General features: G+C 42.2%; 52 protein-coding genes and 3 pseudogenes. 23 read left to right on the forward strand and 32 right to left on the reverse strand.

Annotated elements, in window-relative coordinates:
• Window positions 1-450 precede the first annotated feature (450 nt).
• Both L4D09_RS21685 and L4D09_RS21690 read right to left on the reverse strand, forming a co-directional pair.
• A complete protein-coding gene (locus L4D09_RS21685) occupies window positions 451-963 on the reverse strand; it encodes a hypothetical protein (RefSeq protein ID WP_428459616.1) in 513 nt (170 codons plus the stop codon).
• Between the two features lie 103 nt (window positions 964-1,066).
• On the reverse strand, window positions 1,067-2,044 hold the full coding sequence (locus tag L4D09_RS21690; RefSeq protein ID WP_428459617.1) for a GlxA family transcriptional regulator: 978 nt from the start codon (window positions 2,042-2,044) through the stop codon (window positions 1,067-1,069).
• A 146-nt stretch (window positions 2,045-2,190) separates the two neighbouring features.
• Here L4D09_RS21690 and L4D09_RS21695 point away from each other — a divergent pair, with 146 nt between their 5' ends.
• On the forward strand, window positions 2,191-4,041 hold the full coding sequence (locus L4D09_RS21695) for a beta-ketoacyl synthase (RefSeq protein ID WP_428459618.1): 1,851 nt from the start codon (window positions 2,191-2,193) through the stop codon (window positions 4,039-4,041).
• A 131-nt stretch (window positions 4,042-4,172) separates the two neighbouring features.
• Window positions 4,173-5,027, forward strand: coding sequence for a PfkB family carbohydrate kinase (locus L4D09_RS21700; protein WP_428459619.1), 855 nt, complete (start codon window positions 4,173-4,175; stop codon window positions 5,025-5,027).
• A 62-nt stretch (window positions 5,028-5,089) separates the two neighbouring features.
• Here L4D09_RS21700 and L4D09_RS21705 read toward each other — a convergent pair whose 3' ends face one another.
• From L4D09_RS21705 to L4D09_RS21715, 3 genes are all read right to left on the reverse strand, one after another.
• Window positions 5,090-6,385: a DEAD/DEAH box helicase gene (locus L4D09_RS21705; protein ID WP_428459620.1), complete on the reverse strand. Its 1,296-nt coding sequence runs from the start codon at window positions 6,383-6,385 to the stop codon at window positions 5,090-5,092.
• A 128-nt stretch (window positions 6,386-6,513) separates the two neighbouring features.
• Window positions 6,514-7,257, reverse strand: coding sequence for a DeoR/GlpR family DNA-binding transcription regulator (locus L4D09_RS21710; RefSeq protein WP_428459621.1), 744 nt, complete (start codon window positions 7,255-7,257; stop codon window positions 6,514-6,516).
• 8 nt (window positions 7,258-7,265) lie between these two features.
• Complete coding sequence (locus L4D09_RS21715; protein WP_428459622.1) at window positions 7,266-7,985, reverse strand: glycerophosphodiester phosphodiesterase family protein; 720 nt, start codon at window positions 7,983-7,985, stop codon at window positions 7,266-7,268.
• 265 nt (window positions 7,986-8,250) lie between these two features.
• Between L4D09_RS21715 and L4D09_RS21720 the strand changes: the two genes are divergently transcribed.
• The 8 genes from L4D09_RS21720 (at window position 8,251) to L4D09_RS21755 (ending at window position 16,081) form a co-directional block, all read left to right on the forward strand.
• Window positions 8,251-9,267, forward strand: coding sequence for a C4-dicarboxylate TRAP transporter substrate-binding protein (locus tag L4D09_RS21720; protein ID WP_428459623.1), 1,017 nt, complete (start codon window positions 8,251-8,253; stop codon window positions 9,265-9,267).
• Window positions 9,268-9,362: 95 nt separating this feature from the next.
• A complete protein-coding gene (locus tag L4D09_RS21725; protein WP_428459624.1) occupies window positions 9,363-9,824 on the forward strand; it encodes a TRAP transporter small permease in 462 nt (153 codons plus the stop codon).
• 12 nt (window positions 9,825-9,836) lie between these two features.
• Window positions 9,837-11,120, forward strand: coding sequence for a TRAP transporter large permease (locus L4D09_RS21730; protein ID WP_428459625.1), 1,284 nt, complete (start codon window positions 9,837-9,839; stop codon window positions 11,118-11,120).
• 38 nt (window positions 11,121-11,158) lie between these two features.
• Entirely contained in the window at window positions 11,159-11,944 is a 786-nt protein-coding gene (locus L4D09_RS21735) for an HAD-IIB family hydrolase (RefSeq protein ID WP_428459626.1), read from the forward strand.
• A gap of 601 nt (window positions 11,945-12,545) precedes the next feature.
• Complete coding sequence (locus tag L4D09_RS21740; RefSeq protein WP_428459627.1) at window positions 12,546-12,902, forward strand: YibL family ribosome-associated protein; 357 nt, start codon at window positions 12,546-12,548, stop codon at window positions 12,900-12,902.
• A 136-nt stretch (window positions 12,903-13,038) separates the two neighbouring features.
• A complete protein-coding gene (locus L4D09_RS21745; RefSeq protein WP_428459628.1) occupies window positions 13,039-13,617 on the forward strand; it encodes a nucleoside triphosphate pyrophosphohydrolase family protein in 579 nt (192 codons plus the stop codon).
• A gap of 200 nt (window positions 13,618-13,817) precedes the next feature.
• Window positions 13,818-15,182, forward strand: coding sequence for an MATE family efflux transporter (locus L4D09_RS21750; RefSeq protein WP_428459629.1), 1,365 nt, complete (start codon window positions 13,818-13,820; stop codon window positions 15,180-15,182).
• A 65-nt stretch (window positions 15,183-15,247) separates the two neighbouring features.
• Window positions 15,248-16,081, forward strand: coding sequence for an alpha/beta fold hydrolase (locus L4D09_RS21755; protein ID WP_428459630.1), 834 nt, complete (start codon window positions 15,248-15,250; stop codon window positions 16,079-16,081).
• An 86-nt stretch (window positions 16,082-16,167) separates the two neighbouring features.
• Here L4D09_RS21755 and L4D09_RS21760 read toward each other — a convergent pair whose 3' ends face one another.
• The 3 genes from L4D09_RS21760 to L4D09_RS21770 all read right to left on the reverse strand — a co-directional run bounded on the left by L4D09_RS21760 (window position 16,168) and on the right by L4D09_RS21770 (window position 18,443).
• Window positions 16,168-16,974: an alpha/beta fold hydrolase gene (locus L4D09_RS21760; RefSeq protein WP_428459631.1), complete on the reverse strand. Its 807-nt coding sequence runs from the start codon at window positions 16,972-16,974 to the stop codon at window positions 16,168-16,170.
• Window positions 16,975-17,239: 265 nt separating this feature from the next.
• The gene (locus L4D09_RS21765) at window positions 17,240-17,608 is read right to left on the reverse strand and encodes a YgiW/YdeI family stress tolerance OB fold protein (RefSeq protein WP_428459662.1); all 369 of its coding nucleotides are present in this window, start codon (window positions 17,606-17,608) and stop codon (window positions 17,240-17,242) included.
• A gap of 115 nt (window positions 17,609-17,723) precedes the next feature.
• Window positions 17,724-18,443: a CPBP family intramembrane glutamic endopeptidase gene (locus L4D09_RS21770; RefSeq protein WP_428459632.1), complete on the reverse strand. Its 720-nt coding sequence runs from the start codon at window positions 18,441-18,443 to the stop codon at window positions 17,724-17,726.
• A gap of 311 nt (window positions 18,444-18,754) precedes the next feature.
• Between L4D09_RS21770 and cobU the strand changes: the two genes are divergently transcribed.
• The 5 genes and pseudogenes from cobU to L4D09_RS21795 all read left to right on the forward strand — a co-directional run bounded on the left by cobU (window position 18,755) and on the right by L4D09_RS21795 (window position 20,691).
• Window positions 18,755-19,300, forward strand: coding sequence for a bifunctional adenosylcobinamide kinase/adenosylcobinamide-phosphate guanylyltransferase (gene cobU / locus L4D09_RS21775; RefSeq protein WP_428459633.1), 546 nt, complete (start codon window positions 18,755-18,757; stop codon window positions 19,298-19,300).
• Between the two features lie 11 nt (window positions 19,301-19,311).
• Entirely contained in the window at window positions 19,312-19,938 is a 627-nt protein-coding gene (locus L4D09_RS21780; protein ID WP_428459634.1) for a histidine phosphatase family protein, read from the forward strand.
• A gap of 46 nt (window positions 19,939-19,984) precedes the next feature.
• Window positions 19,985-20,107: pseudogene (locus tag L4D09_RS21785) on the forward strand (nucleotide-binding protein); the annotation flags it as partial.
• Between the two features lie 35 nt (window positions 20,108-20,142).
• Window positions 20,143-20,286 carry a hypothetical protein gene (locus L4D09_RS21790; protein WP_428459635.1) on the forward strand — a complete coding sequence of 48 codons (144 nt, stop codon included), beginning with the start codon at window positions 20,143-20,145 and terminating at the stop codon, window positions 20,284-20,286.
• 33 nt (window positions 20,287-20,319) lie between these two features.
• The gene (locus tag L4D09_RS21795) at window positions 20,320-20,691 is read left to right on the forward strand and encodes a radical SAM protein (protein ID WP_428459636.1); all 372 of its coding nucleotides are present in this window, start codon (window positions 20,320-20,322) and stop codon (window positions 20,689-20,691) included.
• A gap of 76 nt (window positions 20,692-20,767) precedes the next feature.
• Here L4D09_RS21795 and mnhG read toward each other — a convergent pair whose 3' ends face one another.
• Genes mnhG through mbhE form a run of 6 tightly spaced genes read right to left on the reverse strand, consistent with a single transcriptional unit; the run spans window position 20,768 to window position 26,286 of the window.
• The gene (gene mnhG, locus L4D09_RS21800; RefSeq protein WP_428459637.1) at window positions 20,768-21,064 is read right to left on the reverse strand and encodes a monovalent cation/H(+) antiporter subunit G; all 297 of its coding nucleotides are present in this window, start codon (window positions 21,062-21,064) and stop codon (window positions 20,768-20,770) included.
• Window positions 21,065-21,066: 2 nt separating this feature from the next.
• Window positions 21,067-21,348 (reverse strand): cation:proton antiporter, encoded by a 282-nt coding sequence (locus tag L4D09_RS21805; protein WP_428459638.1) that lies wholly within the window; start codon window positions 21,346-21,348, stop codon window positions 21,067-21,069.
• Complete coding sequence (locus L4D09_RS21810; RefSeq protein WP_428459639.1) at window positions 21,341-21,817, reverse strand: Na+/H+ antiporter subunit E; 477 nt, start codon at window positions 21,815-21,817, stop codon at window positions 21,341-21,343. The genes L4D09_RS21805 and L4D09_RS21810 overlap by 8 nt, the downstream gene beginning before the upstream one ends.
• 13 nt (window positions 21,818-21,830) lie before the next feature.
• Entirely contained in the window at window positions 21,831-23,324 is a 1,494-nt protein-coding gene (locus L4D09_RS21815) for a proton-conducting transporter transmembrane domain-containing protein (RefSeq protein ID WP_428459640.1), read from the reverse strand.
• Window positions 23,321-23,674, reverse strand: coding sequence for a Na+/H+ antiporter subunit C (locus L4D09_RS21820; RefSeq protein WP_428459641.1), 354 nt, complete (start codon window positions 23,672-23,674; stop codon window positions 23,321-23,323). The genes L4D09_RS21815 and L4D09_RS21820 overlap by 4 nt, the downstream gene beginning before the upstream one ends.
• Window positions 23,674-26,286: a hydrogen gas-evolving membrane-bound hydrogenase subunit E gene (mbhE, locus tag L4D09_RS21825; RefSeq protein WP_428459663.1), complete on the reverse strand. Its 2,613-nt coding sequence runs from the start codon at window positions 26,284-26,286 to the stop codon at window positions 23,674-23,676. The genes L4D09_RS21820 and mbhE overlap by 1 nt, the downstream gene beginning before the upstream one ends.
• Between mbhE and L4D09_RS21830 the strand changes: the two genes are divergently transcribed.
• The 5 genes and pseudogenes from L4D09_RS21830 (at window position 26,211) to L4D09_RS21850 (ending at window position 28,999) form a co-directional block, all read left to right on the forward strand.
• Window positions 26,211-26,402 (forward strand): hypothetical protein, encoded by a 192-nt coding sequence (locus tag L4D09_RS21830; protein ID WP_428459667.1) that lies wholly within the window; start codon window positions 26,211-26,213, stop codon window positions 26,400-26,402. The genes mbhE and L4D09_RS21830 overlap by 76 nt on opposite strands.
• A 236-nt stretch (window positions 26,403-26,638) precedes the next feature.
• Window positions 26,639-26,903 (forward strand): annotated as a pseudogene (locus L4D09_RS21835) (transposase); the annotation flags it as partial.
• Between the two features lie 282 nt (window positions 26,904-27,185).
• Entirely contained in the window at window positions 27,186-27,818 is a 633-nt protein-coding gene (locus L4D09_RS21840) for a M23 family metallopeptidase (protein ID WP_428459642.1), read from the forward strand.
• 338 nt (window positions 27,819-28,156) lie between these two features.
• Window positions 28,157-28,564, forward strand: a complete 408-nt coding sequence (locus L4D09_RS21845; protein ID WP_428459643.1) for a DUF1330 domain-containing protein — start codon at window positions 28,157-28,159, stop codon at window positions 28,562-28,564.
• A gap of 117 nt (window positions 28,565-28,681) precedes the next feature.
• Window positions 28,682-28,999: a DUF4144 family protein gene (locus L4D09_RS21850; protein WP_428459644.1), complete on the forward strand. Its 318-nt coding sequence runs from the start codon at window positions 28,682-28,684 to the stop codon at window positions 28,997-28,999.
• Window positions 29,000-29,840: 841 nt separating this feature from the next.
• Here L4D09_RS21850 and L4D09_RS21855 read toward each other — a convergent pair.
• Window positions 29,841-29,990, reverse strand: coding sequence for a helix-turn-helix domain-containing protein (locus tag L4D09_RS21855; protein ID WP_428459645.1), 150 nt, complete (start codon window positions 29,988-29,990; stop codon window positions 29,841-29,843).
• Window positions 29,991-30,392: 402 nt separating this feature from the next.
• On the opposite strand from L4D09_RS21855, the gene L4D09_RS21860 reads away from it, so the two are divergent.
• Both L4D09_RS21860 and L4D09_RS21865 read left to right on the forward strand, forming a co-directional pair.
• Window positions 30,393-31,874: a cobyric acid synthase gene (locus L4D09_RS21860; protein WP_428459664.1), complete on the forward strand. Its 1,482-nt coding sequence runs from the start codon at window positions 30,393-30,395 to the stop codon at window positions 31,872-31,874.
• A 147-nt stretch (window positions 31,875-32,021) separates the two neighbouring features.
• Window positions 32,022-32,555, forward strand: coding sequence for a GNAT family N-acetyltransferase (locus L4D09_RS21865; RefSeq protein WP_428459646.1), 534 nt, complete (start codon window positions 32,022-32,024; stop codon window positions 32,553-32,555).
• 51 nt (window positions 32,556-32,606) lie between these two features.
• Here L4D09_RS21865 and L4D09_RS21870 read toward each other — a convergent pair whose 3' ends face one another.
• The 4 genes from L4D09_RS21870 to L4D09_RS21885 all read right to left on the reverse strand — a co-directional run bounded on the left by L4D09_RS21870 (window position 32,607) and on the right by L4D09_RS21885 (window position 35,990).
• Window positions 32,607-33,446, reverse strand: coding sequence for an amino acid ABC transporter permease (locus L4D09_RS21870; RefSeq protein WP_428459665.1), 840 nt, complete (start codon window positions 33,444-33,446; stop codon window positions 32,607-32,609).
• A gap of 78 nt (window positions 33,447-33,524) precedes the next feature.
• Window positions 33,525-34,289: a transporter substrate-binding domain-containing protein gene (locus L4D09_RS21875; RefSeq protein ID WP_428459666.1), complete on the reverse strand. Its 765-nt coding sequence runs from the start codon at window positions 34,287-34,289 to the stop codon at window positions 33,525-33,527.
• Window positions 34,290-34,412: 123 nt separating this feature from the next.
• Window positions 34,413-35,246: an amino acid ABC transporter permease gene (locus tag L4D09_RS21880; protein WP_428459647.1), complete on the reverse strand. Its 834-nt coding sequence runs from the start codon at window positions 35,244-35,246 to the stop codon at window positions 34,413-34,415.
• A gap of 6 nt (window positions 35,247-35,252) precedes the next feature.
• Window positions 35,253-35,990, reverse strand: coding sequence for an amino acid ABC transporter ATP-binding protein (locus L4D09_RS21885; RefSeq protein ID WP_428459648.1), 738 nt, complete (start codon window positions 35,988-35,990; stop codon window positions 35,253-35,255).
• Window positions 35,991-36,286: 296 nt separating this feature from the next.
• Between L4D09_RS21885 and aroG the strand changes: the two genes are divergently transcribed.
• Window positions 36,287-37,336: a 3-deoxy-7-phosphoheptulonate synthase AroG gene (gene aroG, locus L4D09_RS21890; RefSeq protein WP_428459649.1), complete on the forward strand. Its 1,050-nt coding sequence runs from the start codon at window positions 36,287-36,289 to the stop codon at window positions 37,334-37,336.
• 62 nt (window positions 37,337-37,398) lie between these two features.
• Here aroG and L4D09_RS21895 read toward each other — a convergent pair whose 3' ends face one another.
• The 13 genes and pseudogenes from L4D09_RS21895 to L4D09_RS21955 all read right to left on the reverse strand — a co-directional run.
• Window positions 37,399-37,839: a TadE/TadG family type IV pilus assembly protein gene (locus L4D09_RS21895; RefSeq protein WP_428459650.1), complete on the reverse strand. Its 441-nt coding sequence runs from the start codon at window positions 37,837-37,839 to the stop codon at window positions 37,399-37,401.
• A gap of 1 nt (window position 37,840) precedes the next feature.
• A complete protein-coding gene (locus tag L4D09_RS21900) occupies window positions 37,841-38,305 on the reverse strand; it encodes a TadE/TadG family type IV pilus assembly protein (RefSeq protein WP_428459651.1) in 465 nt (154 codons plus the stop codon).
• A gap of 9 nt (window positions 38,306-38,314) precedes the next feature.
• Entirely contained in the window at window positions 38,315-39,781 is a 1,467-nt protein-coding gene (locus tag L4D09_RS21905; RefSeq protein WP_428459652.1) for a pilus assembly protein TadG-related protein, read from the reverse strand.
• Between the two features lie 60 nt (window positions 39,782-39,841).
• Window positions 39,842-40,936 carry a tetratricopeptide repeat protein gene (locus tag L4D09_RS21910; protein ID WP_428459653.1) on the reverse strand — a complete coding sequence of 365 codons (1,095 nt, stop codon included), beginning with the start codon at window positions 40,934-40,936 and terminating at the stop codon, window positions 39,842-39,844.
• Window positions 40,937-40,963: 27 nt separating this feature from the next.
• Window positions 40,964-41,929 carry a type II secretion system F family protein gene (locus tag L4D09_RS21915; protein ID WP_428459654.1) on the reverse strand — a complete coding sequence of 322 codons (966 nt, stop codon included), beginning with the start codon at window positions 41,927-41,929 and terminating at the stop codon, window positions 40,964-40,966.
• Window position 41,930: 1 nt separating this feature from the next.
• On the reverse strand, window positions 41,931-42,902 hold the full coding sequence (locus L4D09_RS21920) for a type II secretion system F family protein (RefSeq protein ID WP_428459655.1): 972 nt from the start codon (window positions 42,900-42,902) through the stop codon (window positions 41,931-41,933).
• The gene (locus tag L4D09_RS21925) at window positions 42,902-44,281 is read right to left on the reverse strand and encodes a TadA family conjugal transfer-associated ATPase (protein WP_428459656.1); all 1,380 of its coding nucleotides are present in this window, start codon (window positions 44,279-44,281) and stop codon (window positions 42,902-42,904) included. The genes L4D09_RS21920 and L4D09_RS21925 overlap by 1 nt, the downstream gene beginning before the upstream one ends.
• A 5-nt stretch (window positions 44,282-44,286) precedes the next feature.
• Window positions 44,287-45,519: a CpaE/TadZ family protein gene (locus L4D09_RS21930; RefSeq protein ID WP_428459657.1), complete on the reverse strand. Its 1,233-nt coding sequence runs from the start codon at window positions 45,517-45,519 to the stop codon at window positions 44,287-44,289.
• An 8-nt stretch (window positions 45,520-45,527) separates the two neighbouring features.
• The gene (locus L4D09_RS21935; RefSeq protein ID WP_428459658.1) at window positions 45,528-46,019 is read right to left on the reverse strand and encodes a TadE/TadG family type IV pilus assembly protein; all 492 of its coding nucleotides are present in this window, start codon (window positions 46,017-46,019) and stop codon (window positions 45,528-45,530) included.
• Window positions 46,020-46,466 carry a TadE/TadG family type IV pilus assembly protein gene (locus tag L4D09_RS21940; protein ID WP_428459659.1) on the reverse strand — a complete coding sequence of 149 codons (447 nt, stop codon included), beginning with the start codon at window positions 46,464-46,466 and terminating at the stop codon, window positions 46,020-46,022.
• Window positions 46,466-47,782 (reverse strand): pilus assembly protein TadG-related protein, encoded by a 1,317-nt coding sequence (locus L4D09_RS21945; RefSeq protein ID WP_428459660.1) that lies wholly within the window; start codon window positions 47,780-47,782, stop codon window positions 46,466-46,468. The genes L4D09_RS21940 and L4D09_RS21945 overlap by 1 nt, the downstream gene beginning before the upstream one ends.
• Before the next feature lie 29 nt (window positions 47,783-47,811).
• The gene (locus L4D09_RS21950; RefSeq protein ID WP_428459661.1) at window positions 47,812-48,093 is read right to left on the reverse strand and encodes a hypothetical protein; all 282 of its coding nucleotides are present in this window, start codon (window positions 48,091-48,093) and stop codon (window positions 47,812-47,814) included.
• A gap of 10 nt (window positions 48,094-48,103) precedes the next feature.
• Window positions 48,104-48,464, reverse strand: a pseudogene (locus L4D09_RS21955) (type II and III secretion system protein family protein); the annotation flags it as partial.

Consider the following 48,464-nt stretch of genomic DNA (forward strand, 5'->3'; position numbering starts at 1 on the left):
ATGTATATTTGTTCGCAGAATAATTAAATAGTTGAAAGGGATATCAATTTTTATAATCTAAAAGTGTTTGGTTGTTCAGTGAGCATTAAGGTTGCATATTGAGAATCTGTCTATCGTCTCTAGGTATGCAAAACTGACCAATCTTATGATTTGTGCCAAAACAGTTAGTGAAATTAAAGGTGTTCTAATCCACCTGTTAGATGCCCAAAAGGTACATCATGGAACAGTTAAAAAATATGATGTTGATGAGGTTGTTGAAAGGATCGTTGACTTAAGTCGACACGGTACTTCTTCTCCAGATTTTGAGCGGTCTGTTTTCGGTTTATTACAGCTACATTTTTTAGAACTGCCCCCATCTTCAATTCTGTTTAAAGCTTCAGTCAATATTATTGCAGATAAGATTCGATGTGATAAGTATATACACCGGAATTACAGCATTGATTTTGCAAGTTAATTGTAATGAGTATTTATACAATCAACGAACTTGATAATGTCACTGTTATCCGCATTGAAGCGATATGTTTTATCATGATTTCTTAACTCGAAATGACCTTTATCTTGGTTTATTAATGATAAAAACACATCAAAGGCTTGTTTATCACTTGTTCCCCCAAGCATAACAAGCCTTGTTACCGTGTGCTTTGTACCATTATTGCGCCAATTGGCTGTAAATATTTCTACTGGGCTACCTGAGCGGTAATATCCAATATTTTCAAATCCGATTGGATGTTTGATATCGGCTTTCATTGCGACGTAACGGTGATGAAGGTTATTCTCGGTTATCAGTGCTAACTGCAAGTTAGGTGTAAATAAATAGTTATCGTCTTTGACTAGATGGTAGATATCAAGGCGACATTTATTGGGTTCGAGTGATGTATGGCTCGTAGGAAGAACTTCGGCATGAATCAGGTTTGAATTAAGCCCCATAAGAAGACTACAGAACATAAAGATTAGACGACACATACTACTAGCCCTAAAAATCACTTAAAGCAAGCATAGTGATAGAAGCTAGCAAATATGTGTCTTAATACAGAAACAAAACAACAATAAAATCTGTTATCACGTCCTAGGGGTTATAAATTTTCGTTTTCACCATTCGTCGGTACTCGCTTGGAGTCAGACTAAACTGTTGTTGAAAGCGAGTCGCAAAGTGATAAGCGTCTTTATAGCCGACTTGCTCTGCAACCTCTTGCACTGACATTCCAAAATCCCTTAGTAATTGTTGTGAAGCGTCCATTCTTAAGCGCTGTAAAAATTGGTGGGGTGTTTCACCTACTTGGTCTTTAAATTTACGATTAAAGCTACGAAGTGGAAGCTGGCAATGTTCAGCGACAGCTTGAGCTGTAATAGGGTGTGATAGGTTTCGCTTCATCCAATCTTGAGCAAGTGCGATAGACTCATCGAACTGAAGTTGGCCGCCTATTTGGTAGAATGGTTGCTGCGTTGATTTTGAAATTTCATGACCAAAGTGTGTCTCTATTGTATTGGCTATTTTTTGTCCGAAAGATTCAGCGATTAGATATAAAATCATTTCAGACTGAGAGTTAATACTGGTGGTGCAGTAAATCCCATTAGCAGCAGTGATTGAGGCCTGTCGATTAAGGCGTACTTGAGGGTAGCGGGCACTGAAATTGTCGAAGTAATACCAGTGTGTTGTTGCAACTTGATGGTCAAGTAAACCTGTTTCGGCAAGCCAAATTACTCCAGTGCCTGTTGCGACCAGTTTCGCACCTTTCTGATACTGTGCTTGAAGCCAATTAACAATATTCGGGTTGCGCCGCATTGACTGTTGTGGGTTTCCCCACATTGGCGGCAAGATTAAAATATCAAAAGGCTGATCATCATCATAAGTAATATCAGGCTGAATTTTCAGCCCAGCTGTTACCTTGGTTGGTTCTAATGTTGGTGCAATGAGTTTAATTTCAAATGGTGACAGACGCTGATTTTGACGGCTACGTAAGCTCGCGGCACTATTCAACATTTCTGCTGCTAGCGAAATACCTGTGATGAGCGCACGCTCATAGAGTAGAAATCCGACTTTCATAAAATGCCTAACTGCTTCAATAATGACCAAATGAGAATGGTTATGACAAAATGGCCTGTATGGCAGTGATAATGGCATAAATGCGGGGTGATTGAACAGCGTAAATTGATAATCTAACAGCCTAAAAGTATTGATGTAGGTTTAGGATGACAAAGTTACCTTTGATTGTCGGTTTTGGCGGCATGAATGCTGCTGGACGTAGTTCTGGCTTCCATAGCTATAAGCGTATGGTGGCAGATGTATTGTCTGATGCAGATATGCAATCGACATGGAAAGATCTTGCTCAGCGTATGGGGTTTGGTGAAGGTGTGGAAATTAATGATGAAATCATTAATGCCATTAAAGCAGGCACGTTAGTTCGCCGTATTGAGTCGTTTGATCCAGACCAACTGCTTTATCAATACAAAGCAGCATTGAATAGTGACAGCGAACAAATCTCGTTCACTCTGCGTAAATCTAAGCTGCCGACAAAAATTCCTGACAACTGGTTCGTTGAAGAGCAAGGTAATAAAGTCAAAATCACTGTTACAGGTGAATTAAATGCACTGCTAGAAGACCGTGTTTCCTTTCCAGTAAGTAGTGGCGGTAATATTCCTACAGGGTTTGACCCTGGTAAATTATATAATTCCCGTTTCCACCCTCGCGGCTTAAAACTGACGGTATATGGTGCATCAGATGCATTGAATTCGCTAGGACTTAACTGGGATGAAGTACTAACGCATATCGACCCTGATCAAGTCTCTGTATACGCAGGCAGCGCACTAGCACAAGTGGATGACCAATCACTCGCTGGCATGCTAGCCGCACCGTTAACAGGAGGGCGCGTAAGCTCAAAGATGATGGCATTATCGTTAGCTGAAATGCCGGCTGACTTTATAAATGGTTATGTCATCAACAGTGTTGGTACCACAGGTACAAACATGGGTGCGTGCGCAACTTTCTTGTACAACTTACGCCAAGGTATGAATGATATTCAGCAAGGCCACGCTAAAGTTGCCATTGTTGGTAATGCAGAAGCACCTGTTGTATCTGAGATTATGGAAGGTTTTCGGGTGATGGGCGCACTTGCTGAAGACGAGCAGTTAAAAGCGCTTGATGACAGTGACATTGTTGACAACCGACGTGCTTGCCGCCCATTTTCATCAAATGCTGGCTTTACAATGGCGGAGTCTGCACAGTTTGTTGTTTTGATGGATGACGAGCTTGCCCTTGAGCTTGGGGCGAGTGTGCATGGTTCGGTTGCGGATATCTTCATTAATGCCGATGCTAATAAGAAATCTATCTCAGCGCCAGGCGTGGGTAACTATGTAACAGTGGCTAAGGCTGCGGCATTGGCAAAAGCGATTTTGGGCAAAGAAGGTGTTAAGCAAACATATGTTCAGGCACATGGTACAGGCACCCCACAAAATCGCGTGACAGAAAGTCATATTTTAAATGAAGTAGCAAAGACATTTGAAATCGATAATTGGCCAGTAACCGCCGTAAAATCATATCTTGGACACTCGATGAGTACCGCTCCCGGTGACCAGCTCATTGCCTCATTAGGTGTATGGCAGTACGGTTGGATTCCAGGTATTAAAACCATTGATCACATTGCGGAAGATGTACATCAGTCTCACCTTAATATTTTAACTGACCATGCATTTGCTGGAGATAAGGGCGAAAACTATAAAGCCGTTATTCTTAACGCAAAAGGGTTTGGTGGTAACAATGCATCTGGTCTTGTGCTGTCTCCTCAACAAACAATGAAAATGCTAACAAATAAGTACGGTGAAGAGGCTATTGCCGCTTACCACTTGCGTAATGCACAAGTACAGCAAATCGCTAGCTCAAATGATCAAGCTGCATGTCGAGGCGAAGAAACGATTCGTTATCACTTTGGTGAGAATGTGATGGATGAAACTTCAGTGTCTTTGTCGCAAGAGGCAGTCACATTGTCTGAGTTTGCAAAGCAAATTCCATTAGCTCAAGAAAACCCTTTTAAAGATTACGAATAAAATAGACTGAACACCAGAGCCAAATAAAGGCCATAACTTGAGAAGGTTGTGGCTTTTTTGATCATAGAAACTTGCACTGTTTACTGTATTTTTTTAGCGTAATTGAAGCTAGGTATAAAGGAGAAAGTCTTGTGGCAAATATTATGCTGATTGCAAATCTGAACTGTGACCGAGTATTGCAACTTGAAGAGCCACTTGAGGCAGGAGGCCGCCATCATTATCAAGATAAAGGTCGACGTCTTGGAGGCGGGGGAGCAAATACTGGCCTTGGACTTGTTTGGGCTGGTCATAATGTTGCCTTAGTAAGCCAAATAGGGCGTGATGAGACAGCGGATTGGTTATTGGCTGAAGCTAGTTTGCAAGGTTTGAATTGCAGTCTGTTACAGCGTAATGATATTGTTACCCCAGAATTAATGCTACTTATGACACCTGATGGTGAACGTACCATTATTCGGCCTGCAAGGCCCGATTTTGTGTTGTCAGCTCCCCCCAATTTTTCAAATTGGGATGCTCTTTATATAAACTCTTCAGCTGAAGGGGTGGCAAAGTGGGCAGAAGCGGCTTTGAACCATGCAATAGTCGTCGCGCAACTACCAAAGAATGAGAGTAAGCGACCATGTCATGTGTTGATTACATCGACATCAGATTTTTCCGGAAGAACTACGTTAACCCCTTGGCAGTATGCCCTTATATTAGCTGGCGAGCAGTTGGAGTTTTTCATCGTTACCGATGGGGAGCATGGTGCGACTGTTTACTTTGAGGGGGGAGAACGCTTTGTACCTGCGTGCGCTGCCAAAGTTATTGATACTACAGGCGCGGGTGATGCGTTTGCATCGGGTGTTATTAATGGATTACTTCAGCAGGTGTCAATTGAAGAGGCGATGGCACAAGGGGCTAAATGGGCGTCATTTGCGGTGCAAATAGAAAGCTCTATACCGGGAGACGCATTACGTCAGCACCTTTTAGACAATCGTCTTCAAGCGTGATAGAGAAAAGAAAAAGGGAAGCAATTAGCTTCCCTTTCGTGATTATACTGAAAAATTAATGCTTATTTTTTCAGCTTAGTGATCTTTGATTTATTTAATACTGCGCGGCGTAGGCGGGCACGACGCTCTGCATCTGATTGATCGTTAGTTGGGTTATTGGTACGGCCACGGCGATCTTTAAATGCTGGCTTAGAATGCATTTTTTCAAGTAACGCATCGCGGCTTTTTGGTTCATAACCTGCAAGCTGAACACGACGAATTCGTTGTTTAATCAACTTTTCAACTTGTACCAGTGTTAGCTCTTCTTCGCGGCTAACAAAAGAAACAGCATGACCTTGCTGACCGGCACGACCTGTACGGCCAATACGGTGAACGTAATCTTCAGCGAGGAAAGGCATGTCGTAGTTCACTACATGCGGCAGACCCTGAATGTCGAGACCACGTGCTGCGACTTCAGTCGCAACCATCACGCGTGCTTTGCCTTCTTTAAATTCATCAAGCGCACGGCGGCGAGCACTTTGTGCTTTATCACCGTGACATAGTACCGCTTTGATACCATCCAGTTTTAATTCTTTAACCAGCTCGTTGGCTTTTTCTTTGTAGTTAACAAAGACCAACACCTGCTGCCAGTTTTTCTTACCAATTAGCTCTGACAGTAGCTCGCGCTTGCGATCTTCATCGACAGGGTACACAACATGAGCAACGGTTTCGGCTGTTGTGTTTTCAGCACTTACTGCAATGCGTTTTGGCTTACGTAATATTTCGCCAGCCAAGGTGTTCATTTGGCTCGAGGACGTTGCCGAGAACATCATGGTTTGTGGTTGAGAGCGAATGTCGGCCATGATACGGCGGATATCAGTAATAAAGCCCATATCGAGCATACGGTCAGCTTCATCAAACACTAAGAACTCAAGGTTTGCTAGTGATACGTTGCCAAGCTCCATATGTTCGAGTAAACGACCTGGCGTMGCGACTAGAATATCAAGGCCTTTCTCAAGCATTCTCTCTTGAGATGACATTTTTGTACCGCCGTAAATAGCAGCAGTTTTGACGTCAGTGTACTTAGTATATTCTTCAATGTTTTTTGCAATCTGAGCTGCAAGCTCACGGGTTGGCGCTAAAATAAGCGCGCGGACATTGAATCGGCCTGACGATTTTGGTTTATCAACAATCTGTTGAATGATCGGCAAAGAGAAAGCCGCTGTTTTACCAGTGCCGGTTTGGGCATTGGCCAGAATATCGTTTCCGCGGCGAGCGTGTGGTATCGCTTGCTGCTGAATGGGAGTTAATTTCTCGTAGCCACACTCATCGAGTGCGCGCACAATTTCTTGAGAAAAGTTTTGTGATGCAAATGACATTCTTTATTCCTAAAGCAGACGGCTGTGCCTGACCAAAATTACGGTGGATGATTATAGTGTAATAATAAAGAGATGTGGGGACTTATTTACGGTAATTGTAGAAAAAACGCCCGATTTAGCACGATAAGTTATTCATCTTTCAATAAATTGATGTTCAAATCGTGCGGAAGGCTACATTTATTTGTATAAATTCGGTCAAAACGTGAAAGGGGCGCAACCTTTACAGCAGCAAATCGGCTCCATTTACTTGAGTCGGCAACTAACCAACATTGCTGTGAGTTAGCAATTATCGCTTGAGATAAGTCCGCTTCAAGTGATTCATGCTCCATCGCGAAATGGCTTTCAGTCACGGAAGCGCAGCCGCAGATACCTATATCTGCTTCAAAACCCGCAAGGTATTGATTAGCGCTACTACCCATGATGTCTTGGTGTTCACGTCGCATTAGACCGCCAGCGAGATAGACTTCAATATGCTTGTTGGCTTCTAAAATTTTAGCAACTTGTAAGTTATTAGTGATTACTCGAAGTGATTTTTTACCTAAAAGGTGCTGAGCGATTTTGGTTACCGTTGTCCCAATTCCGATCATGACGGTTGCACCATCGGGTATCTGTTGCGCGACAGTACGTGCAATGGCATTTTTAGCGGAAGACTCAACCTCAGAACGAAATAAATAGCTGGTGTTAGTCAGTGTCGCGGGTAGGCTAACACCGCCATGTACTCGACGAGCTAATCCTTGTTCGCAGAGCTGATTCACATCACGACGAATTGTTTGCGTTGTTACCGAATATAGCTCAGCTAGATGGTCAATCTGCACAGCTTCATGGGCTTTTAATGTCGCTAGAATCTGCTTTTGGCGGTGATTCAGTTCCATGCCTTACCTTATATAGAAAGTGGTTTAAATAAGTTAGGTTTATCTGTGATGACGTTATCTACACTCATATCAATAAAGATGCTAGCTTTTTCTGGCTGGTTAAGAGTCCAAATCATTAGGATTAAATCTTCATTTTTAATGCTTTGAGCAATTGCAGGTGTCAGAATGTTGTGATCAATGTGGATGCTGTAAAGATCTAACGGCAATACGGATTCAAGGCTAAAGTCGTTCCACACTTCACAAATAAAACCACGTCTTACTTCTGGCATTAATGTTTGACAATGAAGTAGTGCATTGCGATTGAAGCTTGAAAAAAGCAGCTTATTAATAGGGAAGCGGCTCTCTTTAATCAGCGCGACAACCTGCTCGACCAAAGGAATAGCTTCAATATTGTCGTGAATTTTTAACTCAAGGTTTAGTGTTAAGTTTAAACGTAGGCAAGTATCAAGTGCCTCTGCCAGTGTTGGAATAGTCTCGCCTTTAAATTGGTCACTAAACCAGGAGCCTGCATCCAGTTGTTTTAATTCATGTAGCGTAAGATTTCCCACTTTGCCTTTGCCATTCGTGCAACGGTTGACAGTCTTGTCGTGGATGACAACAGGAACATTGTCAGAGCAAAGCTGTGTATCAATTTCAACCCAATCAATGCCAACTTTCGCAGCACACTCAATGCCTGCTAGGGTGTTTTCAGGAGCAAGTGCTGCTGCACCACGGTGACCTGTAATCATAACTGTCTCTTTTATGTTCATTTGAAAGTGGCCCTAACGTTAATATTGATATGTTACATCTCTATTACAGCATCGATATATTGATATTGTATAAACAAATTAACCATTATGAGGCGAATGTAAGGTGGATTGTCACAAAAATGATAATGCTATGGAGGTGTTTTCACTTTTATGGGTGTAATGTTCATATGAGTGTCATAATTGAGCGACATACTCTTGCCATCTTGATACCGCCATGATGAAAACAAATTTAAGGTGATGTGATATGAAAAAGCTATTAGGTACGGTACTTACTGCAACAGCGCTACTTGTCGGCTGTGGTGAAGCAGATAAGGCCCCGTCTGGGGATGCAGGCGTTGAACCGATCGATATTAATATGAGTTTGGTTTTCACTCAGAATGAGTTACTAACTCAAGAATTAATTAAGGTAACCGATTCGATTCGTGAACGTACCGATGGTGGTGTAAACATTAAAGTTTTCCCTGGTGGTCAGCTTCCTGTTTATAAAGATAACCTAGAGCAAGTTGTAAATGGTGCAAATTGGATTGCCGTTGAAGACTTAACTTATCTTGGTGATTATGTTCCGGATTTCGCAGCACTTGCAGGGCCGATGCTTTATAACACGTATGATGAATACCTTGCGATGATGGATACTGATTTCGTTGCTGGCCTAAAAGATAAGGCGGAAGAAAAAGGCATCAAAGTATTGAATGCCGATTACATGTTCGGTTTCCGTCATATGATCACAAATAAAGAAATTGTTAACTCTGAAGATATGAAGGGTATGCGTATTCGTGTTCCTCAGAGCCAATTGTTTATCAGTACATTATCATCAATGGGCGCTGCGCCAGCATCGCTACCATTCCCTGAAACTTATGCCGGTGTGCAGCAAGGTGTTGTTGATGGCCTTGAAGGTTCAATTCTAACCATGTACTCAACAAAAATTTACGAAGTCGCTAAAAATATGTCGATGACTAAGCACTTCCTAGGTTCTGTTGGTATTTATATCTCACCAACTGTGTGGGATAAGTTCACGCCAGAGCAACAACAAATCATCAATGAAGAGATTGAAGCAGGCGTAAAATCAAATACTTCAGAACTTGTTAAGCTTGATGCCGAATATACTCAAAAACTAGAAGAGTTAGGCGTTACATTTAATGAAGTGAACTCAGAAGAGTTCAACAAGCTAACAGCTGATGTGTATAACCAGTTCCCGACATGGAGCAAAGGTATCCACGCAACGATCATGAGTGAACTCGAGACGATTCGAGCGGCTCAGTAATAGTGTTTAATGCCTGCCAGTTGCCATTGTGTTGCTGGTAGGTATTCCTGAACTGCCTAAACATAGTTGTTGAAGGTAATTCATTGGAGATAAAAGTGTTTTTCTTAAAAAATATCGAAGAAATCCTAGCGTCGATTGCTATCTCAATTACCGTGCTAGTGGTTATTGTAAATGTGGTATTGCGTTATGGCTTTGGTTTTGTTGTACCATGGAGTGAAGAGCTCTCTGTAATTTGTTTCATTTGGGCTGTGTATCTAGGTATCAGTTCTTGCTATAAGCATAAGCTCCACATGGGCGTTGATGTGGTTGTTGCGATGCTACCCCAAAAAGCAAAGCGTCCGTTTAAGCTTGCCGTGTCAGTCTTTTTACTCGGTCTTAATATTTTAATGGCAGTCTTGAGTTATCAATACATGATGCTGTCAAATAAAGTAACACCTGTAATGGGGATGTCTTATTTCAGCATTAATGGTGTGCTGTTCTTGTGCTTTGCTTTGATGGCAATCCATACCGTAAAGTTTATTGCAGACGATATTGCAGCGCTTAAGCGTTCTCATTAATTAGGTGCTCTCATGGAAAGCTATTTACCAATATTGATTCTATTTGTATTGTTCTTGCTGAACATACCGATTGCCTTCTCTCTAATTGCATCTTCAATGGTGTATTTTCTTTTTCTGAATAACTCTATTCCTGTCACTCTTGTGATGCAGCGATTTATTAGTTCTGCAGAATCATTTCCATTGCTCGCCATACCATTTTTTATCATGGTCGGTTCTGTGATGAATTACGCTGGAATAAGTAGAAGCTTGCTCAGTTTTGCTGATGCCATGATAGGGCATAAAACGGGTGGTTTAGCGCAAGTTAACGTTGCGCTGAGCACTCTAATGGGCGGGATTTCAGGCTCTGCAAATGCTGATGCGGCAATGCAATCAAAAATACTCGCACCAGAAATGACCAAACGTGGTTATGACTTGCCATTTACCGCGGCGGTAACCGCAGCGTCTTCGAGTATTAGTCCCGTTATACCACCAGGTATTAACCTGATTATCTTTGCTCTGCTAGCGAATGTATCTGTACATCAGATGTTTATTGCGGGCTATGTCCCTGCATTTTTGATGGCTATGTCATTAATGGTAACCATCGCGTTTATCGCCCGTAAACGTAACTATAAACCTTCGCGCTCAGCGCCAGCATCAGGACGTGAACGTTGGTATTCGTTCTTTAAAGCAATCCCTGCATTGTTGATTCCTTTTGGGATCATTTTGGGAATGCGCTTTGGCTTATTTACACCAACTGAGGCCGGTGCGATAGCAGTATTGCTTTGTACTATCATTGGTGTCTTTATCTATCGTCAGCTTGAAATTCGTCATTTGCCGATGATCATGCGTGAAACGGTGCAAGGCACAAGTAGCGTCATGTTTATTATTATCGGCGCAATGGTCTTCGGCTATTACATGACGCTTGAACAAATCCCTCACAACGTCGCTTCAGCACTAATAGAGCTAACAGATAACAAACTAATTTTATTGTTACTGATTAACGTATTGTTGTTGGTGGTCGGTATGTTTATCGAAGGCGGTGCAGCGATGATTATTTTAACGCCTCTGCTATTGCCTGCTGTGCTCAACCTTGGGGTTAACCCTGTTCACTTCGGTATTATTGTCATTGTAAACATTATGATAGGTGGGGTTACACCGCCATTTGGGTCAATGATGTTCACGGTGTGCTCAATACTTAAAGTGAAGATGGTGGACTTCGTGACGGAAGTTTTACCACTGCTACTAGCACTGTTTTCTGTATTAATGCTGCTTACATTTTCTGAAAGTTTGGTGATGTTTTTACCGAATTTGCTGTAACCACAGTATGTAGTCTGTGACGTTTTAAGAGGTATAAAATGAATCAAATCACCAATGAACTCAGTAAAGAGTGGAAAGATATCGAATGGGTATTAACCGATGTCGATGACACGTTAACCTGGAAAGGGCAATTACCGCCGGAAACGCTGATAGCGCTGCAAACGTTGCGTGATGCAGGCAAGAAAGTGGTTGCTGTAACGGGTGCTTGTGCTGGTTGGTGTGATCATATTGCCCAATTATGGCCTGTCGACGCGGTACTGGGTGAGAATGGCGCGGTTATCATGGAGAAAGAAGGCGGGTATCTTACCCTGCGTTCTGGTACTCCGCTTGAAGAAATCAGTAAAAACCAAGCTAACCTAAAAGTGCAGGTGCTTGACATTCTTGCTGATTATCCGGAATTGTCGCTGACTTTGGACCAGGCTTATCGATTGTGTGAAGTTGCTATTGATATTGGGCAAAACCGAGATAAAGTCGATGATGCAATTATTGAAGAGATTGTCTCAAAAATACATGCTTTAGGGGCACATGCGACGGCAAGTTCCATACATATTAATGCGTGGTACGGCGAGCATTCAAAGAAAGCGACCGCAACGGCTTTTTTAAAGCAAAAAGGTTTGTCGGAAAGTGAAATCATTAAACATGCTTGTTATGTTGGTGACTCGATGAATGACCAGTACATGTTTGAAATCTTGCCTAAGAGTGTTGGTGTTGCGAACATTCGACATTATTGGGATCGCTTGGCGTATCACCCAAGTGTTGTGATGGACAACCCAGGTGGTTTTGGTTTTGCTGAATTTACCAATAAGCTATTAGCAATAGATTAATGTAAGAAAAGCCATTGCTTCATGATTCCTCAATGAAGAGGGTATAAAAGCAGTGGCTTTTTTCTTGATGTAATTCGATCTTATACAGCAGCAAGCGCAGTATTAGGTCTAACCTGCTTTAGCGAGGGTTGTACCAATTTTTGCAAAAAATATGTTGTGACATCTATAGCAACGAAATTTCAAGCTATTACGTCGTGTAATGTAGTGCTCTACAAAGTTACGTTTAACTCTTTGTGAAGCTGTTTCATTTTTACAAACTGTACACATCGCACTTCTTTCCTTTGGATGGCTTTTTGACTGTCATCGATTATGCGCGTTAATTTTTTGATAAATGTTAAGTTCCAAAGTACTTTTTGTGCAATGATAATTTGTGCAAATTATTCTTATGTTCTTGAGTGATATTCCTTATGAAAGAAGTAAGAAAAACAAGCCACGCGAGTGATGCTYATCTGGGCCTTAATTTTAAAGGAATCGTTTAAAACCAAATGATTTTTTGAATTCTTGCGACAAAAGTTATCTTCTTGATATATACTCACGGGTTGAACAATCATTTTGGGCGAATGCTGCCTAATTTGTTGTAGAATGATTTTAAGGTAACAGAATGAATTTAAATCAAGAGCTTCAGCAAGCAACTAACCGTTTGGATAAGCTGCGTCGTAAATTGGCTGGAGCGGTAGATCGTGGCGATAAAGCAATCGCTGGTCAGGCAAAGCAAGAAATTGACTCTATCACAAAAAAAATCAATAGCCTGAAAACAAAGCAAAAACGTAATTTAGGCGAAAAAGGCTCGGATGTTAAATCGCTAGCTTTCAAGCGTGCGCTTACAAAAGCAGAGCAGGCTGATATGGGCAAGCTGAAAAAATCAGTTAAAGGCCTAGTAGTTGTACACCCAATGACGGCTCTTGGTCGTGATATGGGCATTAAAGAAGTAACGGGTTTTGCGCCAAAGCCATTTTAATTGCTTCGAAATGCACCAGCTGAATGATCGGCTGGTGAAGGATCAGTATCTGTCGTTGTGACTGGTACTGATTTTTTTTGTCAGATTTAGCCTATTAGCGTTAAACTGGATATTTTTTTCATACAAGGAACATTGCATGAAGTTGGCTGTTTTAGATCAAGCGTTGTTTGACCACTTATACCGTGATATCCACGAATTCCGTAGTACTTTTGATTTGGATATTGAGTCACCATCGACCTTGAATGAGCAGGCAGATGCATTGCACACATCTTTAGCGGTCGAAGAATTAACGGAGCTTGCAGAGGCAGACTCTTTGGTTGAGCAAGCCGATGCCATTGTTGATTCTGTTTATGTGTTAATGGGGCGTTTGGTTCATCTAGGTGATAGCAAAGTAGAAGCCAATATTGGTATTAGCTACCTTGTTGACCTGCTCTTACAAGTGGCTCAGCGCCTTAATATTGACTTCGTTACCTGTTGGGATGAAGTGCATTCAAGCAATATGAGCAAAGTCTGTCGTAATGAGCAAGAGCTAGAAGAAACTCAAGCACACTATGCAAAGCAAGGCGTTGAGATTGTGGGTAGCAAAAAAGGCGAATTTATTATCGCTAAATGTGCAAAAGACGTTGACCTAAATGGCAAACTTATTCGCCAAGGTAAGGTACTTAAATCTGTATACTATCGCCCTGCGAACTTGGTGAAATTAGTTACAGTATAAAATCTAAATATTGGGGTAATTTAAGCAGCTTCCTACTGTATTCGAATTACCCCAAATTAAATCCTTCTTTTCATACCTTTATGCCAAGCTACATTTATAACTCTATCTAATTTGTTGTTATATAAGTGTATTTTTTAGCGCTGGCTTATTGGGCCGGTATGAAGCTACCATGATCCATCTTAACGATATTGCAGGGTTTTATGACGAATAAAACGGCGCGACAATCTAAACTTTCTACTGATTTGAGCGAATTAAGCCTCGGGCGTCAGCTTTTTAATATGACATGGCCAATGTTATTTGGTGTGTTGTCATTGCTTAGTTTTCAGTTAGTAGACAGTGCGTTTATTGGTCAGTTAGGGGTGTTGCCGCTTGCAGCACAGGGTTTCACCTTGCCTATGCAAATGGTCATTATTGGCTTGCAGGTTGGACTTGGTATTGCAACGACCTCATTAATATCTCGGGTATTAGGGAAGGGCGATAGTCAGCGTGCCAAGCAACTTGGAGGCTTGGTTATAGTGACAGGCGCGATCAGTGTTTTTGCTATTTGCTTAATGATTTGGGCCCTACGAGGTCAAATCTTATCATTATTGAGTGCGCCAGAAGCGGTTTACCCGATTATTGATGCGTACTGGCCAGCATGGTTGTTAAGTTCATGGACTGGCGCAATGGTGTATTTTGCCTATAGTTTATGCCGCGCTAATGGTAATACCATGCTACCGGGTATCATGATGGTTGTGACTAGCATCTTGAATATGATCCTTGACCCAATATTTATTTTCACATTGGACATGGGACTAGTTGGTGCAGCTTGGGCAACAGTAATCGCTTTTGGTATTGGTATGCTTGCTGTATTCCCTAAAGTGGTGCAGCGGCACTGGTTATCCTTTAATTGGGATGGGCTCGATATTACCCAGTCAATTAAAGAGCTATGGAATACGATGGCACCAGCCATGTTAAGCCAGTTATTACCACCACTGTCTTCCATGCTGGCAACAAAATTGGTAGCCAGCTTTGGTGCGGCAACTGTTGCAGCTTGGGCATTGGGCTCTAGAATGGAGTTTTTCTCAATCGTTGTTATTTTGGCATTAACTATGTCGATGCCTCCAATGGTTGGTCGAATGTTAGGGCGTGGTGAAATCCAAAGTATCCGCCTGCTTATTAAAATTGCAGTGAAATTTATTCTAGTGTGGCAATGTGCTATTGCTTTGGTACTGTTGTTGCTGATACCCGTATTGACGACATTATTAACCAGTGAAGAAGCTGTACGTGATGTATTAAGCATTCATTTAACTTGGGTGCCAATTAGCCTTGGTCCGTTGGGTGTTTGTATGTTGATGGTATCAGTGTGTAACGCATTAGCCTTGCCAATGCGTGCATTATTTATTTCTGCATTGCGTCTGTTTGTTTGCTTTTTGCCGTTGATTTGGATGGGAGCATATCTTGGTGGTCTTCACGGACTTTTCTTAGGTGCAATGGTCGGTAACATTATGGCAGGTATTACTGCTTGGGTGTTCTATCAGCAGGGTGTAAAGAAGCTAGAAAATCATTACGCACAATTAAGTTAAATAATACTAACCTGCCTGTGGTGGGAGTTTTGAGTCAGTAATTAATTCGAAAGGAAATTGAGCAGATGGCAACATTTAAAATCGGCATGCAAACCATGAATTATCTAGATATTGGTGAAGGGCCTGTTGTTGTTTTTGGTCACAGTTATTTGTGGGATAGCCAAATGTGGGCACCTCAAATTGAAGTGTTAAGCCAATCATTCCGTTGCATTGTGCCTGATTTTTGGGGGCATGGGTTATCAGATGTAGCTCCTGCAACAACACGAACTTTAGCTGACTATGCTGCTGATATACTAACGTTAGTTGATTCATTAGAAGTAGAAGAGTTTTCTCTAGTTGGCTTGTCATCTGGCGGGATGTGGGCAACAGAACTTGTGATTCAAGCGCCAAGCCGCGTTCAATCTCTTGTGTTACTTGATTCGTTTGTGGGCCTAGAGCCAGAGGTTGTTCATACGAAATACTTCGATATGATGGAAAAAGCGGATGAAGCAAAGGCGCTAACACCTGAATTTATTGATTTCTTTGCGTCACTTCAGTTTTCACCAGCAAAGACAGACCTGCCGCTTAATTACTTGTCGGAGTTCAAGCGGGCGTTGGCAGAGTCTGATTCAGAAAAAGCACAATCATTTGCGCAGATTGGCCGTATGGTGTTTGGCCGCCGTGATGCGTTCGAGTTAGCGGAAATGTTTGCACTACCAACATTGATTATGGTTGGGGCACAAGATCGAGTGAGGCCTGTACTTGAATCTCAACTGATGCATGATGGTATTACAGGCAGTGAATACTTCATTATCCCAGATGYAGGGCATATCAGTAACCTAGAACAGCCAGCGCTGGTGACTGAGAAGCTAGCTTCATTTTTAGGTCGTAACCTATTGGGAAGCGCCAAGCTTATCTAGTGATAGCTCGGAACCCAAATAATTAAAAAAAGCAGCCTTAGCTGCTTTTTTTGTTTTCGCGACTTAGCAAAGATGCTCAGAGCTAGTTAAGCGGCTATTTGCTGGTGGCGTTGAATAAATTCGATAGAGTGCTGGTTAAAATCGTCAGGTTTTTCAACGTTACAGACATGACCACAATCGTCAAACTCGGTGAGATAACTGTTTTTATGTTTGCTTACCATCTCTTTCACAGGTTTGATGAACATATAGTCATTTGCACCCATAAGGTAAAGTGTCGGGATTGGTAAATCCTTTTCTTTGAAATACTTCATGATGGGGTTGACGTCGGCTGCAAGTTTAAACCAGCGTTTAAATTCTTTCTGGCATAACTTTTTTGCTTCGTTGATAAACAATAAGCGTGATTCTTTTTGAGTACGTTGTGGCATAACAACGTAGGCAAATAAACCGTAGAGCCACATGTAGGGAATGAAGTGCTTACAAAGGTTGCCTGCTTGTACGAGAAGTTGAGATTTTGCATCTAATCGTGTAACAGCGCCACCAAGCACCATCGATTTTACTCGTTCAGGCGCTAATTCAGCAAGGTTACGAATGATAATGGTGCCAAGAGAAATACCAACAAAGTGAGCAGATTTGATTTTTAAGTGATTTAGAACCTGCACAATATCCGTTGTTACCGTTTTAAAGGTGTACGGGTTTTTGATCATGTCTTGGAACATATTGTTAGAGCGACCATGACCTCTTAAGTCAAGTAGCAACAAGTTAAAGTGTTGTTTATAGGCTTTAATTTGTTTAAACCATATGGAAGAGCTACCACCTGCGCCATGTACAAAGACAACCCATTCTTTGCTCGTTGGATGGAGGTAAGTTTTATGAAACAAAAGAGAATCTGACATCGTGGCCCCTATATTCACGCTTCTTAGAGCTTATAACTCGTCAGCTGAACACGAGTTTAACATGCATACCTATAAAAGCAGACCTAGAAATGTTTGCAAATGTTGCACATCGGAGGTGTGATCTTCCTCATTAATATAACTATTAATAGAGCCTTTAATCTAATATAAGTAAGTAATTGTTTAATTATAATCGATTCAGAGTATGTGTTCATTCTTATGAACGATACAGAAAAGCCCTACTGAGAGGGCTTGAAATGTCGGTGATTTATAGAAGTTGAATACGGTCAATCTCTATTTCAGGCGTATTTCCACCTTCATATTCGCCATAAAGACGTAACCGCGTGTCTGCGTTGATGGCTTGTGGCATTCGGATATCATCGTCAATTTCAACTTGGATTTCTTTGGTACCATCGCTAAAGATAAAAGTATCGGCATTGATTTGCTTGATTAAGCGCCCCTCAACTACAGCGTCCTTTTCTGTAAACATGCTAGTATCGGCCAGTAGACTGGCAACTGTCACGGTATCTACCGGGCCAGAGTAGTTAATGGTATTTTTCTGTTCATGTTCGCCTGCTAATACCGTCGTTGGAAGAATAATTGCGGCAGCAGCGATTGCAGTAACGATGTTCTTAATCATAATTCAGTCTCCTTGTGTTGATGGTGCTATTAAACACCATCTGTTCTGAATTATTGATGAGCCAGCTATTCAGATTTGGTTCATCTTCAATGACTTTGCTGCAGAGTAAAAATCAAACGGCCATTGGATAGGTAAAGAAGAGTAGGTGAACAAGGTTGAAACTGAAGTGAATCAATATCGCCCACAATAATTTACCTGTCCAAAAATAGGTAAGCCCATACATAGCACCAGCTAAACTTGCGACAATGACAAACTCAATTCCACCAGCAAAGTGTGCTAAGCCAAACAGTAAGCTAGCAGCTGCAATCCCTAACCATGGTGAAAGCCATTGGCTAATTTGGCGCTGTAAGTAGCCACGGAAGAGTACCTCTTCTGCTACACAGGTGAGCAGTAAGTTATTTAGTGCAAAAAGCCATATCCATGAAGGTAGTGATAACTCAGGTTTTACGATTCCCAGTAACCACGCTGTGATTGGCAATAAACTAAAAAGTACGGCTAAAAACACTTTTTGCTTTGGCTCGATTAAGCGACGCTCACCAAGCATGTTGGGCAGTAGCAGCAACATTGCAAAGATGATTAATGGTTTGTCTAGGTTGAGGTATAAGGTAAAAGGAATACTCCCGGAGCCTGTCGTGACTTTGTCTAATACATGTAGGTTATTAAACCCTGGTATCCAGTGTAAAACGAGTGCTATTGACCATAAGAAGACGGTGAGGTGGCATACTATTTTCTGCCAGCCATTGAGGTACCGAGAGTAAAATGCAATTCCAAGCCCTATGAGTGAATATATCAACGCCGGAAAAGAAAGCCGCTCAAGCCATAGTGCAGCCATAAAGCACGCCGCTAGTGGAATGGGCCACACTTTCGGACGAATGAAGAGGCTTACGATTGATATTAAGAGAAAAAACCAAATTAGGCCGTCTGGCCAAAGCAGAGCTGAATTATACATAATGAATGGTTCGTTATTGTTGTTAGTTAAAATAATACTGGGCGTCATGCCCTAGTTTGAGCTGTGCGATAGTAGCGATTATTTATTATTATTTCATTGTTATATAGGAAAAAATGCCGATGAAATTTCTTGTTGTACGATAAAAGTCTCTTACAATGGTGTATTGCAGTTAGTTAATAGATTGTTGGTAGGCCGTGAGTACAAAAATACAACAAGCGATAACAGAGCTTGTACTGGGTGGAGCGCGCTCTGGAAAAAGCCGACTGGCTGAGTCGTCTGCCAGTCAATCAGGCAAAACAGTTATTTACATTGCCACAGCAACTGCGGGTGATGATGAAATGGCTGTGCGGATTGAACGTCACCGCCGAGATCGCCCCCATGAGTGGCTAGTGGTTGAAGAACCTTTCGATTTAGCTGGAGCTATTCTGCGCTATAGCAAACCAGACCATTGTTTATTAGTTGATTGCTTAACCTTATGGCTAACAAATTGCCTGTTTAACGATGATAGAAAAATCGATTGGCAACAGCAGAAGGAAAGCCTACTTACAGCACTTGCGTCGGCTGAAGGTCACATTATTTTAGTGAGTAATGAAGTTGGTCAAGGTATTGTGCCTATGGGGGAGATGTCGCGCCGTTTTGTGGATGAAAGTGGCTGGCTGCACCAAGCGATTGCACAGCAGGTTGATAAGGTGACTTTTGTAACGGCTGGAATACCGCAAATATTGAAAGATAACCGTTAAAAGAGGTTGATATGAGTGACGGGGTTATCACGCGCATTGACATACTAAGGCATGGTTTGCCTGATGGAGATGGCTGTTTGCGTGGACATACAGATTTTGCCATAACAGAAAAGGGGCTATCTCAAATGTCACTTGCTGTAAAAGGCTTAGATGATGTCGAGCAGGTGGTGACATCTCCTTTAGCGCGTTGTCGTGTATTCGCGGAGCAGTATGCAGATAATTTGTCGCTGCCCGTACAGGCTCAAGAGCAATGGCAAGAATTAAACTTCGGCCAGTGGGATGGACAAGATAAAAACGTGCTTTGGCAGAAACATGCAGATTCACTGACCAAGTATTGGGAGAACCCGTGGCTGACCACACCACATGGTGGCGAAAAGCTTGTTGATTTTGATACTCGCATACAAAAAGCATGGCAAGTACTGCTTGAGCAATTTCATGGGCAACGTATTTTGCTTGTTACCCATTCTGGCGTCATGAAACAATTAATGAGGCAGCTTCTTGCAATGCCAAAGGATGCTGCTTATCTACAATGTGTTGATCTACCCTATGCAGCACGTTACCGCGTCACGGTTTATACCGATGAGCAAGGAAAGCATTGGCATCGAATGCAATGGCCTGTAGAGCAACGTTTTCAATAAACGTCGAATCAACATAAATACGTAATAGATTTAAAGCGAGTCAATAATGCTATCCACAATTAAAGCACTCATGGTGCAGGGAACAACGTCTGACGCAGGTAAAAGTGTACTTTCCGCCGGTTTATGTCGTGTGTTAGCACGTCGGGGTATTAAAGTTGCGCCGTTCAAGTCGCTGATAATCTCACCTATGACCGTGAATATGCAATGGCTCTGTTTTTAGCGATTGAGCCGCTTAAGATGAGTTTCTATGGTGAAACCACGGTCTTAATAGCCCGTGATAAAGAGTTGCTTAGCGCAGCGGCAAAAGCTGGGTTCAAAGCGGTATTATTAGGTATAGAAACCCCGTAAGAAGAGGCCTTGAAGGCGCAGAAGAAAGGCTTTGTGAAGCCATCAAAAATGAAGGGGTACATTGCTGAAATTAAGCGCTACGGCATTGAAGTATGGGGAGACTTTCTGTTCGATTTCGATGAACATGACGCCTCAATCTTCGAGCAAACACAGAAGTTTGTTAAAGACATAAAGGTAGATAAGGTAATTCCTCACTATATGATCCCATCTCCCGGTTCTGAGACTTTCAATCAGCTCAAACAAGAAGGGAGGCTCTTAACCATGGATTGGTCAAAGTATGATGGTAGCCCTCCTGTGTATTATCCCAAAAACATGACGGTGAAAGAACTGGAAGAAGGGATTTATTGGATTTGGAGCAAGAATGCTAGCTTAAAGGAGAGGGTAACCGCTTGGTTTGGGTCGTGAGGCATATAGTGAATCGACAGGCTATGTTTGCCCTAGGGAAGGAGATTCCTAGGGCTAGAATCAAGTAGCACGTTATCTACTTCTCATTACGCCAAATCTTATAGTTTATTTGGTGCATTGCTTTACCGAGCAAGTGGGCGGCTACAGGGGCAGTGATAAAAAGGAATAATATCGTGCCGATAACACGCGAGATAACAGTGACTTCTGGTATTGAAAAGGGTACCGCTAATAATAGAAAACAAACACCTACGGTACCTGCTTTTGTAGCAGCATGCATGCGAGTATAAAGGTCCGGCATCCGAACGATACCGAGACTGGCAACTAGGGTAAAAAAGGTTCCAAAAAGTAAAAGTAAGCTTATTAAAATCTCCATTGTTAGCCCTTATCCTGTTTTTGCTTGGTGATAAGCCGTGCAAAGGCAATAGTGCCGAGGAATGCAACTAAAGCGAGTGTGATGGCAACATCGAGCAGTGATTTTTGGCCGCTGTCTAGGGTATAGACGGCAATAAAGCCAATAGTAACGAAAGAAATCAGATCCAACGCAACTACCCGGTCAGCCAAGGTTGGACCGAGTATTAGGCGTATAAAGGCCAGCACCAAGCTGATTATCAAGCCGATGTAGGAGAGTTGAATGCTTACCTGAAGGAAATCAGCCACGTGTTACCTCCAAAATCCGCGCTTCCATACCTTGCTTAATGTCCTGCTTGACACTTTCATGATCAGGGGCAAACATCACATGCAAGATAAGATACTTCTTGTCGGGCGTGACATCGAGGCTCAAACTGCCCGGTGTTAATGACACCATGTTAGCTAATAAGGTAATTTCTAGGTCGGTCTCTGCATCTAGCGGAACGTAGACAATGTCCGGCTGGCTCAAATGGGTTGGCGTGATGACATCCCAGACCACTTTGGCGACAGATACGATCATTTCGTAGCAGAAATAGATGATGAGTTTTACGAAAGCGGTGAATTTTTTAAAGTAGCTAGTTTTCAAACCGAATGGCTGGCATAGGCTAAGGGTAAAGTAGCCAACAACAAAGCCGACAATAAAATCTACACTGCTGTATTGGCCGTTGATCAGTGTCCAAGCCATGGCAAGAAATAGGTTTAGAATAAAATAACTCATATCTTTACTTCCTTTACTGCTCGCCCAGAACAGTTTGAACATACTGTATTGGGTTTAGTAATTGCTCTGCTGCTTCATTGGCAAACTCGTAGAAAGGCTGAGCGACAAGCCCGATAGTGATTGTCATGAGTGTTAACGTAGCAATGGGCAAGCAATACAGCAGCTTGGTCGGTAGGGAGAGATCCTGTTCTGTTAGCTCTGGTGCAGGTGCTTTCCAGAAGGCTTCACTCCAAATTTTTGTCATAGAGAAAATCGTCAGTAGACCAACCACCAGTGCCGTGGCCGCCAGCAAATTGTAATCATTGATAATGCTGGCTTTGATAACCAGAAATTTACCCCAGAACCCCGAAAGTGGTGGGAAACCGGCTAGTGAAAAAGCAGGGATAAGAAACAAAAAGGCAAGCCATGGCGTGGCCTTGTAAACACCACCTAAATGGCGCAACTGGCTTGTCCCGTATTTACGCTCAATAAAGCCGCCAATTAAGAATAAATTGGCCTTTACGATGATGTGGTGAATGATATAGAAAATTGCACCAGCAATTGCAATTGGGGTATACAAAGCCAAACCCATCATCATGTAGCCAATCTGACTAATAATATGAAACGAAAGGATCTTCTTGATATCAAATTGGCTGGCAGCGCCCAATACACCAGTAAGCATAGTCAGTCCGCTGATCCAGATTAATAGAGGTTGCCAGTTGGTCTCGGTTAGTGGAAATAGCAGGGTGAATACACGGATCAGGGCATAAACCCCCACTTTGGTCAGTAAGGCTGCAAATAAGGCAACAACGGCGCTGGGTAGGGTGTGATATGAAGCTGGAAGCCAAGCGAACAGCGGAAATAAAGCTGATTTAATCGCAAACGTAAATAGAAATAGCGCTGATAGCAAGGTAGTGGTTTGCGCTTCCACATATGGGAGCTTTAAATGTAAATCTGCGAGGTTGAGGGTTCCTGTTGCACCATAGGTTAAGCCTATCGCCAACAAGAATACCAATGTCGAGATTAAGTTGAGCAGGACGTATTTGACGGCACCATCAATTTGCTTACGCTCGGCATCGACAATCATCAGGCCAAATGAAGCGATGAGCATCACCTCGAACCATACATACAGGTTGAAGATATCACCTGTCAAAAACGCACCATATACCCCCGCCAGTAACACATGGAACAAGACATGATAGAGGCCGTAAGAGGGCTTGTGCTTGAGATCGGCCATGGCGTAAAACACCGTAACGGCACCAATGATTGCGGTTATGACAGTCATCGCGGCAGCAAGGAAGTCAGCAACAAACACGATGCCAAAAGGGGCCATCCAGTTACCAAATGCCACGGCATAAGGACCGTTTGTGGTGATGTCAGCTAATAACTGCACACTACAAAATACAGACAGAATAACGCTTGAACCGCTAATCCAGTTGATGGCCTTGTGGTTGTGGCGGACAAAAAAAGCACCGGTTGCGGTCAGTAGCGATATAACAACAGGTAATGTGAGCCAAGCTGAGGTCATTGGTCCTCCTCTGAACGTTGCATGGCATCGACATCAGCAGACCCTGTTTCAATGTATGCTCGGTACAGCAACATCAATGCGAAAACCAATAACCCAAAGCCAATAACGATGGCAGTTAGAATAAGTGCTTGCGGCAGGGGATCCGCGGCACCCTCCGGCGGCAATACAGAATTAGCATCAATCAGCGGCGGATTGCCAGGTGTAAGCCGTCCTGCAGTGAAAATGGCTAAATTGACGGCGTTACTGATTAAAATAAGTCCAAGCAGGATGCGGATAATGTGGCGTTCCAGCATGAGGTAAACCCCGGCTGTAACAAATACCCCAACGACCAAGCTCCATAGTATTTCCATCAATCGAGCTCCTCATTGACGCGTAACAATACCTCGAGCACGCCTCCAATTACGGCAAGATAGATGCCGACATCGAAAATCAGTGGTGTGCCTAATGGTAAAATCTCCTTCCACCAAATCCCGGTCAAGAATGGCTGCCCCATAACAAAGCCTATTCCTCCGGCTAGCAAGCTAAGGAAGACCCCGAACAAAGCTATGTTCATTGGTTGATAGCCCAGTCGCTCTCTGACGTATTGTGGCGACTCGGCGAAAATAAGTAGGGTTAAGCCGATGACGGCGATCAGTGCTCCAATGAACCCACCACCCGGTGAGTTGTGCCCGCGGAGCAAGAGGTAAAGAGAGAAAATCATCATCAGAACGGAAACGATATGGGCGGTGGTACCGAAAATCAGAGATTGAATTCGGTTCTGCTGTCGGGACTGGTTTTGGAACAAGCTGATAGCTGCAATCGCGGCTATGACCACGACAATGGCTTCGCCCATGGTATCAAAGGCCCTGAAGTCGACCAGAATGACGTTGACGATATTCCGGCCATGACCTCCTGGTACGCTGTTCTGAGCAAAGAAGTCCGCGAGCGGAGAGTCCAAGGGAGCTTTAGTGATAGTGACAAGCAAGGCTGTGACTGATACGCCGATAACTGCAGCAATGAAAGCATGGAAACCCCGCCGGGTAACTGAGTGCTTTGCCACGGTGCTGAAATGGGGTAAGTGACGAATTAAGAGGGCGACAAATACCACCATCAAGGTTTCGACTAACAGCAGGGTTTTTGCTACGTCAGGTGCACTGTATATCATGAAGACCAAGGTCATCAAAAAGCCAATTGCGCCGAGACCTGCAATTGAAAGTAGACGAGAGCTTGAGAAGACACAGAGCAGGGCCGCTGTCACCAATAGCAATGCGATGGCTACTTCGTATAACTGGACAACACGGATGCGCTCGAGGAATTCACCTGAGGGATGGATTGGACTCAACAATAGAATCGCGGCCAGTACCGAGAAGAAAAGTAAGGCATAAACGCTAAGCCGGCGTTGCTGTAGCCGTTCTGTCTGCCAAGTGGCAACAGATAACATCAATGCCATGCACTTTTCAAAAACCTGACTTGCAATAGGAAGAGGGCTAAGTAACTTATTTAATACCGCTGTAACCACAGGCATATTTTTATATATGAGGATCCCCAAAGCCAAAGTGACAGCACTCATTATTAAGGGCAGATTTATCCCTTGCCATAACTTAACCGGACTGGATTGCTCAACTTGATTGATCTCAAAAATGGCGGTGGAAAGTACGTATTCATTTAACCAGCCCAAGCCGAGAGTTGGGACGATGACACTACAGCAGGCCAATACCATTGGCGGGATCCAAAAACCAACTTCTGCCTCGATAGATTTTACTGTGGGGTTGTCTTCGATTTTTTCCCGTAAAAATGGCTGTGAAATTACTGCAATGGCTAAGGCGACCATTACTGCATTAATCATGACCAAGGCAAACATGACAATACCATGGACTTCCAGCCCTGCCTTGTAGGCATACTCTTTACTCAAGAAACCAAGTAATGGTGGAATACCGGCTTTAGATAGCGCAGCGATAAGGCCAGAAGCGAAGCTGAATATTAGTACGGCCTTTAAGCCATAAAGCACCCTTATATCACGCGTTCCTGTTGCTTTGTCGATATTGCCGACCACCATGAACAAAGAGGCTTTATAAAAGGCGTGAGCGAGAATGAATAAGATAGCCGCTGCGAGTGCGGTTTCAGTGCCGATACCAAGTAGTAACGTAAGGATCCCGAGTATGGTATTGGTACTGAACGCCAGCATGAGCTTGAGATCTTTTTGCATCAGTGCGATTACAGCTGACCACAATGCTGTAAAGCCACCAACCGTGATGAGGCAGTAAAACCAGAGGTCGCTGCTGGCATATATGGGTGAAAGTCTGGCCAGTAGATAAATTCCAGCCTTGACCATCGTCGCCGAGTGTAAAAAAGCGCTGACGGGAGTCGGTGCCGCCATGGCACCCGGTAGCCAGAAGTGAAAAGGGAATTGCGCTGATTTGGTGAAAGCCCCGATTAATATCAGTATCAATGACGGTGTAAAGAAAGGATGTTGGGAGAGGGTTTCTTTATCCGATACGGCCATGTCGATAATGTTACTTAACTCATAACTTCCTGCAATTTGCCCCAGTAATATCAGCCCAGCTAATAGCGCTAGGCCTCCTGCGCCAGTGACGACTAGAGATTGCAGCGCATTCTTGCGGGACTTTTCATTTTCATGATTGAAGCCGATAAGCAAGTATGAAGTAATAGTCGTGAGTTCCCAGAAGACAAACAGCAATATGATGTTGTCACTCAGGACCAGTCCAAGCATAGATAGCATGAACAGCGTTAGGTAGAGGTGGAAAGAAAAGCGCTCGGCTTTACCTTTCATGTATGCCAATGCGTAGAGTTGGATAAAAAAGCCAATACAACTGATTAAGCCGACAAAGACAAAAGAGAGGGCATCAAGTTGTAAGCTGAAATTGATATCTAGGCTGGGAACCCATGATGTCGACCATCGCAAGCCTGTGGGGGAGGGTTGGTAGTAAAAGATTGACGCAAGAAAAAGGAAAGCGGGAAACACCACAAACCCAAGGAGAGAGTATTGATGTTTACCACTGTCCAGTAGCGGTTTTGATTTTTCTTGGTTATCTGCCACTAATTATTTACATCCCTTTATATTTTCATAGTGCTAATTAGGTTAATCCATAAACCTGTTTCTTGTTTCTAAGATAGTGTTTGCCATACATCAATACTAGAAATACTGTCTATAAATGTAATAAACATCAAAAATTTAGRTCGATAATGAACGTGATGACTACCAAGCTATATCAGTTCAGTCGACAGTTGAGCATTCATATTTATGGGTGAGGTGATCTGAACCAGCAGTTTTAGACACCGAGTTAAGCGAGTAAAATCACTTAACGAGGTAAATAATGACAAGCACTAAAACACCTATCAAGCAAACCGAAGAGTTTAAGGAACAGGCGCTTAAACTCGCTGAAAAAACATCGGTTCCAGAGGCAACACGACAACTTAATCTACATGCTTCCCAAATATATGGCTGGCGTAAAAATGCAAGGAAGGACTCCGCAAGTGAACGCGAGGCTGATCTTGCAGCCGAAAACGCTCGTCTGAAACGCCTCCTCGCCGAGCAAGCGGAGGAACTTGAAATAGTAAAAAAGCCGCCACCTACTTCGCTAAGCATCTAAAATGAATACTTTAAGCCTATTCTCTCATCAATTTCCAACTGACGTTGCTCTTTCAGATCGTTGGTAGTTGGCTAATCTCTTTTGAAACACTCAGAAGACTGGATTTGTAAGATCTAGTTTGGGGAATGAATTTCCTAACTAGGTAATGCCCCATTCGGTGTTAGCGCTGTTTAAATCCTAGCATCGGTAAAGCGTAACTTGACTTAGTTTTCTTCATGTCGCTAATCTATTTAGATATATGCAACTTGCCACCTGATTAATAGGAAACATGATGGAACCTATAGTAGTTTCCCCACCACTACGCGGTGAGTGGAATGCATTGAATTGTCCTGGAGACCAAGTGCCTAGTCATGGCACCTATGAGTGGGGGATGACCTATGCTTATGATTTCTACAGGCTTGTCGAGGATGAGAGTGGCTCGATTAGTTGGCACAATCAACCTCGTTGGAAATACTGGCTCGGTTTAGTGAGATTAGGTCACTCATATAGTTGGGGAGAGCCTATACATGCTCCATTTGATGGCGTAGTCCGTGAAGTGGTCACTTCGATTAAAGAGCRTAACCGACTACATATTGTTCGTGATGTTGGCCTAGCTCTTTTCAATAGTGTATTTTTCTCCTACAAAAAAGGGAAAGTTGAAGCACTCACAGGTAATTATCTAATTATTGAAGGTGAGCAATGTTGTGCATTGATTGCTCATGTTCAGTTTGGTTCCGTTAAGCATAAAGTCGGTGATTCAGTTTGTTGTGGTGAGGTTGTTGCTAGACTCGGTCATTCAGGGAACTCCACCGCACCACATTTACATTTCCAATTGATGGATCGAGTTGATTTAGGACTGCCAATGGGGTTCCTTGTGCCTTCGACAGCTATTCAGTCTATAAACACGAAAAATGGCAGCCAATAGAGCAAGGGGTTCCCAGCAGTACTTACCCGATTAGATTCGTTGAACTTACCAGTTAACGCGTAGAATTCACTGAAAAGTGATCGTTAACAGAGTTTATGTAGCAAGAATCTCCCCCAAGCTTGTTAGAGTGCACGGCCTGATACGTTTTTGTAACTTTAAATAAGCAAATACAGCTAATGAACAGCTCCTTGCTTACTAGGCGGATTTTTCCGTAATCCTCTAATTAAACTACAAATAAAGCATTGGTACCCTTGAATTTTATATAATATTTGAGCAAGATAGACGGAAAGAAAAAGCGGAGTGTTTCCGTCTAATAGGCGTTATGTGAAGGAGAAGAAATGGAAGTTCTTAATCAACTTTACCCATCAGATAGCCAGATGGATATACTGAAATCTTCACCTGATTCTGGTGAGATTCATTTGTTGAACCTATTCAAGTTTCGAGAAAAAGCGGAATATGCAGATGGTCGTGAATCAACTTTAACGGGTAGGGAAGCATACGATTTGTATGGTCACCCGATGGCGAAAATTCTTGAGAAATACGGTGCAAAAGTGGTTTTCTATTCGGAAATCACAAGTCTAATTCTAGGTCAGGTTGAAGACCTCTGGGATTCATTTGTAATAGTTAGATACCCATCACGACAAGCTCTTATTGAAATGACGTCGTCGGAAGAGTTCAAGGCTTTAAGCGTTCATCGTGAGGCAGGTTTGGCAGGACAGTTAAACATAGAAACGAAGGCGCCTTAAGTTACAACATACAAGCATTTAATAGTGATTCGCAACGCTTGCCGCTTTCGCTTCGTTCAAAGTATAGGCAAGCGCTGACTGCACCTTAATGCAGCGTTTTATTTACGGAGTTAGAATATGATCCTTTGGCCATGCGTTTTCAAAATAGAGGGTGATTCGGAGCTACTATATTTGGCCTCCGAAGCCCAATTGAACAATGAGTTAGATGCTTTAATTTGGGATTGCTCAGATCGTTTAATTGATAGTAACGGCAATTGTTACGTAGTTAAGGAAGCAGGTAAGGGGTATGTGTTTGAACCAGAAGGTGTACAGTTATCTTTGGACTCTATTACTCACTTAATTCAAGAACATGAGTTTTCAAAAGCAGAGGTCTGTCTTACAAAAATACAGTTCCCATCAATCCAAAAAGCAATTATTGCGCTCGCATTGGGATAATTTCCCATACAAGAGACTATGGTTTCAAGATACTTTTCTAATCTAATCTAATCTAATTTAAGAGGTTTAGCACAATACGCCTAAATCGCCTTTGTCCAGAGGTGTGTTTCAAGCAAAACATATGACAAGCAAAGCATATAATACACCTTATGAAGCGATTAATGCTGTCATAGTATGGGGTATCTGTTGGCAAGTGCGTTTAAACTGAAAACCATCTAGGCACACAATGACAGTTCGAGACTTCAGTCTTCAATCAGTTTGTCAGTTGTTGACTGACCAATGCTACTGAATCCTAATATTGTTTAACATGCCCAACGGGTGCCACGTACCGATTCCCTTCCGGTAGTTTGCAGCCATTTATGAAGACTACTACGTCATTAAGGCTATACCGCTTGAGGTTTCCGACCTTGTAAGTAGGGCAAAAGAACACCCCAATGTTAACTAGTTTATCAAATTCCTCTTTAGTTATATCAAGCATGCGAGCAACGGTTTCTCCAGAAACGAGCGTGAGCTCTTCTTTTGTTCGGTAGTGTTTATCCTTCATATGTTTCATCTCGCTGTTGTGTTTTATCCACTATATCTCTTGATGGGTATGCTCGAATAATGGCATGTCGGGGTAAATATGAATGGGGTATGAGCGATCATCACATTCGATAATTTAAGATGAATATATAGTGCAGTGTACCGTTTAAATTGATTGTGCCGCCACTTTGAGAAAGAAAGGTCAAGGCGATTTTCACTTAGTGTTATAAGTTGATATCTAACTTCGGATTTTTTGCGAGTGACCTTTGGCTGTTTTCGCTTAGGCAAAAGGGCATGCTATTTTTTTAAACAGATTCCTTTATTTGATCTCACAGTCATTGATATACACTTGCACATCGACTAAGCGATAGTGATAGCGGTTACCAATTTTGTAGGCGGGCAAATCAAAAGTACCATCCTGAATCCAGCCATATAGAGTGAGCGGCTTAATGCCCAGAAGCTCTGCCACTTGATTTCGAGGGATCAATTGTTCTGATTAAAGCTCTTGTTGCGTAACTTTACTGTATTTCATTTTTTTAATCCTACTTTAAAAAGGAAAGTTCACATTAAAGGATCTGGTGGGGGGATATGTAGAGGGGTAAACTAAAACATTTGCTGGTGGTGAAGGAGTTGCACAATGGGGAACATTTCAAAGCAGTGAAGTTGTATCGGTTCTAGCTGAATACCCTATGATATGATGCTATTTCTAATAATGAGCAACAGTTTGTACCAAATCTTCTGTGTACCAAAAAGTGTACCAAATAATTTTTCAGTCAGAAATTTCATATGGAATTCAATGTGACTGATTATACGCTCATGTTATTTTCGTTTTTTATAGCTTGGAATTAACTAATTGAATAATAAATGTTTAATGGTTCAGGGGACTACCTCGGACGCAGGTAAAAGTGTACTTTCTGCCGGTTTATGCCGTGTATTAGCACGCCGAGGGATTAAGGTTGCGCCGTTCAAGTCGCAGAATATGGCGCTTAATAGCGCAGTAACAAAAGATGGCGGTGAAATTGGACGAGCACAAGCGGTGCAGGCACAAGCATGCCGCGTAGAGCCAACCGTGCACATGAACCCAGTTCTTCTTAAGCCAAATACAGATATCGGCGCGCAAGTTATCGTGCAAGGTAAAGCGCTCGCAGATATGGATGCATTAGGTTACCACAACTATAAAAAAGTGGTGATGACACCCATCATGGAGTCATTCAACCTGCTTCAAGACGAATATGAAATGGTTATCATTGAAGGCGCGGGTAGTCCGGCAGAAATAAATCTACGCGAAAACGATGTCGCTAATATGGGCTTTGCAGAAGAAGCGGATGTACCGGTGATCATTGTTGCAGATATCGACCGTGGAGGTGTATTTGCCCACCTTTACGGCACCTTGGCATTGCTGTCTGAATCAGAGCAAAAACGTGTAAAAGGTTTTGTCATTAATCGCTTTCGTGGTGACATCAAGCTATTAGAGTCAGGCTTAGATTGGTTGGAAGAAAAGACCGGAAAACCTGTACTAGGTGTGCTGCCTTATCTTCATGGTTTGATGCTGGAAGCGGAAGATGCCATTAATGCGCAGCAAGTTGAAGCTGCAGAACAGCAGCTAAATGTCGCTGTTCCYGTGCTAACACGTGTGAGTAATCATACTGACTTTGATCCACTGCGTATGCACCCGCAGGTTAATTTACAATTTGTTGGTAAAGGTGAACAAATTCCACCGACAGATCTTATTATCATTCCAGGTACGAAAAGTGTACGTGATGATCTCGCTTATCTACGGGAACAAGGGTGGGATAAGCAAATCGCACGACACCTACGTCTTGGTGGTAAGGTCATGGGGATTTGCGGTGGCTATCAAATGCTTGGGGAATCTATTTCCGATCCTGATGGTATCGAAGGCACGCCGGGTAACAGCACTGGTCTTGGCTACCTACAAACGTCAACCCTGTTAGCGACAGATAAGCAGCTAAAGCAAACTAAAGGGAAGCTTCGCTTACCAGAGCAGCCTGAGGTGATGGTAACTGGTTATGAAATTCATGCTGGTGTGACAACAGGCGTTCTTGACGATGCCCCTGTATACTTAACAGATGGCCCTGATGGTCAAATGGGTGTAGACGGCCAAGTGTTTGGTACTTATCTACACGGCATATTTGAACAACAGGCAGCGTGTGATGCCATATTGTCATGGGCTGGTTTAGAGGCAACACAAACGCCTGACTTTGACTTGTTACGGGAACAAGGAATTGATCGCGTCGCAGATATGTTAGAAGACAGTATCGACTTTAAAGTGTTATGGCCTGAGTTAGCCGACAAGTTTGACGATCGTCCTCGAACTGGTAATCGTCGTTCTTAATCGTCAGGCGAGCTTAGAGGTGAATTGCTTTTAATTGTTCTAGACTTATAAGTTATACCTATGAGGTGAATTGTACAGACATATATGTCGGATTAACTGGGGCAGAGATTGAGTCGGCTGACTCAATCTCAACTATGAGGGATGAAAATGATTCTAGAAATCACGCCGAGCATACGAACACAGCGTCTATATGTGCGTCCATGGCATGAAGGCGATATGCCCAGCTTACACCGGATTATGTCCAACCAGTCAGTTCATACCTATACCGACGAGCCCCCATGGACAGAAGAGAAAGCCAGAGCAGTGCTTGATTGGTGCTATGCCAATAAAATGGGCTGGAAATGGAAAGGGGGATTTTTTAATTGCCCCTTACTGCTGGCTGAGTGCGATACCCTTATTGGTAGAGTTGGGCTAAACCCTTATGGTGAAAATGACGGTATAGCAGAAATAGAATGGACGATTTGTGAAGAGCATTGGCGGCAAGGCTATGCAACAGAAATTGGTAAGGCCATCCTAGAATACGGTTTTCAAGAAGGTGGTTTTGCGAGTATTGTCGGGTTTACATCCACGCGTAATATGTCTGCTCGCCAAGTGATGAAAAAGATTGGTATGGAGCACATGGGTGACCGAGAGCAAAATAATCGTAAGCTTAGCTTTTTTCAAATAAAACGGGAGCCTTAATTGCTCCCGTTTTTCATTTGCCATCTAGAAAACTATCTACCATCTAGAAAATTATCTGATCGTATGCTTTTGGCTATGTTTTTCTAATCGGCTAAAGAGGAAAGACAGGCTTAGACATAGCCCTAAGTACCCTGCGCCGACAAGTAGCCATATCTCAAAGATAAGGCCTGAAGAATTTGCCATCTCACTGCCTACAAATGTCAGCTCTTGAATGGAGATTAACGAGATAATTGAAGAGTCTTTCACCAGAGAAATAAACTGTCCAGCCAATGGTGGCACAATACCACTAAGTGCCTGAGGGAAAATGACAAACCTAAAGCGATCCCAGCGTGATAAGCCTAATGAATCGGCAGCTTCCCATTGACCTTGAGCGATAGCATCAATACCAGATCGTACAATTTCTGCAATATAGGCCGCGGCAATCAAGCCAACGCATAAAACGCCTGAGAAAAGGTTCTCCCATAATGCTGCAGGCCCAAATAAGAAGGATTGCAGGCCGTTAATGTTTTCTGGTGTATGACGAAGGATCCCCTCTAAACCAATTGCTGGTACAAGCTGGCTAGAGATGAAAAAGTAAAAAATAAACACAAAAACCAGAGGGGGGATATTACGCACCAACTGGATATAAGCTTGTGCTGGAAGTCGAAGAAAAATAAGCGTAGATCGCCGAGCAAGTCCGAGCATTAAACCGAGTAGTCCGGCAAAGAGCATGCCCCAAAGGCTTAAACGTAGTGTTGCTATTAACCCTTGGAAGAAATAGGGTAGATCACCATTTCGGCCTGTTGACATGATAAGCTGAAAGGCTCTATCCCAGTTCCATTGGTAGTGAATACCAGCCGATGAGCGATACCAGAGCCAGCCAACAAAACAAGCCACTATTAATAGCAGCATGCCATCAAGCTTATTGAATTTAGGTATTGCCGAGAATGAACTTCTCGGCAATGGTTGAGTCGACGATTGTGACAAGGGTTATTGTCCTTCTACGACTTGACCTTCCCAGTCAAGTGTCGTGAACCAATAATCATGACGTTCTTCTAGCCAGCCATCTTCTGTGCGTAGCAAGATCCAATTATTGAAAAAGTTAAGTAAATCAAATTCCCCATGACGAATCGCAAATGCCTCAGAGCCTCGGCTTAGACGCTCTTGGAAGGGGATGTAAAGCTTATCATTATATTGAATCGCCATTTGTTCCGGCTTCGGTGAAGAGGCTAAGACTGCATGCGCATTACCGTTTAAGACTTCTTGGAATGCTTGTGCATCATCATCAAACTGACGAAGCTTTGCTTTCGGGAAGTATTTCTTTGCTGTTTGTACGGTGAAAGCACCACGGCGAACAGACAGTGTAATACTGCGCTTGTTGTAATCATCAATGGTTGTTTTACCTGCTGAATTCCCTTTGTGAGCAGCAAGTTGAACCCCAGAATGAGCATAAGGTGTGGTAAAGAGTACGCTCATGTTTCGCTCTGGCGTAATCGATAAGCCACCAATGATGACATCAAATTTTCCTGCTAATAGAGCAGGGATAATACCGTCCCAAGCCGTTGGAATAAATTCAACTTTTAATCCAGCATCTTTTGCTAGGCGGCGAGCAACATCGACTTCAAAACCAACCAGCTCACCTTGTTTGTCTCGCATGGCCCAAGGGACAAACGTGGATAAGCCGACTCGTAGCGTGCCACGCTCTTTGATTTCGGTGAGAGTTGTTTTATCTGCTGCATTAGCTGTTGTTGCCATAGCGAAGGCAAAAACGGCAAATAAAAGCGATATGACTTTTTTCATGCTTCCTTTCTCCTGTTGAAGATAAATACGTCCATTGATATATCTAGGTATTTGCTTAGGTGTATGAGTTTCGGTTAGTTAGTAATTAGGTGTTGCAAGTTTATGTTCAAGCCAAGCGGCAAATCCTGAAAGAACTAGCGTGACGCATAAGTAGATCCCTGCAACTGTGAACCAGACCTCGAAAGGCATTGCTGTGTCAGCAACGATGTTTCTACCTTCTGTGGTTAAATCAAAGATAGCCATAACACTGACGATGGATGAGTTTTTAACCAGAGAGACCGATTCATTGGTGAGCGGTGGCAGTATACGTTTGATTACTTGCGGTAGAATAACAAAGCGATAGCTATTAAATTTTGATAAGGCCAAACTGTCTGCAGCTTCAAATTGCCCCTTATCGATATTGGTGATCCCAGCCCGGAATATTTCGGCCGTATAAGCACCTTGGAATAAAGAGAGAGCCAGAACGGCCGTTGTAAATCGTTCGAGGCCAAGTACTGGTCCAAAGACAAAATACAGTAGATAAATTTGTACTAATAAAGGCGTATTACGAATTAATTCTATATATGTTCGAGCGATAATACGGCCAACAATAGAGTTTGACAGTCGCAGTAATGCCACTGTTAGCCCGATAACTAAAGTACATACAAGGCTAACGGCTGAAATCTCCAGTGTGACCCGAAGGCCTTCTAATAATTCAGCAGGAAACCATTTACCATCTTCAAAAAACCAAAGGTATTGCGGTATTCGATACCACTGCCAACGGTAGTTCATTGCATCCGCACCAGCATTTAGTAGCCAGTATAAGCCAATGGCCACAAAAGCAATTTGTAATACACCTGAAAAGAAAGGCTTACTCACCTTTAGGCCAATAGCTGAAATTGATTTAATGGTGTTTGATTTTCTTATGGTCATGGCAGATTAATAACTTAAAATTTGCTCAAGAAAAGCTTGAGTACGAGGGTGCTGTGGCGAGTCGAATAGTTGTGCTGGTGGGGCAATTTCAACAATTTCACCTTCATCCATAAAGACAACGCGATCAGCAACTTGACGGGCGAAACCCATCTCGTGCGTTACACACACCATTGTCATACCCTCGACAGCGAGCTCTTTCATGACATCTAATACTTCTCGGATCATCTCTGGATCTAAGGCTGATGTTGGCTCATCAAACAACAAAATGTCTGGCTTCATACACAGTGAACGTGCAATCGCAACGCGCTGCTGTTGGCCTCCAGAAAGTTGAGCGGGGTATTTATCGGCCTGATGAGCAATATGAACACGCTCAAGGTACTTCATTGCTAAATCGGTGGCCTCAGCTTTACTGAGTTTTAAAGTACGGCGTGGGGCGAGAGTAAGATTCTCTAGCACTGTCATATGAGGAAAGAGATTAAAGTGTTGGAATACCATGCCGACAGTGCCACGAATAGCCTTTAAATGTTTACTATCAAGAGGCTGACCGCAAATAAATAGCTGTCCATGATTAAACTTTTCAAGGCCATTGATGCAACGGATTAACGTTGATTTCCCTGAACCAGATGGCCCGCAAATAACTAATCGCTCACCACGCGTTATGGAGAGGTTAATGTCTTTCAACGCGTGAAAGTCACCGTACCATTTATCGATATTTTGAAACGATATGACCGGAGTATCAGTCATTACACACCTCGTAATGATATAAGTTATTGAATCCATGTTATGGTTTTGCAACGAGTTTTTCAAAGTAATGTTTGTGCATTCGAGAATTAGAGCGGTTTTATCCACAGAACTAGATGTGATTGTCTGATTTATATGCAAAATCAAATAAATTAGCGATTATTGTTAATTAGGGTTTGCACTGCCCATAATAAGAAGATAAGTTAAAGTCAATTCGACGAGAAATTTACTGTCAACCATGTTTGTACACTAAGGTTTACACCGTGAGATTGGCAGGAGAGTATATTCAGGAAGTAATGATGCATAAGACAGATGACGTTCGCATTCGCGAGATTAAAGAACTATTACCACCCGTTGCCGTTTTAGAACGTTTTCCAGCAACGGAAAGTGCTTCAGAGACTGTTTTTCAAGCACGCCAGTCTATTCACAATATGCTAAATGGTGATGATGATCGCCTATTGGTTATTGTTGGCCCATGTTCTATTCATGATCCAAAGGCAGCGTTTGAGTATGGACAGAAACTGAAAGTTCTTCGTGAAGAGCTGAAAGGTGATCTTGAAGTTGTAATGCGTGTTTATTTTGAAAAACCACGTACGACAGTTGGCTGGAAAGGTCTAATTAACGACCCGTACATGGACAACAGCTTCCAGTTAAACGATGGTTTACGCATTGGTCGTAAATTGCTGCTTGATTTAACGGATATGGGTGTCCCAACTGCTGGTGAGTTCCTTGATATGATTACGCCACAATACATGGGCGATCTTATCAGCTGGGGTGCCATTGGTGCTCGTACAACAGAATCACAGGTTCACCGTGAACTTGCGTCTGGTCTTTCTTGTCCTGTTGGCTTTAAGAATGGTACTGATGGCAATATTAAAATCGCAACAGATGCCATTGGTTCATCAAGTGCACCACACCACTTCTTATCAGTAACGAAATACGGCCATTCAGCGATTGTTTCAACTGCGGGTAATGAAGACTGTCATATCATTCTTCGTGGCGGTAAAGAGCCAAACTACAGTGCAGAACACGTAAATGATATTTCAGCGCAGCTTGAAAAAGCGGGTTTACGTCAAAAAGTGATGGTTGATTTCAGCCACGCGAACAGCTTGAAGCAGTATCAGCGTCAAACATTGGTTTCTGAAGATGTCGGTAGCCAAATTGCAGGCGGCAACGATGCAATCTTTGGTGTGATGATTGAAAGTCACCTTGTTGAAGGTCGTCAAGATATCGTTGAGGGTACAGAGCCTACCTATGGTCAGAGCATCACTGATGCATGTATTGGTTGGGAAGAAACAGAAAAAGTATTGCGTCAGCTAGCGAGCGATGTTCAGAAGCGTCGTAAGTAATAAGCAATAATTGATATATGCTAAGGCCTTCATAAATGAAGGCCTTTTTGTTTTTTACTGCGTTAATAGTAGATAACAGATGTCGATTTACTATTAAGGGTTATCGTTGGAAGAAAAGGGGTAATTGGTATGAAGTCTTTCGTGACTTCTACCTCAACGAACTTTCCCGATGATAGATCAGGCACGTTATTACCATCTAACTCCCAATTGATGGTTATCACTAAATCTGAAGCTGATGTTTTCGATTGTATATAATCTTTTATTTGCTGATCCGTTGTTGGGGAATCGGCTGTCCGTCGTTTATCTATGCCAGCTTCACTACCTCTTACAGCCGCAAATCTAGCACCTTCTCGAGCGCCATGAGCGACCGTATTGTAATTAAAAATTAATACGCTGCCTTCCAATATTAAAAAAATGACCATGAACAAAACTAGACCTACTATTGAGGCCTCGACAGTTGTCGTTCCTTTTTGAGTTTTCTTATAGCGGGTCTTATTAATCATATTACTGAAGCCTTACTAATGCTGTACGCTGCAACTGAATAGAAGAGGGAACGAAAGGGTATGAGATAAGGGTATTGAAATTACGCGTTGCAGAGACCTCCACATAAACTTCAAGCTGTGAGCTACAACTTGCCGTCGTACAGTCGACTTCAGCTATTAGGTTATCACAGCGACAGATGCGTGAAGCATTAACCGTAAGCGCTTGAGTATTCGCCTCATTTAAGGGTAGGTTGCTAGCATCATTCAAAGCAGCATTGACCATACCTGTGTAATCAATAGATAGGCTAGGGTTTAGTGCACCGTATCCAGCGGCATGACGAACTGCACTAGAGGTAATAACACCGGCATACATAACTCGGCCAAAGTCTAAAACAATGAGCAAGAGAAATAGTAATACAGGCAAAACGATGGTTGCTTCGACAATCGCTAGTCCTTTTTGTGTTTCGATATTTAATTGTCTGCTCATAGTTCGTCCTTATTCAACTAAGGTGACTCTTTTAAGTGGGGACCCACCAGTCGATGCTCCACTCATGTTTGAAAGGTTGACGTGAGAGCCGCTAGAAACTTCGAGAAATTTGGAAACAAGTAGGCCTTTTGCGTTGGTACCCGATGAGCTTGAATGAAATTTTAGGTGCTGATTCCATGTATAAATGGCACCAGTTAATGTTGCATCCACACTACTGTCTATTCTGTTTACTGGATAAGATCCAGGGTCATCGGAACTTGGTGCGTCACGGTCGGTAAAAAATAAAATTCCATCCAATGGGTTCTCGCATTCAGTGCCACTTAAGCCACCATCACACAGTGGTGCAGAAAACGTCACTTTGGCACTTGAGTTAATATCCATTGTCCAAAACCACTCTTTCCCTTTTTCAGGATCCTTGTTACCTGAACTAGTACAGTCCCAGAAACAAGTGTTATAAAAGGACACATCGGTACCTGTAGCTTTTGAGTCTCCACCTTCAACACGTAGGCCGCCTCCTCGAAGAATATATACACCAGAATTAAAGGTTACCTTGCCTTTCTTTATATGGATACCGCCACAATAGGTACCAGGATTCAGGGTCTTGTTACCCTCGACGGTATAGGGTTCGTAAGGGCCGCCTGAATCTTTTTCTTTACCACTACAACCTGAGGCGTCGCATTTTTCTTCTTTTGCACATGTAGAGGCCGAACGACTCACTGTTGGGGCTTGAATACCGGCTAAGGGATCAGGCGTAGGTAATGGTTTTTGGCTAGATGATTTTCCTTTGCCACTTGTTGGGCAATCACCAGAGGAACTGCATTGGTAAGAAGCTCCACCTGAATCACATTTATCTTTTTCGTAACCACCGACAACCGTTATTGTACTGCCCTCGACACAAGCACCGCTATCGACATATGCACCCTTGTTGTTTTTTGAATTAACCCAGATGCCGCAGTCTGTAATTAACGATGAATCGCTACTGATATGAAAAGCTTTTTCATTTTTGCTTGTATCATCTAATACATACACACAGTTTTGACTGCTGGCAATACTACCATTAGCAACTGCGCGGGCAGAAAAAGCGAGGTCATCGATACCGAGCACTTTTAAAAAGAAGCTAGGTGAAGCTTGGTTTACAATGACTTCAACAGAGAAGTCATCATTGAGGTAATAACCGGAAAGCGGGGGATTGTTCACCGTGACAGTAATATTATCGACCCCCGTAACAAAGCCATTATCTGCTGCAGCTTGTTGAGCCGCAGAACTTAGCGTGGACGTATTACCATAAAATTTTTCATATGTACCAGCCAGTGCAGCAGTATCGGCGGCCGTTTGTGCTTGCCGATAATTGGTATAGGCGAGGCCTACATCAAGCGCTAAACCTACCATTGCAAGTAGCCCTAACAACATTATCGTTGTAAGAGGAAGGACAATACCTCCCTGTCGCTGCATTGCGTGTTTACTGTGTGGGATCATAATAATTCGCTCCCTACCAAGCTTTTGTTTTAAGTTGTTGACGGTTACATATCAAAAAGCCTAGTGCCGAGTATCTGTGATGCTATATACCGTTGCTTGTGTCTGTGTGTTATTTGCGTTATTTGATAGCTTGACTGGTGGTGCTGAAATTTGTAGTTTTTTTGCTCGCTTAAGGTTTTTTTGTGCTTTCGCATAAAATGTAGGGCTAGTATTAATCGCTTTTTCGAGATATAAAACAGATGCCTCATAATCACCTTCAAGCATCGAAAAGTAACCGATGTCGTTAAGGGCTTTTTCTCGTGGCATCACATTTGAAAGTGCGTCTAATGCATCTTCATAACGCCTATCTTTGATATAGATTAAACCAAGGTTTGACCATCCACGTTTAGCGCTGGGATATAGGGTCGTCGCTTTACGGTTTACAGCTTCAGCTTGAGGTAGGTTGCCATCTAAGTAATATGAGTAGCCAAGGTTTGTTAACGCTTTATAAGATTTACTGTTCACTTTTAACGCGGTTAGATAAATTTGCTGAGCGTGTTTATGTTGTGCATCCAAATCCGCAATTATCCCTAACCCTATATAGGCACTTATTGGTGATGCACTATCAATAACTAAATCTCGTGACAAGATATCTTTATCAGGGTCCCAGTTTTTATTACCTTGGCGCTTCTGATCCATTTTTATGCTGTGCAATAAATGCATTTTGGCATTTTCATGCTCACCCAATTTTAGCTCAACAATACCGACTGCTGCGGCATATTGAGTATTGTTTTTGTTGATAAAAGAAGCTCGATTGTAGGCTAGCTTTGCAAGCTCATAGTTTCCACGCTGCTGGTGGATATAACCAATTTTGTAAAATGCCTGATCAGCTTGATCTTGTGACGGAAAGCTAAGCGCTCGTATATATTCGTAAAGGGCGAGATCAGTGTCTTTTTCTCTGTATGCTTTATCACCACGAGCAATAGCCTCTTGGGCTGTTTCAGGGGGAAAATCATTAGATAGTCCAAGTGTTGGTTTACCATCGTAGAGTTCATGGTCGAAATTCACATTGTTTTGTTGGGCAGCATCGTCTGTACTTGAGCAACCGACAATAAATAAGACTGTAATGGCAACAACGAGTGATTTTTTTGTATTTTGTTGGTTTTTAGTCAGCATTTTAATTCCCTCTAAATACCGGCGGTATTAACCACCTGCAAATATCTCTATTACTTTTATGGCTGCAGGCCCTACTGCGACAGCAAAAAAGCCTGGCCATATACACACAATCAACGGAAAAATCATTTTGGTGCCAATTTTCGCGGCTTCTTCCTCTGCTTTTTGCATCCGTCGATCTCGAAATTCATCAGCATAAACCCTGAGTGTATCGGCCATACTTGCCCCCAGTTTTATAGACTGAGCAATAATGCTAATTAAACCCTGTAGTTCTGTAAGACCTGTACGTTCGACAAATTGATTTAAAGCTACCGGGGTTGGAATACCGACACGGGCTTTCTGGCAAACAAGCTGTAATTCATGGCTTAGCTCTGGTGATACCGAGTCAATTTCATTTGCAACACGGTTAAGTGCAGCTTGAAAACCTAGGCCAGCTTCAGAAGTTACAACCAATAAATCTAAGGCGTCTGGAAAGGCATTCCTCAAGGCTTTTACTCTATTCTCAGCGAGTCGTTTTAATATAATGTTTGGTGAAAACATTGCTATCGCTACGGCTAATAATATATAGGTAACCGTTTTTTGTGTTGTTAGCTCTGGAAAAAATTTGGTAGCGATTACGGTACTGATTAGAGCAAAAATCGATAATATTACTTTTATGGCATAAAACGTGGTTAAGGCTGAACTATTTTCGTAGCCTGCGTGCATTAACAGCTGACGCGTATTAATTTGTTCCGTCTTAGATTTTGGCGTTACATACTTTTCTATCGACTCTAATGTTTTATCAAATTGCTTTCCTCCACTACTTTGGCTCTGTTTATCTTTCACACCAGATATAGTATGCAGCCGTTGTTTTAGAGGATTAAAAGCATTATTTATTATGATCCCAACACTGATGGTTAAGGCCGCTGTACTTAGGAATGCTAAGCCAAGAAACAACCATTTTGTAATCTGTTGATTTCCTATGAATGAATCTATTAGCGTAATAATATAATCCATATCAAACCTCTATACGCAATAGCTTTCTTATCCAGATCAAGCCTAAGACCATTAGTACACCGGTAGCGGTGAGTATGCTTGCTCCTTTGTCTGAGGTGAATAATGGCTCTAGGTAGCCAGGGGAGCTGAAATAGAGCATTATAAAAAGGACAAATGGAACCATCATTAAGACCCAAGCAGACATTCTTCCTTCTGCTGAAAGGGTTCTTACTTTACGTAATAATCGGAAGCGGTCACGAATAACATCAGATATTTTTTCTAAGGTTTCAGACAAGTTACCACCGGTTTCTTTTTGGATGATAACGGCGCTATTAAAAGCTAATACGCTGACTGAGGGATTACGTTGAGCTAGATTGGCCAGTGCAACTTTTAGATCTACACCATAGTTAAGTTCAATGAAGGTCTTCCCAAACTCAACTGAAATCGGGGGGGGCATTTCCTCGTGTACTGTTTTCATTACCTCTGTAAAGGGGTAGCCGACAAGTAATGCTCGTCTCATTACGTCCAATGCTTCTACAAATTGTTCCTCGAATAGCTGCATTCGTTTTTCGGACTTTTGACGCAAAAATAGAATAAAGCTAATGAGTTGAATGAAAGGGGTTGCGATAGCTAGCATTACGTTTTGTGAAATAAATAGTACTGAAAACATTGCTATAAACATGATAACAATGAACCAAATACCAACTTTATATGCTTTCCACTCTAATCCGGCTAATGATAATTTTTCAGCAAGATACTCGCCAAACGAGTTGTTTTCTAGCCAGCGTTCAGTCGGTGAAAGGTTATCAAGGTAGCTCTTTCTCAATAGTGACTGCTGGTGGGATTTACCCGACTCAGAAATGACCTCTAATTGCTTTTTGATTAAACGATTACGTTTAGCTCGCGTACCTGTTGCAGATATAAATAGGGTCTGAGTAATAACAACCACAGCAATAAAAAGTACAATCAAATAGAGCTTCAGGTTCTGATCCATTAGAAACCTCCACCATTGGCTGAAGTGAAGTGAGAGTAGGGTAGGTCAATTCCCATATGTTTGAATGTATCCATAAATGAGGGAACATTACCTGTCGCTTGGTATCTGCCGATCACGTTGCCTTCTTCATCAATACCTGTGCGTTTGAAACAAAATAATTCGGTCATGGTAATCACGTCGCCTTCCATTGCGTTTACCTCAACGATACTAGTAATTCGACGTTTACCATCTTCCATTCTGCGCAGCTGAATGACGATATTTAGTGCAGAAGCTATTTGTGATCGTACGTTCTTAATCGGCATATTCCAGCCGGCCATGGCGAACATATTTTCAATTCGTCCTAATGCGTCTCGTGGAGTATTGGCGTGAATGGTGGTCATTGATCCATCATGCCCTGTATTCATAGCGGCTAGCATATCTACAGCTTCACCACCACGAACCTCACCCACAACAATTCGATCAGGGCGCATACGTAATGAGTTAATGACTAACTCACGCTGTGTAATGGCACCTCGTCCTTCAATATTTGGCGGACGTGTTTCTAAGCGAACGACATGGGGTTGTTGCAGTTGTAACTCTGCGGAGTCTTCAATCGTGATAATCCGTTCGTTTTCGGGTATAAAACACGAACAAATATTAAGTGTTGTTGTTTTCCCAGAGCCTGTACCACCGGAAATGAGAATATTTAAGCGGCCTTTAACCACAGCTTGAAGGAAGTGAGACATCTCTTGGTTTAGTGTTCCATACTCTAAAAGCTGCTCAACTTGAAGCCGTTCTACAGCAAATCGTCTTATGGATAGTGAAGGCCCATCAAGGGCTAGCGGAGGAATGATTGCGTTAATACGCGAGCCATCTTTAAGGCGGGCATCAACCATTGGTGAGCTTTCATCAATTCGTCGGCCTACTTGTGACACAATTCGGTCGATGACATTGAGTAAATGCCTATCATCACGGAATGTCGAATTTGTTGGCTCAAGCTTACCTTTGCGCTCTACATATATTTGGCTACTAGAATTGACTAAAATGTCGGAAATGGATTTGTCTTTTAGCAGAGGTTCTAATGGCCCTAACCCTAAAAGCTCGTCGCCAACTTCTTCAATGACTCGCTTTCGGGATTCTGCGTTAAGTGGTACATCTTTTTCAAGCAGCAGCATGGTCGACATCTCAGACACTTGCAGTCGTGCTTCATCTCCAGGAAGGCTTTCAAGTAATGATAAATCGAGGGTATTAAAAAGATCTTCGATAAGTTCATTTTTGACAGCCAATTCTTGAGGGTTGGGCGCGGAGATGGGAGCTAGTACTTCGTCAGGCGCCTCTGTGACACTCGGTGCTTCCATATTCGCTTCTATGATAATCTCGGCTCGTTTTTTTCTAAACATACACACTAGCTCCTTAGAAACGAAAAGAAGCGTTTAAACCCTGTTGCTTCTTCTATCTGCTTGTTAGTTAAGGTATTGGCAACATCTTTTAATGCCTTAACAATTGGTTTCTTTTCAAAGTGGGAGGCGAGTAATTCTCCCAAGTTAGTTGCAGCACTCACAGACAAATAGTCATTTGGAATTAAGATGATATTGTCGATGTGAAGCGATGATTTGATATCATCAGGTTTAATATCAATGTTTTTGGAATATCGATTAACAATGATTTTAATTTGTTGTTGAGTAAACCCAAATAAGTGCTTTAATTTTTTGATCAATATGGCAGCTTCTTTAATAGCTGGAATGTTTTGCTGAATAACAATATAAACATCATCTGCATTAGTGAGTGCCGGAAGGGTACTATTTTCTAAGCCTCTAGATAAGTCGATGATGACATGGCTAAAATTGCTACTAACTTGTTCGAGGAAAACACCAAATGATGATGATGTGAACTCTGGTATTATATCTGAAATATGTTCAGTACGGTTCGGTATGAACTTCAGACCAGACTCATGTTTTGTTAGCATCCCATTTAGTGCGAATTCATCGATTGTATCAACTTGGTTAAGGGCATCGCTTAGCGTAAATTTGGGGTTTGTTGATAACAGACCAGATGTTGTTCCAAACTGTGCATCTGGGTCAATTAATACGATTGAGTGATGTTCAAGCGCTAGGATATGAGCGATGGATGTTGAGAGTATCGTTGCTCCCATTCCTCCTTTTGCATTGATAAAAGCGCTGATTCGCCCTTGAGATTTGTTGGCTGATTTACCTTGAGCACAACTGTATATGATTTGATCAAGTTCTGATTCATCAAAAGGAATAGACAAGACATCTTTTATTTCAACTTTTAGCGCTTTTCGTAAAATGTCTGTATCAGCATTATTGGTAATTAATATTATAGGTAGTGAATTATTTAGTTGTTCTTTTAGCTGCTTACTTATCAGCACCCAGTCGGTACAGGCATCAATAATCACTAAATCAGGGCATATATTATGGGTGTTGATTTTTATACACTCACGATATTCAACGAGAGTAAGTACCTTGAATTTTGCATTAGACCACTGGGAAAAATACTCAATAAGTGGACGATTAAACGTTTCATTGTCACTGATAATCCACCCAACAATCATCGTTTTCAATGGCTGCTTCATTGGTGAAATAAAACTATTGTCAGGTAGTGCATTAGTTGTATTCATAATTCACCTCAGCAATCCGTGAAGCCTGTTCTTGTCACACCTAAGCTTTCCCTAGGTATCAATGTTGTAAAATCTGGAGCTTCAAAATTGAGGTCAAAAGTGGCGAAAGGGATAAATAGCTCGATTTGATAATCGACTACTTTTACTTCTATAAACTCAACTTGGTTGTAGATGACTGTTTCGTTTAGGTCATCATTAATTTTTGTCCCAACACTATCGAGGTAGCTTACATCAATATTTTCAGTTGAAAAGCCAGGTAGTGGAACACTATCAATAATTCCTGATAGCTTTGTATCCTGTTGTTCAGTTGTCGATACTTGGCAAACAACGGCTAATCGTGCAGTTCTTCTTGTTGTTTCATTAAGTATATGCCATGTAAATATTAGTCGTCCAAATTCAATAATGGTAAAAATAAGCAGGAAAAATAATGAAGAAATGATCGTAAATTCAACTAATGTACTACCAGTTGAATCTTTCATATAAAGTTGACTTCTTCTCATTTACAAAACCCTCATCGAGTAGCTAGAAGTCAAGCTGAAGTTTAAATCAAACTCATCACCTGAAAAAAAGTTAGGTATTACACTTAATACTGGCTGATAAGGATATGTAATTACAACATTAATATAGTTATCAGTGAGTGTTATTTGGACATGCGATAAAGCTAAATTTGGGATGACTGTCTCTGTCCCACCATTAATTGAACCGTATATTGCTAGGTTAGTAGCTGAAAGTATATCGATATCCGTAAGTGAATAATTATTTGTTGTGCCTTTATTTATCTCACTAGATAAATATCTCGCACTGTCGCGACTGAGTTTATCAAGCTCATTATAGGTATAAAATGCTCGACCTAGCTCAGCAATCGAAAACATTATAAGTAAGAAAATCGGTAACAATATAGTAAATTCTATAATGGCTAAACCTTGATTTTTTCTAATCATAATCATTAGGAATCTTCACTATCAGGGTCGTCAAAAAGTACTATTTTATAGGGGCCACTCTCGCTTGGCGTTTTACTTGGGTTACCGCTGTGGTTCCGACAATCTTCTATAAATTCACCAATCACCCATGACCCATTACCTTTACCTGATTTATCGTCATCAGTCGTGGTATAGCTGACGGGTTGCGTTAAAAAAAAGCAGCCAAGCCCTTTTAAATCGACTTCCATACGGCCACCTTTTTTACTCGCAGTATTACAATCTAATATGGGTACTGTAATAACGCGACGATAGTAACCGCCACTTTGGCATGATGCTGAATCAAGACAGGCCTGATAATCTTTAGTCTCATAATCGCTGCTATATTCAGAATATGAATAGACTTCACTGGCAGATTTATTGGGAACATAACTGGTAGTTTCGATACCACTAACTTCTTCCGTTACTGTTGTGACGGCAATGTATTCATCAGTATCGAAATAGGAGTTTATATCGCCGATATAATCCTCGTCTTTGTAGCCTGAAACACTGACATCCTCAAAGCGAGTATCAATGGCAAGAGTTGGACCTGTCWTATTACCGGTTTCAGTTAATATTGGTTCACCATCTTCAACAGTAAGGCAGCTTTCATACTCTCCAGCAAGCGCATCTTTATAATGACTCGCTCCTGTTTGAGGGTTTCCATCAGCATCGGTGAGCGTAACAGCCATGAAATTTCCTGGACCAATCGTTGAGTCTTTAGATGTTGATGCTTTTAATACATGAAGGGTTTCATGTGAATACCCCGATATATTGGAAGCTGATGGGGAAGGACCTTGGCAGATACTTAAGGGTACTATGTTACATGAGCGTCCTAGACTAGTGCTTGGACCGGCAACAGCCGAAGCTCTTGTAGTTAAGTTTATATTGAAAATCGATACCAAAAAGTCTGGGATATCGACATTTTCAATTCGTACTCGTACATAGGGAGAATCCGATGTTTCGGTACTAGGATCAAAAGGAAGGCTTTCAGAAAATTCAATATTAATGGTGGCTTCATCAAGCAAAGTGTCATTATACCCATCTAATGATATATTATTGGTAATTGCTTGGGTTCCAGCTGTGATTGCTTCGTTTCGGTCACCTCCAAGATCAATTGTTTTTGCGGCACTGAGTGCAGCAGAATCTACAAGGTTTTGTAACTTACCTTTGGAAAGAGTAAGGTTACCAATATCAAGTGCTAGAGCCCCACAGCCAATAAGTACGACCATCGCGAGGGTAGCAAAGATAATAACAATTCCTTGCTGCCTTTTAGGTTGGTTGGACGCTAGACGTAACCTATTCATATAAGCTTAACCCCTAAGAAGGAATACTTTCACTTAGCACCAGCAATTATGCTTTTACTTTTTACCTTATCTTGTTCATGACCTTTTTTCTCTGTCGTGAACGACTTACTAGCTTTTTTGCCACTGAATAGAGGGGAGCCAAGTGGAACTCTATTTTCTGCTAAAGGGTCAACGGTTTGAAGTCTAATCATTTGGTTAACGCTATTGCCAAGTTTTAACTCTTTAGCTAACACACTTGAGATAAATGTAAGTGAGATAAAGGCAGATATTAATAAATTCATTACACTAAGTTTCATTGAGCTATATTTCATTGCCTTTCCCTTATAAGCTGTGACCAAATTGACCTTCAGAACCTGCGCTTGGTGATAAGGTTGCTGTTGGTCTCGATGATGTTTGGCTGTAAGAGTTCGTTAACTCGTCTTCTTTTAATTCGCTCATACGACCCAACAAATAAAATTCCCAATCATTCGGTTCAACAAAGCTATCAGTAGGTAAAGTGACATCTTGCTTGCGAATTGGTTTTGCAAGGCGAGGGGTCACTAAGATGACTAGCTCAGTTTCCCCTTTGCGAAAAGACTGGCTTCTGAATAGCTGGCCGATCACTGGTAGATCACCAAGGCCAGGTAGCTTGTCGACTACATCAGTAACACTTTCGTTAAGTAGTCCGGCAATACCAATGGTT

Origin of the sequence: Photobacterium makurazakiensis, from assembly GCF_050336715.1 — a bacterium.
GTDB classification, from domain to species: domain Bacteria; phylum Pseudomonadota; class Gammaproteobacteria; order Enterobacterales; family Vibrionaceae; genus Photobacterium; species Photobacterium makurazakiensis.

What these genes read in the sequence shown, in the direction of transcription:
- L4D09_RS21685 (WP_428459616.1), bottom strand. Translation starts at nt 963, where the DNA reads ATGTGTCGTCTAATCTTTATGTTCTGTAGTCTTCTTATGGGGCTTAAT.
- L4D09_RS21690 (WP_428459617.1), bottom strand. Translation starts at nt 2,044, where the DNA reads ATGAAAGTCGGATTTCTACTCTATGAGCGTGCGCTCATCACAGGTATT.
- L4D09_RS21695 (WP_428459618.1), top strand. Translation starts at nt 2,191, where the DNA reads ATGACAAAGTTACCTTTGATTGTCGGTTTTGGCGGCATGAATGCTGCT.
- L4D09_RS21710 (WP_428459621.1), bottom strand. Translation starts at nt 7,257, where the DNA reads ATGGAACTGAATCACCGCCAAAAGCAGATTCTAGCGACATTAAAAGCC.
- L4D09_RS21715 (WP_428459622.1), bottom strand. Translation starts at nt 7,985, where the DNA reads ATGATTACAGGTCACCGTGGTGCAGCAGCACTTGCTCCTGAAAACACC.
- L4D09_RS21720 (WP_428459623.1), top strand. Translation starts at nt 8,251, where the DNA reads ATGAAAAAGCTATTAGGTACGGTACTTACTGCAACAGCGCTACTTGTC.
- L4D09_RS21730 (WP_428459625.1), top strand. Translation starts at nt 9,837, where the DNA reads ATGGAAAGCTATTTACCAATATTGATTCTATTTGTATTGTTCTTGCTG.
- L4D09_RS21735 (WP_428459626.1), top strand. Translation starts at nt 11,159, where the DNA reads ATGAATCAAATCACCAATGAACTCAGTAAAGAGTGGAAAGATATCGAA.
- L4D09_RS21740 (WP_428459627.1), top strand. Translation starts at nt 12,546, where the DNA reads ATGAATTTAAATCAAGAGCTTCAGCAAGCAACTAACCGTTTGGATAAG.
- L4D09_RS21745 (WP_428459628.1), top strand. Translation starts at nt 13,039, where the DNA reads ATGAAGTTGGCTGTTTTAGATCAAGCGTTGTTTGACCACTTATACCGT.
- L4D09_RS21750 (WP_428459629.1), top strand. Translation starts at nt 13,818, where the DNA reads ATGACGAATAAAACGGCGCGACAATCTAAACTTTCTACTGATTTGAGC.
- L4D09_RS21760 (WP_428459631.1), bottom strand. Translation starts at nt 16,974, where the DNA reads ATGTCAGATTCTCTTTTGTTTCATAAAACTTACCTCCATCCAACGAGC.
- L4D09_RS21770 (WP_428459632.1), bottom strand. Translation starts at nt 18,443, where the DNA reads ATGGCTGCACTATGGCTTGAGCGGCTTTCTTTTCCGGCGTTGATATAT.
- L4D09_RS21780 (WP_428459634.1), top strand. Translation starts at nt 19,312, where the DNA reads ATGAGTGACGGGGTTATCACGCGCATTGACATACTAAGGCATGGTTTG.
- L4D09_RS21790 (WP_428459635.1), top strand. Translation starts at nt 20,143, where the DNA reads ATGGCTCTGTTTTTAGCGATTGAGCCGCTTAAGATGAGTTTCTATGGT.
- mnhG (WP_428459637.1), bottom strand. Translation starts at nt 21,064, where the DNA reads ATGGAGATTTTAATAAGCTTACTTTTACTTTTTGGAACCTTTTTTACC.
- L4D09_RS21810 (WP_428459639.1), bottom strand. Translation starts at nt 21,817, where the DNA reads ATGAGTTATTTTATTCTAAACCTATTTCTTGCCATGGCTTGGACACTG.
- L4D09_RS21815 (WP_428459640.1), bottom strand. Translation starts at nt 23,324, where the DNA reads ATGACCTCAGCTTGGCTCACATTACCTGTTGTTATATCGCTACTGACC.
- L4D09_RS21820 (WP_428459641.1), bottom strand. Translation starts at nt 23,674, where the DNA reads ATGGAAATACTATGGAGCTTGGTCGTTGGGGTATTTGTTACAGCCGGG.
- L4D09_RS21830 (WP_428459667.1), top strand. Translation starts at nt 26,211, where the DNA reads ATGTCGACCATCGCAAGCCTGTGGGGGAGGGTTGGTAGTAAAAGATTG.
- L4D09_RS21845 (WP_428459643.1), top strand. Translation starts at nt 28,157, where the DNA reads ATGGAAGTTCTTAATCAACTTTACCCATCAGATAGCCAGATGGATATA.
- L4D09_RS21850 (WP_428459644.1), top strand. Translation starts at nt 28,682, where the DNA reads ATGATCCTTTGGCCATGCGTTTTCAAAATAGAGGGTGATTCGGAGCTA.
- L4D09_RS21865 (WP_428459646.1), top strand. Translation starts at nt 32,022, where the DNA reads ATGATTCTAGAAATCACGCCGAGCATACGAACACAGCGTCTATATGTG.
- L4D09_RS21870 (WP_428459665.1), bottom strand. Translation starts at nt 33,446, where the DNA reads ATGCTGCTATTAATAGTGGCTTGTTTTGTTGGCTGGCTCTGGTATCGC.
- L4D09_RS21875 (WP_428459666.1), bottom strand. Translation starts at nt 34,289, where the DNA reads ATGGCAACAACAGCTAATGCAGCAGATAAAACAACTCTCACCGAAATC.
- L4D09_RS21880 (WP_428459647.1), bottom strand. Translation starts at nt 35,246, where the DNA reads ATGACCATAAGAAAATCAAACACCATTAAATCAATTTCAGCTATTGGC.
- L4D09_RS21885 (WP_428459648.1), bottom strand. Translation starts at nt 35,990, where the DNA reads ATGACTGATACTCCGGTCATATCGTTTCAAAATATCGATAAATGGTAC.
- aroG (WP_428459649.1), top strand. Translation starts at nt 36,287, where the DNA reads ATGCATAAGACAGATGACGTTCGCATTCGCGAGATTAAAGAACTATTA.
- L4D09_RS21895 (WP_428459650.1), bottom strand. Translation starts at nt 37,839, where the DNA reads ATGATTAATAAGACCCGCTATAAGAAAACTCAAAAAGGAACGACAACT.
- L4D09_RS21900 (WP_428459651.1), bottom strand. Translation starts at nt 38,305, where the DNA reads ATGAGCAGACAATTAAATATCGAAACACAAAAAGGACTAGCGATTGTC.
- L4D09_RS21905 (WP_428459652.1), bottom strand. Translation starts at nt 39,781, where the DNA reads ATGATCCCACACAGTAAACACGCAATGCAGCGACAGGGAGGTATTGTC.
- L4D09_RS21910 (WP_428459653.1), bottom strand. Translation starts at nt 40,936, where the DNA reads ATGCTGACTAAAAACCAACAAAATACAAAAAAATCACTCGTTGTTGCC.
- L4D09_RS21915 (WP_428459654.1), bottom strand. Translation starts at nt 41,929, where the DNA reads ATGGATTATATTATTACGCTAATAGATTCATTCATAGGAAATCAACAG.
- L4D09_RS21920 (WP_428459655.1), bottom strand. Translation starts at nt 42,902, where the DNA reads ATGGATCAGAACCTGAAGCTCTATTTGATTGTACTTTTTATTGCTGTG.
- L4D09_RS21925 (WP_428459656.1), bottom strand. Translation starts at nt 44,281, where the DNA reads ATGTTTAGAAAAAAACGAGCCGAGATTATCATAGAAGCGAATATGGAA.
- L4D09_RS21930 (WP_428459657.1), bottom strand. Translation starts at nt 45,519, where the DNA reads ATGAATACAACTAATGCACTACCTGACAATAGTTTTATTTCACCAATG.
- L4D09_RS21935 (WP_428459658.1), bottom strand. Translation starts at nt 46,019, where the DNA reads ATGAGAAGAAGTCAACTTTATATGAAAGATTCAACTGGTAGTACATTA.
- L4D09_RS21940 (WP_428459659.1), bottom strand. Translation starts at nt 46,466, where the DNA reads ATGATTATGATTAGAAAAAATCAAGGTTTAGCCATTATAGAATTTACT.
- L4D09_RS21950 (WP_428459661.1), bottom strand. Translation starts at nt 48,093, where the DNA reads ATGAAATATAGCTCAATGAAACTTAGTGTAATGAATTTATTAATATCT.